At 69.2% G+C, this 55,370-nt stretch carries 54 protein-coding genes and 7 pseudogenes (1 of these 61 running past the window's edge); 34 read left to right on the forward strand and 27 right to left on the reverse strand.

Going from position 1 to position 55,370, the window contains the following annotated elements; translation table 11 throughout:
- From BIV24_RS11540 to BIV24_RS11560, 5 genes are all read right to left on the reverse strand, one after another.
- Positions 1–1,119 (reverse strand): beta-galactosidase (locus BIV24_RS11540; RefSeq protein ID WP_177198688.1); only part of this gene is annotated, 1,119 nt, incomplete at its 3' end.
- A gap of 212 nt (positions 1,120–1,331) precedes the next feature.
- The gene (locus tag BIV24_RS11545; protein WP_071366163.1) at positions 1,332–4,871 is read right to left on the reverse strand and encodes a discoidin domain-containing protein; all 3,540 of its coding nucleotides are present in this window, start codon (positions 4,869–4,871) and stop codon (positions 1,332–1,334) included.
- Between the two features lie 382 nt (positions 4,872–5,253).
- A complete protein-coding gene (locus tag BIV24_RS11550; RefSeq protein WP_071366164.1) occupies positions 5,254–6,291 on the reverse strand; it encodes an ABC transporter permease in 1,038 nt (345 codons plus the stop codon).
- Positions 6,288–7,880, reverse strand: coding sequence for a sugar ABC transporter ATP-binding protein (locus tag BIV24_RS11555; protein WP_071366165.1), 1,593 nt, complete (start codon positions 7,878–7,880; stop codon positions 6,288–6,290). The genes BIV24_RS11550 and BIV24_RS11555 overlap by 4 nt, the downstream gene beginning before the upstream one ends.
- 133 nt (positions 7,881–8,013) lie before the next feature.
- A complete protein-coding gene (locus BIV24_RS11560) occupies positions 8,014–9,063 on the reverse strand; it encodes a substrate-binding domain-containing protein (protein ID WP_079168182.1) in 1,050 nt (349 codons plus the stop codon).
- A gap of 728 nt (positions 9,064–9,791) precedes the next feature.
- Here BIV24_RS11560 and BIV24_RS11565 point away from each other — a divergent pair.
- A complete protein-coding gene (locus tag BIV24_RS11565; RefSeq protein ID WP_071366166.1) occupies positions 9,792–10,031 on the forward strand; it encodes a hypothetical protein in 240 nt (79 codons plus the stop codon).
- Positions 10,028–10,826, forward strand: a pseudogene (locus tag BIV24_RS33180) (IS5 family transposase). The gene BIV24_RS11565 and the pseudogene BIV24_RS33180 overlap by 4 nt, the downstream one beginning before the upstream one ends.
- A gap of 171 nt (positions 10,827–10,997) precedes the next feature.
- Here the strand turns inward: BIV24_RS33180 and BIV24_RS11580 are convergent.
- Together BIV24_RS11580 and BIV24_RS11585 are read right to left on the reverse strand one after the other, a co-directional pair.
- Positions 10,998–11,513 (reverse strand): annotated as a pseudogene (locus BIV24_RS11580) (MSMEG_1061 family FMN-dependent PPOX-type flavoprotein); the annotation flags it as partial.
- A gap of 96 nt (positions 11,514–11,609) precedes the next feature.
- Positions 11,610–11,951, reverse strand: a pseudogene (locus BIV24_RS11585) (transposase); the annotation flags it as partial.
- A gap of 467 nt (positions 11,952–12,418) precedes the next feature.
- On the opposite strand from BIV24_RS11585, the gene BIV24_RS11590 reads away from it, so the two are divergent.
- Positions 12,419–13,750, forward strand: a complete 1,332-nt coding sequence (locus tag BIV24_RS11590) for a TerD family protein (RefSeq protein WP_079168186.1) — start codon at positions 12,419–12,421, stop codon at positions 13,748–13,750.
- 30 nt (positions 13,751–13,780) lie between these two features.
- Here the strand turns inward: BIV24_RS11590 and BIV24_RS11595 are convergent, their stop codons facing one another.
- Complete coding sequence (locus tag BIV24_RS11595) at positions 13,781–14,998, reverse strand: glycosyltransferase (protein ID WP_071366169.1); 1,218 nt, start codon at positions 14,996–14,998, stop codon at positions 13,781–13,783.
- Between the two features lie 16 nt (positions 14,999–15,014).
- On the opposite strand from BIV24_RS11595, the gene BIV24_RS11600 reads away from it, so the two are divergent.
- Positions 15,015–15,800: a glutamate racemase gene (locus BIV24_RS11600; protein ID WP_071366170.1), complete on the forward strand. Its 786-nt coding sequence runs from the start codon at positions 15,015–15,017 to the stop codon at positions 15,798–15,800.
- A gap of 149 nt (positions 15,801–15,949) precedes the next feature.
- Positions 15,950–16,495, forward strand: coding sequence for a hypothetical protein (locus tag BIV24_RS11605; RefSeq protein ID WP_071366225.1), 546 nt, complete (start codon positions 15,950–15,952; stop codon positions 16,493–16,495).
- Positions 16,496–16,573: 78 nt separating this feature from the next.
- On the opposite strand, the gene BIV24_RS11610 is transcribed toward BIV24_RS11605, so the two are convergent.
- The 3 genes from BIV24_RS11610 to BIV24_RS11620 form a co-directional block, all read right to left on the reverse strand.
- On the reverse strand, positions 16,574–17,617 hold the full coding sequence (locus tag BIV24_RS11610) for an O-antigen ligase family protein (protein ID WP_071366171.1): 1,044 nt from the start codon (positions 17,615–17,617) through the stop codon (positions 16,574–16,576).
- Positions 17,618–17,981: 364 nt separating this feature from the next.
- On the reverse strand, positions 17,982–19,223 hold the full coding sequence (locus BIV24_RS11615; protein WP_107459369.1) for an amidohydrolase: 1,242 nt from the start codon (positions 19,221–19,223) through the stop codon (positions 17,982–17,984).
- 52 nt (positions 19,224–19,275) lie between these two features.
- Positions 19,276–19,776, reverse strand: a complete 501-nt coding sequence (locus tag BIV24_RS11620) for a nucleoside deaminase (RefSeq protein ID WP_071366226.1) — start codon at positions 19,774–19,776, stop codon at positions 19,276–19,278.
- 213 nt (positions 19,777–19,989) lie between these two features.
- Between BIV24_RS11620 and BIV24_RS11625 the strand changes: the two are divergent.
- The 5 genes and pseudogenes from BIV24_RS11625 to BIV24_RS11645 form a co-directional block, all read left to right on the forward strand.
- Positions 19,990–20,295: pseudogene (locus BIV24_RS11625) on the forward strand (LysR family transcriptional regulator); the annotation flags it as partial.
- A 439-nt stretch (positions 20,296–20,734) separates the two neighbouring features.
- A complete protein-coding gene (lnt, locus tag BIV24_RS11630) occupies positions 20,735–22,402 on the forward strand; it encodes an apolipoprotein N-acyltransferase (RefSeq protein ID WP_071366173.1) in 1,668 nt (555 codons plus the stop codon).
- 9 nt (positions 22,403–22,411) lie between these two features.
- Entirely contained in the window at positions 22,412–22,891 is a 480-nt protein-coding gene (locus BIV24_RS11635; protein ID WP_071366174.1) for an NUDIX hydrolase, read from the forward strand.
- Between the two features lie 54 nt (positions 22,892–22,945).
- Positions 22,946–23,746, forward strand: coding sequence for a 3-hydroxybutyrate dehydrogenase (locus BIV24_RS11640; protein WP_071366175.1), 801 nt, complete (start codon positions 22,946–22,948; stop codon positions 23,744–23,746).
- A gap of 68 nt (positions 23,747–23,814) precedes the next feature.
- Positions 23,815–25,740 (forward strand): helix-turn-helix domain-containing protein, encoded by a 1,926-nt coding sequence (locus tag BIV24_RS11645; protein ID WP_071366176.1) that lies wholly within the window; start codon positions 23,815–23,817, stop codon positions 25,738–25,740.
- A gap of 117 nt (positions 25,741–25,857) precedes the next feature.
- Here the strand turns inward: BIV24_RS11645 and BIV24_RS11650 are convergent, their stop codons facing one another.
- The 7 genes from BIV24_RS11650 to BIV24_RS11675 form a co-directional block, all read right to left on the reverse strand.
- A complete protein-coding gene (locus BIV24_RS11650; RefSeq protein WP_071366177.1) occupies positions 25,858–27,243 on the reverse strand; it encodes an MFS transporter in 1,386 nt (461 codons plus the stop codon).
- A gap of 301 nt (positions 27,244–27,544) precedes the next feature.
- Complete coding sequence (locus BIV24_RS11655; RefSeq protein ID WP_071366178.1) at positions 27,545–28,558, reverse strand: NUDIX domain-containing protein; 1,014 nt, start codon at positions 28,556–28,558, stop codon at positions 27,545–27,547.
- Entirely contained in the window at positions 28,555–30,099 is a 1,545-nt protein-coding gene (locus tag BIV24_RS35265) for a methyltransferase (RefSeq protein WP_245766767.1), read from the reverse strand. Before BIV24_RS35265 ends, BIV24_RS11655 begins: the two co-directional genes overlap by 4 nt.
- A gap of 89 nt (positions 30,100–30,188) precedes the next feature.
- A complete protein-coding gene (locus BIV24_RS35995) occupies positions 30,189–30,314 on the reverse strand; it encodes a hypothetical protein (RefSeq protein ID WP_281247730.1) in 126 nt (41 codons plus the stop codon).
- Between the two features lie 2 nt (positions 30,315–30,316).
- Positions 30,317–30,823 (reverse strand): GFA family protein, encoded by a 507-nt coding sequence (locus BIV24_RS11665; RefSeq protein ID WP_079168199.1) that lies wholly within the window; start codon positions 30,821–30,823, stop codon positions 30,317–30,319.
- 51 nt (positions 30,824–30,874) lie between these two features.
- Entirely contained in the window at positions 30,875–31,753 is an 879-nt protein-coding gene (locus BIV24_RS11670; protein ID WP_071366179.1) for a glycosyltransferase family 2 protein, read from the reverse strand.
- A complete protein-coding gene (locus BIV24_RS11675) occupies positions 31,753–32,787 on the reverse strand; it encodes a class I SAM-dependent methyltransferase (protein ID WP_079168188.1) in 1,035 nt (344 codons plus the stop codon). Before BIV24_RS11675 ends, BIV24_RS11670 begins: the two co-directional genes overlap by 1 nt.
- On the opposite strand from BIV24_RS11675, the gene BIV24_RS11680 reads away from it, so the two are divergent.
- The 4 genes from BIV24_RS11680 (at position 32,786) to BIV24_RS11695 (ending at position 35,177) form a co-directional block, all read left to right on the forward strand.
- Positions 32,786–33,073 carry a hypothetical protein gene (locus tag BIV24_RS11680; protein WP_079168189.1) on the forward strand — a complete coding sequence of 96 codons (288 nt, stop codon included), beginning with the start codon at positions 32,786–32,788 and terminating at the stop codon, positions 33,071–33,073. The two genes, BIV24_RS11675 and BIV24_RS11680, sit on opposite strands and share 2 nt — an antisense overlap.
- Before the next feature lie 449 nt (positions 33,074–33,522).
- On the forward strand, positions 33,523–33,837 hold the full coding sequence (locus tag BIV24_RS11685; RefSeq protein WP_245766768.1) for a hypothetical protein: 315 nt from the start codon (positions 33,523–33,525) through the stop codon (positions 33,835–33,837).
- Between the two features lie 103 nt (positions 33,838–33,940).
- Positions 33,941–34,873, forward strand: a complete 933-nt coding sequence (locus tag BIV24_RS11690; protein WP_071366182.1) for an aminoglycoside phosphotransferase family protein — start codon at positions 33,941–33,943, stop codon at positions 34,871–34,873.
- Positions 34,874–34,934: 61 nt separating this feature from the next.
- Complete coding sequence (locus BIV24_RS11695; protein WP_071366183.1) at positions 34,935–35,177, forward strand: hypothetical protein; 243 nt, start codon at positions 34,935–34,937, stop codon at positions 35,175–35,177.
- Here BIV24_RS11695 and BIV24_RS11700 read toward each other — a convergent pair.
- Positions 35,170–36,261, reverse strand: coding sequence for an ISAs1 family transposase (locus BIV24_RS11700; protein WP_071366184.1), 1,092 nt, complete (start codon positions 36,259–36,261; stop codon positions 35,170–35,172). The two genes, BIV24_RS11695 and BIV24_RS11700, sit on opposite strands and share 8 nt — an antisense overlap.
- A gap of 305 nt (positions 36,262–36,566) precedes the next feature.
- Here BIV24_RS11700 and BIV24_RS33845 point away from each other — a divergent pair, with 305 nt between their 5' ends.
- The gene (locus BIV24_RS33845) at positions 36,567–36,812 is read left to right on the forward strand and encodes a hypothetical protein (protein WP_143064597.1); all 246 of its coding nucleotides are present in this window, start codon (positions 36,567–36,569) and stop codon (positions 36,810–36,812) included.
- Here BIV24_RS33845 and BIV24_RS11710 read toward each other — a convergent pair.
- A pseudogene (locus BIV24_RS11710) lies at positions 36,775–37,302 on the reverse strand (MFS transporter); the annotation flags it as partial. The gene BIV24_RS33845 and the pseudogene BIV24_RS11710 overlap by 38 nt on opposite strands.
- A gap of 188 nt (positions 37,303–37,490) precedes the next feature.
- On the opposite strand from BIV24_RS11710, the gene BIV24_RS11715 reads away from it, so the two are divergent.
- On the forward strand, positions 37,491–38,381 hold the full coding sequence (locus tag BIV24_RS11715) for a diacylglycerol kinase (RefSeq protein WP_071366186.1): 891 nt from the start codon (positions 37,491–37,493) through the stop codon (positions 38,379–38,381).
- A gap of 1,193 nt (positions 38,382–39,574) precedes the next feature.
- On the opposite strand, the gene BIV24_RS11720 is transcribed toward BIV24_RS11715, so the two are convergent.
- Positions 39,575–40,507, reverse strand: a complete 933-nt coding sequence (locus BIV24_RS11720) for a GlxA family transcriptional regulator (RefSeq protein ID WP_079168191.1) — start codon at positions 40,505–40,507, stop codon at positions 39,575–39,577.
- A gap of 225 nt (positions 40,508–40,732) precedes the next feature.
- On the opposite strand from BIV24_RS11720, the gene BIV24_RS34320 reads away from it, so the two are divergent.
- Positions 40,733–41,035 (forward strand): hypothetical protein, encoded by a 303-nt coding sequence (locus BIV24_RS34320; protein WP_177198689.1) that lies wholly within the window; start codon positions 40,733–40,735, stop codon positions 41,033–41,035.
- Positions 41,036–41,246: 211 nt separating this feature from the next.
- Here the strand turns inward: BIV24_RS34320 and BIV24_RS11730 are convergent, their stop codons facing one another.
- Positions 41,247–42,623, reverse strand: a complete 1,377-nt coding sequence (locus tag BIV24_RS11730; protein ID WP_071366188.1) for a cryptochrome/photolyase family protein — start codon at positions 42,621–42,623, stop codon at positions 41,247–41,249.
- A gap of 47 nt (positions 42,624–42,670) precedes the next feature.
- Between BIV24_RS11730 and BIV24_RS11735 the strand changes: the two genes are divergently transcribed.
- Positions 42,671–42,883, forward strand: coding sequence for a hypothetical protein (locus BIV24_RS11735; RefSeq protein ID WP_143064598.1), 213 nt, complete (start codon positions 42,671–42,673; stop codon positions 42,881–42,883).
- 71 nt (positions 42,884–42,954) lie between these two features.
- On the opposite strand, the gene BIV24_RS11740 is transcribed toward BIV24_RS11735, so the two are convergent.
- Positions 42,955–43,959, reverse strand: a complete 1,005-nt coding sequence (locus tag BIV24_RS11740; RefSeq protein WP_071366190.1) for a zinc metalloprotease — start codon at positions 43,957–43,959, stop codon at positions 42,955–42,957.
- Positions 43,960–44,321: 362 nt separating this feature from the next.
- On the opposite strand from BIV24_RS11740, the pseudogene BIV24_RS11745 reads away from it, so the two are divergent.
- The 11 genes and pseudogenes from BIV24_RS11745 to BIV24_RS11795 all read left to right on the forward strand — a co-directional run.
- A pseudogene (locus tag BIV24_RS11745) lies at positions 44,322–45,152 on the forward strand (cation transporting ATPase C-terminal domain-containing protein); the annotation flags it as partial.
- A 284-nt stretch (positions 45,153–45,436) separates the two neighbouring features.
- Entirely contained in the window at positions 45,437–45,781 is a 345-nt protein-coding gene (locus BIV24_RS11750; RefSeq protein WP_079168193.1) for a gas vesicle protein GvpO, read from the forward strand.
- A 49-nt stretch (positions 45,782–45,830) separates the two neighbouring features.
- Positions 45,831–46,250, forward strand: coding sequence for a gas vesicle structural protein GvpA (locus tag BIV24_RS11755; protein ID WP_071366192.1), 420 nt, complete (start codon positions 45,831–45,833; stop codon positions 46,248–46,250).
- Positions 46,247–47,017 (forward strand): GvpL/GvpF family gas vesicle protein, encoded by a 771-nt coding sequence (locus tag BIV24_RS11760; RefSeq protein ID WP_071366193.1) that lies wholly within the window; start codon positions 46,247–46,249, stop codon positions 47,015–47,017. Before BIV24_RS11755 ends, BIV24_RS11760 begins: the two co-directional genes overlap by 4 nt.
- Before the next feature lie 3 nt (positions 47,018–47,020).
- Positions 47,021–47,281 carry a gas vesicle protein GvpG gene (locus BIV24_RS11765; protein WP_071366194.1) on the forward strand — a complete coding sequence of 87 codons (261 nt, stop codon included), beginning with the start codon at positions 47,021–47,023 and terminating at the stop codon, positions 47,279–47,281.
- Positions 47,281–47,901 carry a hypothetical protein gene (locus BIV24_RS11770; protein ID WP_079168194.1) on the forward strand — a complete coding sequence of 207 codons (621 nt, stop codon included), beginning with the start codon at positions 47,281–47,283 and terminating at the stop codon, positions 47,899–47,901. Before BIV24_RS11765 ends, BIV24_RS11770 begins: the two co-directional genes overlap by 1 nt.
- 2 nt (positions 47,902–47,903) lie before the next feature.
- Positions 47,904–48,968 (forward strand): SRPBCC family protein, encoded by a 1,065-nt coding sequence (locus BIV24_RS11775; protein WP_071366195.1) that lies wholly within the window; start codon positions 47,904–47,906, stop codon positions 48,966–48,968.
- Positions 48,965–49,321: a gas vesicle protein gene (locus BIV24_RS11780; protein ID WP_071366196.1), complete on the forward strand. Its 357-nt coding sequence runs from the start codon at positions 48,965–48,967 to the stop codon at positions 49,319–49,321. The genes BIV24_RS11775 and BIV24_RS11780 overlap by 4 nt, the downstream gene beginning before the upstream one ends.
- On the forward strand, positions 49,318–50,091 hold the full coding sequence (locus BIV24_RS11785; protein WP_071366197.1) for a GvpL/GvpF family gas vesicle protein: 774 nt from the start codon (positions 49,318–49,320) through the stop codon (positions 50,089–50,091). Before BIV24_RS11780 ends, BIV24_RS11785 begins: the two co-directional genes overlap by 4 nt.
- Complete coding sequence (locus tag BIV24_RS11790; protein WP_071366198.1) at positions 50,088–50,282, forward strand: gas vesicle protein; 195 nt, start codon at positions 50,088–50,090, stop codon at positions 50,280–50,282. Before BIV24_RS11785 ends, BIV24_RS11790 begins: the two co-directional genes overlap by 4 nt.
- Entirely contained in the window at positions 50,279–50,578 is a 300-nt protein-coding gene (locus BIV24_RS11795; RefSeq protein ID WP_071366199.1) for a gas vesicle protein K, read from the forward strand. The genes BIV24_RS11790 and BIV24_RS11795 overlap by 4 nt, the downstream gene beginning before the upstream one ends.
- Positions 50,579–50,718: 140 nt before the next feature.
- On the opposite strand, the gene BIV24_RS11800 is transcribed toward BIV24_RS11795, so the two are convergent.
- Complete coding sequence (locus BIV24_RS11800; RefSeq protein ID WP_071366200.1) at positions 50,719–51,048, reverse strand: helix-turn-helix transcriptional regulator; 330 nt, start codon at positions 51,046–51,048, stop codon at positions 50,719–50,721.
- Positions 51,049–51,182: 134 nt separating this feature from the next.
- On the opposite strand from BIV24_RS11800, the gene BIV24_RS11805 reads away from it, so the two are divergent.
- On the forward strand, positions 51,183–52,004 hold the full coding sequence (locus BIV24_RS11805; RefSeq protein WP_079168195.1) for an anti-sigma factor antagonist: 822 nt from the start codon (positions 51,183–51,185) through the stop codon (positions 52,002–52,004).
- A 374-nt stretch (positions 52,005–52,378) separates the two neighbouring features.
- Here BIV24_RS11805 and BIV24_RS33185 read toward each other — a convergent pair whose 3' ends face one another.
- On the reverse strand, positions 52,379–52,510 hold the full coding sequence (locus tag BIV24_RS33185; protein WP_342745246.1) for a hypothetical protein: 132 nt from the start codon (positions 52,508–52,510) through the stop codon (positions 52,379–52,381).
- Between the two features lie 63 nt (positions 52,511–52,573).
- On the opposite strand from BIV24_RS33185, the pseudogene BIV24_RS36425 reads away from it, so the two are divergent.
- Both BIV24_RS36425 and BIV24_RS11810 read left to right on the forward strand, forming a co-directional pair.
- Positions 52,574–52,670, forward strand: a pseudogene (locus tag BIV24_RS36425) (SAM-dependent methyltransferase); the annotation flags it as partial.
- A gap of 42 nt (positions 52,671–52,712) precedes the next feature.
- Positions 52,713–52,883: a hydrophobic protein gene (locus BIV24_RS11810; RefSeq protein WP_071366202.1), complete on the forward strand. Its 171-nt coding sequence runs from the start codon at positions 52,713–52,715 to the stop codon at positions 52,881–52,883.
- A 238-nt stretch (positions 52,884–53,121) separates the two neighbouring features.
- Here the strand turns inward: BIV24_RS11810 and BIV24_RS11815 are convergent, their stop codons facing one another.
- Positions 53,122–53,412 carry a hypothetical protein gene (locus tag BIV24_RS11815; protein WP_071366203.1) on the reverse strand — a complete coding sequence of 97 codons (291 nt, stop codon included), beginning with the start codon at positions 53,410–53,412 and terminating at the stop codon, positions 53,122–53,124.
- Between the two features lie 15 nt (positions 53,413–53,427).
- On the opposite strand from BIV24_RS11815, the gene BIV24_RS33850 reads away from it, so the two are divergent.
- Both BIV24_RS33850 and BIV24_RS11820 read left to right on the forward strand, forming a co-directional pair.
- The gene (locus BIV24_RS33850; protein ID WP_143064599.1) at positions 53,428–53,634 is read left to right on the forward strand and encodes a hypothetical protein; all 207 of its coding nucleotides are present in this window, start codon (positions 53,428–53,430) and stop codon (positions 53,632–53,634) included.
- A complete protein-coding gene (locus tag BIV24_RS11820; RefSeq protein ID WP_071366204.1) occupies positions 53,631–54,311 on the forward strand; it encodes a phosphatase PAP2 family protein in 681 nt (226 codons plus the stop codon). Before BIV24_RS33850 ends, BIV24_RS11820 begins: the two co-directional genes overlap by 4 nt.
- A gap of 7 nt (positions 54,312–54,318) precedes the next feature.
- Here BIV24_RS11820 and BIV24_RS35270 read toward each other — a convergent pair whose 3' ends face one another.
- A protein-coding gene (locus BIV24_RS35270) for a glutamate-1-semialdehyde 2,1-aminomutase (RefSeq protein ID WP_245766769.1) crosses the window boundary here: on the reverse strand, positions 54,319–55,370 show its 3' portion. It continues 442 nt past the right edge of the window; 1,052 of the gene's 1,494 nt are visible here — the last part of the coding sequence; the start codon falls outside the window, past its right edge; its stop codon occupies positions 54,319–54,321.

Raw genomic sequence — 55,370 nt, forward strand, 5'->3', positions numbered from 1 at the left:
GCCGAGCCGCTTGTTCACCAGGTATTTCTCGGTCAGCTGGCGGTCCTCGCGGATCGGCGCGCCGTAGTCGTACGAGCTGTAGACCGACTCCGGCGACGCCAGCCATCCCCAGGACGTGCCGCCGTAGGCCATGTAGAAGTTCTGCATGGTGGCACCGGACGCGATGTTGTTCTCGTACGCGGCCTTCTCGAAGTCACCGTTGGTGAGCTGCCGGCACTTGTCGTAGCCGGGGCCGCCCCACGGGTCGAAGGCGCCGCCCTGGAACTCCGCCAGGAACAGCGGCTCGTCGGGCTTCTTCTCGCCCGAGAAGTCGGGTAGGCCGTGCCACTTGTCCGGGCTGGAGCAGTTGAAGCCCTGCGGGTACGCGTCGTACCCCTCGATGTCGAGTTCCTTGGTGAATATGCCGTAGTGATTGCCCGTCAGCGGCACGGTGATGCCGTCCGCGCGCGCCTTGTCGACCAGGTGCTTGATGTACGCGTGCCCGTCGGCGGTGTCCTGGTAGTACTCGTTCTCGACCTGGTAGGCGATCACCGTGCCCGTGCCGTTGGTGAGCTGGTGCCGGGCGAGGATCGGATCGATCCGCGAGAGCCACTCGTCGGCGGCGGCGAGATAGTCGGGGGCGGTCGAGCGGGCCTTGCCCTTCTGGGTGACCAGCCAGCCGGGGAAGCCGCCGCCGTCGGTCTCGGCGTTGATGTAGGGGCCGGGCCGTGCGATGACGTAGATCCCGACTTCCTTCGCGATGTCGAGCAGCTTGTCGACGTCGCGGATGCCCTTGAAGTCGTACACCCCGGGCTTGGGGGAGTGGAAGTCCCAGTCGAAGTAGATCGACGTCGCGTTGTAGCCGCCCGCCTTCATCTTCTGCAGGACATCGCGCCAGGCGTCCGGGCTGGGCAGCCGCCAGTAGTGGAACTCGCCGGACCAGATGGAGAGGGGCTTGCCGTCGATGGTCATGGCCGTGTCGTCGTGGCCGACCGTGTGGGCAGGCTCCGCCGCGTGCGGTCGGGTCTGCGCGGGCGCCACGGCGGTGAGGCCGAACGAGCCCAGCGCGAGCGCAGTCAGCGCGACGGTGAGCCCGCGGGCCGTCCGTCTCGCTCCCCTCTCGCGATATGGCAGGTGCATGTCATTCCTCCTTCATCGACGTACCGAAGTCGACGTAGTAACTATGTTCTGAAAGTGACATGTTGAGAGAATGTGTTGCCGCCAACAGCCTAAAGCTATTGAGTCGTGGTGGAAATAGTTCGGTCTTGGTGAGTCTCATGCCGGCGGTGGACGCGCTCGGGCGCCTGGCGCTGCCGATACGACGACGAAGCCGTTCCGACACTTGGGAGTCTTTACGCCGGTGTGCCGTAGAGGATCACCTCGGCGATGCCGGCGATGGTTTGGGCGCCCCCGCCGCTGACCTGGGTGACGACCACGCGGATCTGGCGCACGTTCGTTGCGGTGAAGACTTCGGGGAGGGTGTACTGACCGCTCCGGGCCAGGCCGGAGAACACCGTGTTCCAGGTGGCTCCGTCCGTGGAGGTCTGCAGGTCGAAGGTGTACCAGCTGCTGTCCTTGCCCCAGTGGATGCGCACCCCGTTGAGGTTGTGGGTGGCGTCCAGCTCCGCGGTCAGTGTCTGGGGAACTGCGGGGGAGGAGGCGCTCCACCCGGTGCCGAAGGTGATGTCCCCGTCGAAGGCTTTGGCGGGTTCGAAGCCGGCGGCGTGACTGGACGCGGTGACCGTCTTGATCCGGTCGCGGGCGATCTTCGGTCCGGGATCGGCCGGGGGGACGCCGCCGCTGCCACCTGGCGGCACGGCGCGGAACTCACGGATGGACGGCCACCAGGTGCCGGCGGAGAGGATGTTGACGCGTACGTAACGCGCCTTGGTCTCCACCTGGTGGATGGTGGTGGCGACCATGGCGGTGTTGTCCTCCGCGTTGACGGCCGTGGTCCATGTGCTGGCGTCGTCGGAGGTCAGGATCTGGTACTTGTAGCTGGTTCGGTCGGTTTCCCAAAGGATCTGGAACTGCTCGATGTCGGCCGGCGCACCGAGATCGACCTGCCACCAGGCCGGATCGGGGCCGTCCCCGACCCACTTGGTGTCCGCCGCGTCGTCCACCGCGTTGGCCGGCCCGTTGCCGGACTGCGAGGTTGAGGCGGTCGCCGGTTTGAACAGGGCCAGGTTCTGGGCACCCTGGTTCTCCAGCGTGGAGATGTTCTTCCATGCGGGGTGCGTGCCGTCGGTGATGTGAGAACCGGTGTAGGGCGCGGTCCGTACGGTGTACTGGCCGCTCTGCAGTCCGGTCGCGGTCGCGGTGAGGGTGACGGGGCCGCTGGAGGTACTGGTGGCGATCAAGGCGTAGCCGATACCACCCTGGGACTTCTGCGTCTGCACGGCGATTCGCGGAATGTCGTCGCCCACGAGGGAGCCGGCTCCGGTCACCTTGAGGGTGATGGGGACGGTGGAGTCGGCGACCAGCGTGCCGCGGGCGTCGACGACCTTGACGAACACCGGGATCAGGTCCGAACCGTCGGCGACGGGTCGGATGCGTTCGAGCAGCCGGGCGTACCTGCGCATCACCTCGGTTCCCTCGGCCGACAGCGCGCGACCGCCGGCCTTGCCCGCCTGGTTGATGAGCGATTCCACTCGGCCCGGCTCTATCTGGCCCAGCAGCTTCTGCGCGGCCTTCTTGCCCTCTTCCGAGCTGTCGCCCAGCGCGAGGGCCAGCAGGTCGGTCAGCACAGCCTGTCCGCCCGCGTCGTCGGCGACGATCTCCAGATGGTGGGCGGCGCCGGGGGTGTTGACCAGGTGGGTCGCTGCGAGCCTGCCGCCCAGATAGCCTTGGGCTTTGAGCTCTCCAGCGGCGAATGACGGCAGGGTGAACGTGTAGTAGGGGCTGCCGCCCTTGGCTGCCACGTGCGGCGCGGTCGTGGCGTTCTGCGGCCGGGACTTTTCCCCGATGAGGCGGCCGTTCTGGTACAGCCGGACGCTGTCGGTGTTGCTGAAGACCATCACCTCCAGGCTGGAGGCAGCCGTGTAGGAGCTGGCGATGAAGACCATCGGGCCGCCGTGGTTCGGGTTGGTGGCCGGCTGCATGGACTTGAGCCAGTGGTAGCAGTACTTGGGGTACCGGTCGATGTTCACCGCGCCGGACTTCTGGTAGGTGTCATTGGTGCCGTAGTCCTCGAAGACCCACAGGAAGTAGCCACCGATCCGGCTGTTGGCGTCCAGCCCGCCCCAGTCCCAGTAGCCGGGGCCGTCGAGGTAGCGCTGACGGGTGATGACCTGGTTGACCATCGCGCTCTCGCCGTCGTCCCGGTCGCACCGGCACGGGTCCTCCCAGTCGCCCCACTCGCGGGTGAGGAACGGCTTGGTCGGCGCGGGATCCGAGCCGTCGGTGTTGACGACCTTGTAGTTGACGCCGTACTCACTGCCCCAGGTGCCGTAGTCCGCCGAGGTGAACATCTGGTCGCCCGGCATCTCCGCATGAGCGACGGTGTTGGCCTCCTTCGCCCACCACTGCGGGTAGTGGGTCTCGTTGAGCGAGGTCTCCCACAGGATCACCGAAGGCCGGTTGCGGTCCCGCCGGATCATCGTGGCGATGTCACGGTAGGTGCGGCTGACGAAGGTCTGGTCGCCGTTCCAGTACTGCCAGCCCGGCTGGCAGGCCACGACGAGGAGGCCCAGCTCGTCACAGGCGTCGAGGAAGGCCGGGTCATGCGGGTAGTGCGCCGCCCGCACGGCGTTGAACCCGCCGAGCTTCAGCCGCAGCGCCTCGCGGTACTTCATCGACGCCGGCGCGGCGTCACCCACGTAGGCGTAGTTCTGGTGGCAGTTGGCGCCGCGGAGGTAGATGCGCTCGCCATTGAGGTAGAACCCGTCCGCCTTGTACTCGATCCGCCGAATTCCAGTGGGTGTGGTGACCGTGTCGACCAGGCGGTCGCCGACGAAGACCTGACTGACCAGCCTGTACAGGTAGGGGGAGTCGGGATGCCACAGTTTCGGCCGTATCACACTCAGAGTCTGTGTGAACGCGTGGCCGCCATTCCCCGGGATCGACGCGGTGGCCTTGGCCCGCGCGACCGCTGTGCCCTGCGCGTCGTACAGGACCGTGGTCAGTCTGACCTGGGCAGCGGTGGCCATCTTGTTCACAACGTGCGTCTTGACCTGGGCCGATGCTCTGGTCGCACTCGCCTGCGGGTAGGACACGAACACGCCGCCCCCGGCGACCAGGTCCTCCTGCAGCGGGTCGGAGATGTGGACCGGGTCCGTCATCCGGAGCGTGACGTTGCGGTAGATACCGCCGTAGGTGAGGAATCCCAGCTGGTTCCGCGGCTTGCCGGGAGGGGTGAGAGGGTCGTCGAGGTTCGACACGCGGACCGCGAGGACGTTGTCGCGGTCGTAGCGGACCTTGTCGGTGATGTCCACGACGAAGCCCAGATAGCCACCGTTGTGCTCGGCGAGCTTCTCCCCGTTCAGGTAGACGACGCTGTTGGTCTGGACGCCGTCGAACACCACGGTCAGCCGCCGCCCCCGGTCCGGTGGATCGACCCGGAAGTACCGCCGGTACCAGCCGATTCCCGCGAAGGCGTCGTACACCGAGGGCTGTTTGCGCTCCAGTCGCATCGTGTGCGGCACCGACACCGCAGCCCACGCCGAGTCGTCGAATCCGGGCTGGTGAGCGTCTGGCGCATCGTCACGCCAGAATGCCCAGTTGGTGTTGAAGTTCAGCACTCGGCGCCTGCCCTCGGCGGAAGTGTCGAGGGGGGACGCTGCACCGGCCGGCTCGGCGCCGGCCTGTCCGGCAGGCACCAGCGCGGCGCCCACACCGGCCAAGCCTGCTGCAAGCACGCCCCGGCGTTTCATACCACCCGTGTTTTCGATCACGATTCAGCTCCTCTGATCCGTTGTCCGGCGACGACCGGGCAATACAAGTCGCTGTGCCACGCTGATCTGGCCAGCCGAGAGGTTGCACGGGACAGACGTGGCCGCCGTCGGTGACCGGGCTGTTGGAGACGTCGACGCTGATGTACCTGCAGCCGTGCGCGACGAGTCCGCTGTCCGTCATCGCCTCGGCCTGTGCCTTGATGGCCGCATCGGTCGCGTTGTACCGGACGAATCTCCAGCTGCTCCAGCCCATCGGCGAGGTGAGGAAGACGTCGTTGTCCTGGCTGCGGCCGGGGCCGCGCCGGCGAGCGCGAGGGGGTGACCCGGGCGGTCCGGCGGCCCGGACGGGCCGTCCGGGTCACAGTCGCGGTAGCGCACGGTGTCAGTCGGGCAGACCGACGGCGCGCTCGCCGTTGCGACGCTGCTGGATCACGACGGCGATCACCAGCAGAGCGCCCTGGGCGACGTTCTGCCAGAAGGCGTTGATGCCCTGCACGGTCAGTCCGTTCTCCAGCGCGCCGAGCAGCGCGACGGCCAGCAGCGTGCCTCCGACGGTTCCCTTGCCCCCCTTGAGGACGCAGCCGCCGAGCGCCGCCGCGGTGATGGCCTTCAGCTCCAGGCCCTCACTGCCGGAGGTGGGCTGGCCGGAGCCGGTGCGTGCGGTCAGCAGGACGCCCGCCAGGGCGGCCACGATGCCGATCACGGCGTACACGGCGATCAGGTACTTGTTGATGTTGATGCCGGCGAGCCGGGCGGCGGTGTCGTTGCCGCCGATGGCGTAGATGTTGCGGCCGATGTCGGTGTACTTCAGCAGGATATGGACGCCGATGGCTACCAGGACGAGGATCCATACCATCACCGGCAGCCCGGCGATCTTCCCGCGGCTGAGGAAGATGAAGACGCTGTCGTTGAGGACGTAGCCCTGTGCGGCGCCGCCGGAGACGAGTTGCGCCACGCCCTTGTAGGCGGCAAGTCCGGCAAGCGTCGCGATGGTGGCGTTTACGCGGCCGTAGACGATGACCAGGCCGTTGAGGATGCCGACCAGGATGCCGACGCCCACGGCCGCGGCGATGCCGAGCAGCGCGCTGGAGCCGGCCGAAGTGAACGCCATGGCGCTGACCACGGAGGCGAGGCCCGCCTGGGAGCCCACGGAGATGTCCAGGCCACCGCAGATGATCACGACGGTCTGGACCACGGCCAGCAGGCCGGTGATGGTGACCGCTTCAGCGATCACCTGGATGTTGTTCCAGCTCAGGTAGTTGGAGTTGAGCGAGCCGAAGAGCGTCAGGACGACGGCCAGCGCTCCGATCAGACTCAGGTTCTGTCCGCCGATCGCGGACAGAACCCCACGGGCGCGGGACGGTCGCGCTGTGTCCTTCACAGGCGCCGCCGGAGGGCTCGTCAGGGTCTGCTGGGTCATCGTGTGCCTCCGGAGGCGCGGTCGTGATCAGTGCGGGCGGTGACGACGTCGGTCAGGTCGTCCGCCATGGCGAGGTTGAGGATGGCCTCCTCGGAGGCTTCGGCACGGCCGAGTTCTCCCGTGACCCGACCGTTCTGCATCACCACCACCCGGTCGGCCAGCCCGAGTACCTCGGGCAGCTCCGAAGAAATGACCAGCAGTGCGACGCCCTGCTTCGCCAGGTCGGCGATGATGTGGTAGATCTCCGCCTTCGCACCGACGTCGACGCCCCGGGTCGGTTCGTCCAGGATCAGGACGGCCGGTTTGCGGGCCAGCCAGCGGGCGAGCACCACCTTCTGCTGGTTACCGCCGGAGAGCTTGCGGACCTCGTGTTCGATACCAGGGGCCCGCACCCGCAGCCGGTCGCTGTAGTCCTGCGCCAGCGCGCGCTCGGCGCCGACCTTCACCAACCGCCAACGGCGCAGCCGTTCCAGGCTCACCAGCGAGGCGTTGTCACGGATGGAGCGGTGCAGGAAGAGAGCCTGGGCCTTGCGTTCCTCGGGTGCGAGGCCGATACCGGCCCGGATGGCCTCCTTGGGGCTGCGCAGCCGGAGCGGGGTACCGTTCAGGCGTACCTCGCCAGAGCGGATGGGCACGTCGCCGGCCAGAGCCTGCGCGAGCTCGGAGCGGCCGGCGCCGACCAGCCCGGCCAGCGCGACGACCTCGCCCGCACGCACGGTCAGGCTCACGTTCGTCACGTCGTCGGTGGTGACCTCCCGCACGTCGAGCACCACCTCGTCGCGGGCCACGTCCTGACGGACGAACAGGGAGGTCAGGTCGCGGCCGACCATCAGCCGCACGACCTCGCCCTCGTCCGTGCTCGCGGCGTCGACCACATCGGCGACCCCGCCGTCACGCAAGACTGCCACACGGTCGGCGAGCTGGAAGATCTCCTTCATGCGATGGGAGACGTAGATGACCGCGATGCCCTCGGCGCGCAGCCGGCCGATGAGGGCGAACAGCGCCTCGGCCTCGTGCTCGGACAGCGACGAGGTCGGCTCGTCGAAGGCGATGACCTTGGCCTCACCCGTCAACGCCCTGAGAATTTCCACGAGTTGGCGCTGAGCGGGAGTGAGCTGGGAGCCGAGCAGATCCGGGTCGAGCACCTTCTCGAACCCGAGCCGGGCCAGGTCCGCCCGGATGCGCCGGGCGAGTTCCGCCCTGTCAAGGCGCCGGCCCGCCCTGCGGGGAAGGGTACCTGCGTAGACGTTCTCGGCGACGGAGACGTGCGGGATGATCTCCGGTTCCTGCGGGATGATGCGGATGCCCGCCTTGTGGGCGTCGATCGGCGAGTTGAGCGTCAGCGGCCGGCCGTCCAGCAGGACGCGCCCCTCGGTCGGCTGGTGGTCGCCGGTGAGGATCTTCAGCAAGGTGGACTTGCCAGCGCCGTTCTCCCCCATCAGCGCCGTCACCTGGCCGGCTGGGAAGTCGAGGGTGACGCCGCCGAGAGCCTGGACGGGACCGAACCGCTTGACGATGCCCTCGACACGGGCACCAGTGGCAAGGCGACTGTCGGAAGCGGGCGGCGGTTTCTCGCCGGAAGTGGTCATGATGTGGGCCTCGCAGACAGAGACGGACGGCCGGAAGTTCCCCCGGCCGGCCCGGTGTTCGGAGTGGAAGGCCGCGTGCGGCGGACGCGTGCAGGTCCGCCCGCCGCACGCGGCCGGTCGAGGGACGGCCGCCTCAGCTGCACGTGACGCCGGAGGTCTTCCAGTCGGAGGCGTCGACCATCTTGGTGGGGGCGAACGCCTCCTGCTGGAACGCCTTGCCGCCCCGCAGCTTGTCGACCATCGTCTGCACCGCCAGGGCGCCCACGTCACGGCCGTTGATGAACAGCGCGGCCTTCATGCCCGACGGCGCGGTGGAACCCCAGTCCTTGCAGGCGAGGTAGGCGCCAAGGCCGACACCGATGACGTCCTTGGCGCCGTTCCCGGCGTTCTCCATGGCCGTGACGCCGCCCTGGACGTTCTCGTCGTTGCACCCCCAGATCACCCAGTGCTTGACGTCCGAGTGCGCGGTGACCGTCGCGGCGATCTTGTCCTGCGCGCCGGTCGGCGTGTTGTCGGTGGCCACGTCGATGTTCTGCACCGCGGCGCCCGTGCCGGCGGCGAAGGTCTGCTTGGCGGCCTTTACCCGGTCACCGCAGACTGTCACGTCCTGCTTCCACGCCGAAATGGTGCGGGTGTCCGCAGCCTTCCAGCCGGCCTTCTTGAACTCCGCGGCGGCCCGCTTGCCGACCTCGCCGCCCATCTGGGTGCCGCTGAACCCGATGCGGGGCACCAGGTCCGTCTTCGCGCACTTGGCCGGGTCGGGGCCGGTGCTGCAGATCTGGTCGTCGGAGGTCAGCAGCGGCACGTTCGCAGCGTGCGCGGCCTGGACGACCTGCGGACCGACGGCCGGGTCCGGCACCACGATGACCAGGCCGTCGCTCTTCTGCGCGACGGCGGACTGCACCTCACTGACAGTCTTGTTGGCGTCATTGCCCAGGTTGACGACCTTCAGCTTGACGCCGAGTTCCTTCGCCTTGGCCTGGGCACCGGCCGCCTCGTCGATGAAGTACTGCTGGTCCCCCTGCTTCTGCAGGTACGTGATCGAGAGCGAGCCCGACTTCTTGGGGGCGTTGTCGGAAGAGCCCGCCGATTCCTTGCCACTGGAACAGGCCGACAGTCCGAGGACGGCGGCGAGGCCCACGGCGGTGGCCGCCACGGTACGACGACGTCGCAGTGCACGCATGGTGTTGCTCCTTGCTCTGACGGATCCTGGCAGCCGTCAGACGGTGAACGGAAGAATGAAGCAGAACGGTGGTCCTCAGCGCCCCTCGATGCGGACACCGAGAGGCGTACTCAACAGAAACCAATTTGTTCGAACTTGAGTCAACGTAATTCAACGCATGGATGGAAAGGAAGCACACAGAGCGCGTCAGCGTCAACGGTTCGGTGCGTCACGGACCGAGCAGTGTGTGTCCGTGACGGCTGCTCACAGGGCGGAATGAACCGCACCGTCCACGGTGTGGGAAATCCTGCACGCGGCCGGCATCGGGCCGGTCCCGCGCCGCACCAGCCCGAGCTCGCGCGAATTCCTCACCCTGTAGGGCTCGTAAATTCATCGCTGCAGCTCAAGCCGTGTATCGGTACTCGTTGGTGACCCCGCCGAGGACGCGGGTGCGTAGGAACCCGCGGGGCACGCGATCGTGCAATACCGCTGGCTGTTCCCGGGCTTGGGGTGGTCGTTGGTCTCACAAGGACGCATGGACCCCCGTTCTGTCAGATTCCGTCATGCCTGATTCGGACAGCGCCGACGTCTTTCTCCGGGAAGTGACCCCCGTACACCCTGGCCCGGCACAGCCGACCGCCTCTCCCGTCCCACAAGGGCAGCAGAGGCGTCGGCTTCATCCCGCAAAGGGAGTGAAGGGGGAGCACGTGGGCAGCCCAAGAGCAACCCGATCCAGACGATTCGCGGCGATGGGGGTGGTGCTGGCCGCTGTCGCCGCGCTGCCCGGCCTGGCAGGTGCCGCTGGGGCTTCGGAGCAGGACACGGGCCTGGTGTCGCCCGCGGCCTCTGCCGACCGGGCCGTCACGACCCGGGTCACCTTGGTCACCGGCGACACCGTCGAGGTCGTCAAGGACGCCGCGGGCAGGGAGTCGGTGCACTTAGAAGTCATCTCATTTGGTTCGGTAGGCTCTTGGCTGTGGTGGGGATGATTGAGCGGCTGGTGCCGGATGAGTTGTGGGAGCTGTTCCAGCGCGTGGTGCCTGAGGCGCCATCGCGGCCTCAGGGTGGCGGCCGGCGTCGGCATGGGGACCGTGAAGTGCTGGCCGCGATCGTGTTCGTGGCCACGTCCGGCTGCACGTGGCAGCAACTGCCCTCGGCGTCGTTCGGGCCGTCCGGGGCAACGGCCCACCGCAGGTTCACTGAGTGGACAAAGGCGCGGGTGTGGGCCAAGTTGCACCGCCTGGTCCTCGACGAACTGGGTTCGCGCGGTGACCTGGACTGGTCGAGGTGCGCGATCGACTCGGTGAACATGCGGGCCCTGAAAAAGGGGATCTGACAGGTCCGAATCCTATGGATCGGGGCAAGTACGGTTCAAAGATCCACCTGATCACTGAGCGGACCGGTCTGCCCCTTTCCGTCAGGATCTCGGGGCCAACGTTCATGACAGCCAGGCTCTGATCCCGCTCGTGAAGGGAATACCGCCGGTCCGCTCCCGGCGAGGCCCCCGCCGACGCAAGCCCGGCAAACTCCACGCCGACAAGGGATACGACTACAACCACTTGCGGCGATGGTTATCCCAGCGGGGTATCCGGCACCGCATCGCCCGCAAGGGCGTCGAGACCTCTCAGCGACTCGGACGACACCGGTGGACGATCGAACGCACCATGGCCTGGCTCGCCGGCTGCCGCCGTCTCCACCGTCGCTACGAGCGCAAGGTCGACCACTTCCTGGCCTTCAGCACCACCGCCTGCACCCTCATCTGCTACCGCAGACTCGCCAAATGAGATGACCTCTAAGAGGCAAAGTACGTGGTTCACGCGGAACCTTGAGGGCTCGTGTCATGCTCAGGCGACTGAAAATCCACCTCCGCTTACGGGATGCCCCGCGATTGATCTTGGGGCGTGCTGGTCTGGGGGTTCGGCGGGCTGGTGGTTCAGCAATCGCTGGTCGGCCCGTTACTCGTACCGGTACTTCAGCGAATCCGCCTCCGCCTGCTCGATGTCGGCGATCGTCAACTCCGGCATCCGCGGCTGGGCCAGCGTCACCTCGGCCGAGGTCGGCTGGGCGTCCGCCGGCAGCCACTGCTCCGGCTTCCAGGCCCCGCTGCGCAGGAGCGACTTGGGGCAGTGTGGGTAGACCTCCTCGATCCCGAGCACCAGCGCGCTGGCCGGCGGCTTGCCCACGGCGGTCAGCTGCGACAGCAGCTCCGGGCGGGTGGAGACGCAGGCCCGGCCGTTCACCCTGAGCGTCGTGGTGCGCCCCGGGATGACGAACAGCAGCCCGGCCCGTCCGGTGGCGACGACGTTCTGCAGGGTGTCCAGACGCTTGTGGCCGGTCGCGTCCGGTATCGCCACCGTCCGTGTGTCCAGGACGGCGACGAACCCGGCGGGACCGCCGCGCGGGGAAACGTCACAGTTGCCCTCGGCGTCCGCGCTGGCGACCAGGACCAGCGCGGGGGTGGCGTGCACCGCAAGGCAGTGCCGTCGTCGTCGGCTGGATGCACAAGCGCTACCTGAAGCCGTACGGTTGTATGCAGATCGACTACTGACTTTGAATGCGTGATGTCGTCATGGTGGGGCGGGTACCAGTCCGGTTCCGGTGAGGCAGCCGTCGAGAACGTTGTGGCGGTAATGGAGTTGGCGTAAGCCCCGCCGGACGGCGGTGATCAGGTCGTGCGGGTCGGCGAACGCGCGGTTTGCTGTGGTGGTGCGCCGCAGTACCGACCAGATGCCCTCGACCGGGTTGAGGTCCGGTGCGAAGGGCGGGAGTTGGTAGACGGTGAGCCAGTCCCGTTCGGTGATGTAGCGGCGCATCCCGGCCGTCAGGTGGGTGTTCAAGTTGTCCCAGACCAGCACGATCGGGCCGCCGAGCTGCTGGTGCGCGGTCTGGATCAGGTCGCGGAGAGATCGGCGAGCAGTACGGCCCCTGGGAGACAGTGGCGAGCACCTGGCGCCGTTGGAGCAAGCGAGGTGTCTGGGCCGAGGGCATGGAGCTGTTGGCCGGCATGCCCGGAACGCCCATTCCGCCTGAGGAGATCGCCCTGCCGCCCATCAGGGTGGAGGGGCGGCTCGATCCGCGGCTTTCCGCACGCGAGCCCTCTGTCGAGGGGCTACCGTTGGGGAGACCGATAAGAGGGTTGTTTTCCGTGCCCATGGTGACGCGAGATCCCCAATTCGAATCAACTTGGCACAAAACGGCAACAAGTGATGCATGGATCGTGTACCGGCCAAGTTCCTGGCAGGTTAACGGTGGTTGACCATCGCTCGTCCGGCACGGGTAACGGGTGCTCGGAGTCCGGGGGAATAGGTTGGCCGGAACGGATATGAGCCACTGCCCGGGGTCCGGTCCCGGCGCGGTGACACGTGAGGGGGCGGACATGTCAATGCCGAAGGGGTCCAATCTTCAGGTGCCGACGACGGCTCTGCGGGTCGAACTGGGCTGGCGCGCCGGACCCGGTGTGCCCGACGCGGACGCATCGGCACTGCTACTGGCCGCCGGGAGGGTCCGCTCCGACGCCGACTTCGTCTTCTACAACCAGCCCGCGCACATCTCCGGCGCGGTGCGCCACGAGGGCAAGCGGAACGCGGGCGGCCAGGTGACGGACACGCTCCTCGTCGACCTCGCGCGCGTGGAGCCCGCCATCGAGACCGTGGTGCTCGTCGCCTCCGCCGACGGCGGTTCGTTCGGACAGGTGCCCGGCTTGCACATCCGAGTGCTCGACGCGCAGCAGGGCACCGAGATGGCGCGCTTCGACCCCACCGCGACCGTGGAAACCGCGTTCGTGCTCGGGGAGTTCTACCGTCGCCAGGGTGCCTGGAAGTTCCGCGCCGTCGGACAGGGCTACGACAGCGGGCTGGAAGGCCTGGCCACGGACTACGGGATCACGGTGGACGAGCCGCAGCACGCGGCGCCCCCGCCCCCGCCCGTCACCCGCGTCGACTGGCCGAACACCCCGACGGCCCCTCCGGTCACCATGCCTCCGCCGCCGGTGGTAGCCCTGCCCATGGCGACCCCCTACGGCACGCCGCCGCCCCCGCCGCCCGCCCCACCGGTGGCGCCCCCTGCCCCGGTCCGCCTCACCAAGGTCACCCTCACCAAGCAGGCCCCATCGGTCTCACTGACCAAGCAGGGCGGCACCTCCGGCGCCATGCGCGTGAACCTCAACTGGCAGACGCGCAAACAGTTCTCGGGGTGGGGCAGCAAGCGCGGCCGGGCGGTCGCCATGCACGCGGACCTCGACCTGGACCTGTGTGCCCTCTACGAACTGTCCGACGGCAGCAAGGGAGTTGTGCAGGCGCTCGGCAATGCCTTCGGGGCACTGCACCAGCCGCCCTACATCCACCTCGACGGCGACGACCGCACCGGCGCCGTGGAGACCGGCGAGAACCTCACCATCAGCCTCGACCACCAGCAGAGTTTCCGGCGCATCCTGATCTTCGTGACCATCTACGAAGGCGCCCGCTCCTTCGCCGACCTGCACGCCACGGTCACCCTCCAGCCGCAGTACGGGGCGCCCGTCGAGTTCTTCCTCGACGAGTGCACGGTGCCCTCGACCGTGTGCGCGCTCGCGCTCATCACGAACACGGGAGGCGACCTGGTCGTCCAGCGCGAGGCCCGCTACCTGGTGCCGGAACGCGGCGTCAGCCCGCAACGCACCGTCGACCGCGCCTACGGGTGGGGCATGAACTGGACCCCCGGCAGGAAGTGACCGGCCCTGCGGCCCGTGCGGCCGGCCCGCTCATTGCTCCTCGAGGGCGGCGTCCGGGCGTGCGTAGGTGCGGCCCTTCCAGGCCGCACCGCGCCCCCTGTAGTGCTGCACCGCCGAATCGACCGTCATCAGCAGGTACAGGATCGCGGTGACCGGCAGCGACAGCGCGAGCCATGGCGGCTGACGGTAGTAGCGCAGCGTCGGGAGATACGTCACGGTCATCACCAGCTTCGCGAACCCGCCGACCACCATCGCCATCGCGTCGCCGGTGACGAGCCCGGTGACCAACGCCAGGCTCGGCGCGAGATAGACGAGGACGAGTCCGAGCACCGTAGCGACAAGCAGCAGCGGATTGTGCCGCAGTTGGGCGTACGCGCTGCGCGAGACCATCCGCCACAGGTCGTGCAGCCGTGGATAGGGGCGCACACTGTCGACCCGATCGGCGAGCCCCAGCCAGATGTGGCCGCCGCCGTCCTTGACCGCCCGGGCAAGCGCCACGTCGTCGATGACGGCCTGCCGGATGGCGTCGGGAATCCGTGCCCGCTCGGCGGCGTCGGCGCGCAACAGCATGCAACCGCCCGCCGCGGCCGCGGTGCGCGACCCCTTCACCGCGATCCAGCGGAAGGGGTACAGCTGGGAGAAGAAGTACACGAAGGCGGGTACGACGAGCCGCTCCCACACGCTCTCCACCCGCAGCCGGGCCATCTGCGAGACGAGATCGAAGCCGCCGCCGTGCGCGGCCGCCACCAGTTCCCGCAGACTGTCGGGCGCGTGGGCGATGTCGGCGTCCGTCAGGAGCAGATATTCGGGTGCACGCGCGCGTGCGAGAGCGATTCCATGACGCACCGCCCACAGCTTGCCCGTCCAACCCGCGGGTGGCTCGCCGGGGGAGTGGACGGTGAGTGGCAGTCCGCCATGCCGCTTCGCCAGCTCGCGGGCCAGCCCCCCGGTGCCGTCCGAACTGCCGTCGTCGATCAGGAAGACCTCCGCGTGCCCGGGATAGTCCTGAGCGAGCAACGACGGAAGAGTGTCGGGGAGTACGGCGGCCTCGTCGCGGGCGGGCACCACGACACAGACGGAGGGCCACGAGCTGGGCTCCCGTCGCGGCGGCAACCGCACATCCGTACGCCAGAAGAAGCCCTGGCCGAGCAGCAGCCACAACCAGGCGGCCAGAGACACGAGGGTGATCCACACAACGGCACTCACCTGCCGAAGTCTGCCCCACCACGGCAGCCGGTTCGAGGCCATCGACTATGGTTGCCGGGTGAAGATCGCGCTCATGGACTCCGGAATCGGCCTGCTGCCGGCCGCTGCGGCAGTGCGGCGTCTGCGGCCCGACGCAGATCTCGTGCTCTCCCTCGACCCCGACGGGATGCCCTGGGGACCGCGCACCGCCGAGGGCGTCACCGAGCGCGCGTTGGCCGTCGCCGAAGCCGCCGCCGCACATCGGCCCGAGGCCCTGATCGTCGGATGCAACACCGCTTCCGTACACGCTCTGCCGGCCCTGCGCGCGCTCCTCGAACCCGGTATCCCGGTCATCGGCACTGTTCCGGCGATCAAGCCGGCCGCGGCGGGCGGCGGGCTCGTCGCGATCTGGGCGACACCGGCCACCACCGGCAGCGCCTACCAGCGCGGTCTCATCCAGGAGTTCGCAGACGGGGTGGAGGTTGCCGAGGTGCCGTGCCCCGGGCTCGCCGACGCCGTGGAGAAGGCGGACGAGGCCGCGATCGACGCGGCCGTCGCCGCGGCCGCGGCGCGCACTCCGGTCGAGGTGACGACGCTGGTCCTGGGCTGCACCCACTACGAGCTGGTCGCCGACCGCATCCGCGCCGCCGTTCAGCAGCCGGACCGGCCGCCGCTCGTCCTGCACGGTTCCGCCGGTGCGGTGGCCGCGCAGGCGTTGCGCCGGATCGGTGCGGATCCGGCGCCGGAGGCTTCCGTCGACGGCGGTATGGCCGTTCTGCTCAGCGGACGCGAGGGGACGCTGCCGCCCGCGGCGCTGGCTTACCACGAGGGCAGGCTTCTGCAGGCGGTCAGCCCGGCACGATGAGCGGGCGGCCCCGGGTCGCATTGCTTCAGGCGGCCACACCTGACCGTCGGTGATCGAATCCCCACCCTTCTTGCCCCGTACCACCGCCCGGACCGGTGAGGCTGTACGACCACGTGCCCGTGCTGTGGAACATCGGTACTCTCAAAGGCATGAGTGACCACCTCAGCGGCGACATCGTCCCGCACCCCGAGGTCTGGACGGGGCGCGCGACCAACCGTGTCCAGTGGCTGCTCGCCGTCGTCGGCGCCGCCTGCGTGGCGCTCGGTATCGAACTGGCCGTCGACTCCGCGTGGACGTCCGGCATCGCCCCGCTCGTCATGTCCGTCGTGGGCTGCATCGCAGCCGGGCTGCTGGTCCTCTTCGGCACGCTGGCGTTCGTGCACGTCGCCGTGAAGGTCGACAGGGATTGCCTGGAGGTGCGCTGCGGCTACATCGGTCTGCCGCGCCGACGTATCCCCCTCGCGCACGTCGCCCGTGCGGAGTTCGCCCCCCGGGTCACCCCGCGTCAGTGGGGCGGGTGGGGCTACCGCTGGCGGCCCGAGAAGGGCACGGCCGTCGTCGTACGGCGGGGTGAGGGCGTCGTGCTGCGCCTCTGGGACGGCCACACGTTCACGATCACCGTGGACAACGCCGAGTCGGCGGTACGGGTCATCCGTGCCCGGCTGCAGCCGGGCCTGCCCGGCGCCACACACTGACGCCCGCCGTCCGGACACCCCTTGTGTTCCCGACGACCGGTGGCCCGGCAGAGCGAACGCTGCCTGTCGGGGCACTGGTCATCGACCGTTGTTCATCGGGTCGGTCGTTCCCCCGACGATCATTCCCCCCGGCGGGGAGGTCTCCTCGGATTCCCCCTCTCCTTCCTCGTCCCTGAGCGGACGAGCCGTCGCGATACCCGCCAGCAGTCCCGCCCCCGCCGTCACCGTCGTGAAGCTCAGCGCGCTGCCGACCGACGCGATCACCGCCAGCGCCGTCAGCGCGGCGCCCGCCGTCAGCGCGATCGGCGTGGGCCGTGACGTCCGCCAGAGGGTGTACAGGATCCAGCAGAAGACCGCCGCGAGCAGTGCCGTGCCGACCAGCCCCTGTTCGGCGGCCTGCTGCAGCGGAGCGGAATGCGGCTTGCCGTCGGGCAGGAGCGACTGCGTGGCTTCGGGGCTCAGTTCGCCGAAGCGTCCGGGGCCCGCGCCGAGTACGGGATCGTGGCGGGCCAGGGTGAGAGCGTCGTGCCACAGCAGGACTCGGTGCCCGGTCAGCTGATCGTCCAGGAAGGCGGTCAGGCCGTCCGGCAGCACGATCTCGGCGATCGCCCAGGTCGCCCCGGTCACCACCGCCGCGACGAGCGCAAGCCCGGCGAGTGCGGTGCCGCGGTGCCGCAACCGGGCGGCGGCAAGCGAACACAGCAGCACCCCGACGGAGGCGACAAGCCCCGTCGCAGAGCCGAGCGCCGCCGCGGCGCCCGCGATCCCCGCGGCCGACACCCTCAGGACAAGGCGCGGTCCCGGGGCATGGGCCGCCCACGCGGCGCAGCACGCCGCCCCCGTGGACAGCGTCAGCAGTGCGGCTGTCGCGCCGGTGTACCCGAGCGGTGCGACGAACTGCGGGCCGGCCGTGGCGTGCGGTGTGGCGATGGCCAGTCCCAGGCCGGCGAACGCCCCCGCAACGGGCGCGGCAAGCGGCAGCAGCGCTCCGAAGATCCGCCCCGATGCGTAACCGGCTGCGACCGCGAGTACCGCCAGCAGGACGCCCTCGGGCCTGCCGCCGTGCGCGGCGGCCGTGATCAGCGACCAGGCCGCGCAGGCACCGAGCACCAGGAAGCCCATCGCATCCGAAACGTTTCGTCTCTCGTCTTCCGCGTCTGCGGCCCCGGCCGCCGACGACGTCCCCGTGGATCCCACCCCGCCGCCCCCCTGTGACGGACCTCGATCGTCCGGCCGCATTCGACCGCACGTCAGAGGCTCGGGCACACGGTAACGGTGATGCGCCGGTTTGTGGACGAGTTGCGCAGGAAGAGTGGGCGAGAGGGCGGTCGTCGCAGTCGGTCACGAGATCGCGCGTTGCCCCGGAGACCTCTTCGTCACCCTGCAGGTACCAGCCCTGAGCGACTCCGGACGAAGAGGGTGGCCGCAGCGACAGCGGCGCCGCACCCACGCCGGTCTCCGCCCAACGGCGGTGTACCGGCCGGCATCAACCGGTGAACCGGCCGTCCTGGGCCACCACCCTCCCCGCCCGCACCACCAACTCACGGTGGGGCAGGTCCACCAGCACCTGCGGCAGGCACTCGCCGGCCACCAACATGAAGTCGGCGGGCGATCCCGGTTCCAGTGTCACGGTCGGAAGGCCAAGCAGCTCGGCACCCCCGTCGGCCGCCAGCGCGAAGCACGCGGCCAGTTCCTCATCCGTGCGGGCGCCCGTGGTCCAGCCGAGCAGATGAGCCCGGTGCAGCATGTCGGCGTTGCCGAACGGGCTCCACGCGTCGCGCACGCCGTCCGAGCCGAGTCCCGTCCGTACCCCGCGTGCCCGAAGTTCGCCGAACGGCAGAACCTGGTGAGCCGAGGGCGCGACCGTGGTCAGGCCCACGCCGGCCCGTGCCAGAAGACCGGCCAGCTTTGCCAGCGGACCGCCCGCCAATTCCGGCACGCAGAATGCGTGGCTCACCACCACCCGTCCGCTCAGCCCGGCGGCCTTGGTCCGCTCGGCGATCTCCCGCAGGGGCCCGAGCCCACGCTCGCCCGTGTCATGCAGGTGAAGGTCCAGTTGCAGACCGTGGCGCTCGGCCAGGCCGAACACCAAGTCCAGCTGGGCCGGGCCCTCGCCGTCCGGTCCGGCATCGAACCCGGCCGGGTCGATTCCACCCACCGCATCGATCAGCCCACTCGCGGCGGCCTCCGCCAGCAGTGCACTCGCGCCCGGCGCCCGGCGCACCCCGTGCTGCGGGAACGCGACCACCTGTACATCCAGCACTCCGGCCAGCCGTTCCCGGACCTGGGCCAGTCCCTCCACTCCGGCCAGCCCATAGGCCGGCGCCACATCCACGTGCGCCCGCACCGCACGGGTGCCGCACGCCACGGCGTGGGTCAGCAGTCGGTGTGCCCGCTGGGCGAGCGGGGTGCGCTGGTGCTCGTACAACTCGACATCGTCACGCACGTACTGAGGCAGGGAATGGGCCGGTCGCCGGCTGTGCCAGGGTTCTCCCCAGGCGGTTTTGTCCGGGTGGATGTGAGCGTCCACGAGCGTGGGCAGTGCGATCCGGCCCGCTCCTTCCACCACCGAGGGCTCGACCCCGTCCGGCAGGCGCTCGACCAGCCGCCCGTCCACGGCGACCAGGTCGACGCTTCGGGCTGCGCCGAACGGGCGGACGTCACGAAAGACGGTGGCAGTCGGGTGAGATCTCATCATTGCTCCAGGTGTGCTCCGAGGCGGCGGCATCCGCCGATCACGTTGGATTGCGCGGGCAGGGCCGGCCGTGCGGGCCCGCGGGTCAGTGGGCGGTGGGGGCGTCGGCCACGTACCGCCGGCCGCCGTTGCGTTCCTGCCAGAACCGATAGACGTCCACGGCCGCCGCGCGGGGCTCGTAGCGCATGGGCAGGCGGCGCTCGTTCCAGGGCTTGGCGAACTCATCGTAGAAGGTGGCGAGTTCGAAATACTTGCGGTCGTCGACGTAGTGGGGTTCGTAGGCGTCCCGGGTGGTGAGGAAGACGACTTCGTTTGGCGAGCAGTAGTACAGCGCGCCCAGGCACATGGGGCAGGGGTGGGCGAGGACGTGGATGGTGACGCCGGTCAGGTGCTCGGTGCCCAGCTTGGTGCACGCCTCCCGGATGGCGAGGATCTCCGCGTGCGCGGTGGGGTCGCCGGTCTGGGCAACCTTGTTGGGGCTCTCGGCGAGGATCTCACCGTCTTTGACGATGACGGTCGCGAAGGGGCGGCCGCCCTCGGCGACGTTCTGGTGAGCGAGGTCGAGGGTGCGCTGGGCGACGTCCATGGTGGATTCCTCCGAGGGAAGGCAGTTCGGGCGTGCGGCGCCCTCGACGAGGTCTGGCATGGGTCGCTCCCTTCCGTGGTCCCGGCTTCGCTGGGCCCGGCGACATCTACCCTGCACGACCTGCATCTATAGTGTCCAAGACGCATTAGCCATAGGTTTCATTGATGACATCTATGCTTCGGCTTGGCTCTGGAACTGCGTCACTTGCGCTAGCTGATAGCCGTGGCCGATCGCGGCAACTTCACGCGTGCAGCCGAAGACCTGCATATCTCCCAGCCCACCCTCTCCCAGCAGGTCCGGCAGATGGAACGTGCCATCGGGTTGCAGCTACCGGACCGCACCGGCCGTACCGTACGGCTCACCGACGCCGGTGACGCCTATCTCCGCCATGCCCGGCGCGCCCTGCAGGACCTGGCCGCCGCCGAACGCGCCGTCCACGACGTCCAGGACCTTTCTCGCGGTCACCTCCGCCTCGGCATCACCCCCACCTTCACCGCCTACCTCGTGGGGCCGCTCACCGTCGCTGGCGTAAGTGTCGCGGGCGCACCCTCCGGCGACCTGGACGAGCAGTTCGCGCAGGCCGGCGTCGCGGCGATCAGCAACGCCGGCTGACCCGTCCGCCTGGCCCCATGGGCATGCCTGCCGGGCGGTCCCGGCAGGCACCGGTGGCGTGCGGCCCGCCTACGACCTGGGGAGCAACAGGGTGACGCCGCTCCCTGTTGCTCCCCAGGTCGGTACTGCGGGAGAGGCAGGTGCAAGGTCTGTCCGGCGCTCGGACATGAACCCCGCGCCCGTGCCGCACCGCGATATCCGCCACCACCATCGGAGGGCGGTCAATGGACGGCGCCTTACGCACGGTGATCGAAGCGGGCAGCGTGACGGAAGAGCCTGCACAACGCCCGGCTTGCGGGGCGGACCGAACTGTCGGGGGCCTGGTCACGCCTCGTACACTCCCCGGGTGACCGTCACCGCAACTTCCACAGGCGAGCCGGAACAGCTCGAACCCCAGGTCGTACCCGCACCCCGTGGTGCCCGCAGGATACGCCGCCTCGTTCCGCCCGCCGCCGCGGCGCTCGCCGGAGTGCTGCTCTACGTGAGCTTTCCGCCCCGGACCCTGTGGTGGCTGGCCCTCCCGGCCTTCGCCGTCTTCGGCTGGACTCTGCGCGACCGCACCTGGAAGGCGGGCCTCGGCCTCGGCCTCGGCTACCTGTTCGGTCTCGGCTTCCTGCTGCCGCTGCTCGTGTGGACCGGTGTCGAGGTCGGCTCCGGCCCGTGGCTCGCGCTCGTCGCGGTGGAGGCGATCTACACCGCGTTGGTCGGCGCTGGTGTCGCCCTGGTCTCCCGGCTGCCCGCCTGGCCGGTGTGGGCTGCTGCCCTGTGGATCGCGGGAGAGGCGGCACGCGCGCGTGTGCCGTTCGGCGGGTTCCCCTGGGGCAAGATCGCCTTCGGTCAGGCGGACGGTGTGTTCCTGCCGCTCGCTGCGGTGGGCGGCACCCCGGTGCTCGGCTTCGCGGTCGTGCTGTGCGGCTTCGGGCTGTACGAGATCGTGCGCCTGGCCGTGGACGGGCGGCGCACCGGGGGCGTGCTGCGGCGCGGCGCGGCCCTCACGGCTCTGCTGAGCGTGGCCGTTCCCGTGGTGGGTGCGGTCGCCGCGCGCCCCCTGGTCAGCGACCAGGCCGAGAACGGCACCGCGACCGTCGCGGTCGTCCAGGGCAATGTGCCGCGCTCCGGGCTCGAGTTCAACGCCCAGCGGCGCGCCGTCCTCGACTACCACGCACGCGAGACCGAGCGCCTGGCTGCGAAGGTCAAGGCGGGCAAGGCCCCGCGGCCCGACCTCGTTCTGTGGCCCGAGAACTCCTCCGACATCGACCCCTTCTCCAACGCCGACGCCGCCGCCGTGATCGAGGGCGCCGCGAAGGCGATCGGCGTACCGATCTCGGTCGGCGCTGTCGTCGAGCGCGACGGCAGACTGTACAACGAGCAGATCCTGTGGGATCCGGACAAGGGCCCCGTCGACACTTACGACAAGCGGCAGGTGCAGCCGTTCGGCGAGTACCTTCCGCTGCGCTCGCTGCTCGGCGCCATCAACAAGGACTGGACGTCGATGGTGCGCCAGGACTTCAGCCGGGGCCACAAGCCCGGCGTGTTCACCATGGCGGATGCCAAGGTCGGGCTCGTCACCTGCTACGAAGCCGCCTTCGACTGGACCGTGCGTTCCACGGTCACGGACGGCGCGCAGCTGATCTCGGTGCCCAGCAACAACGCGACCTTCGACCGCAGCGAGATGACCTACCAGCAGCTCGCCATGTCCCGGGTGCGAGCCGTTGAGCACAGCCGCACCGTCACGGTGCCGGTGACCAGCGGCGTCAGCGCGATCATCATGCCGGACGGGAAGATCACCCAGCGGACCGGGATGTTCGTGGCCGACTCGCTCGTCCAGAAGGTTCCGCTGCGCTCCTCCGAGACCCTCGCCACACGGCTCGGCACCCTGCCCGAGTTGGTCCTCGTGCTCGTCGCGGCCTGCGGGCTCGGCTGGGCGGTGGCGTCGGCGGCGCGCGGTCGTCGCGGGCGCGGTGCTCAGGACGTGCGTGCCGATGAGCGGGAAGTGACAGAACCGGCCCGCTAGGGTCGGCCCATGGCTACTCCCGAATTCATCCAGAACATCCGGGCCTCCGCGGGCCATCAACTGCTCTGGCTTCCCGGCGTCAGCGCCGTCGTCTTCGACGACGAGGGCAGAGTGCTGCTCGGTCAGCGCTCCGACAACCGCGAATGGACGGTGATCAGCGGCATTCCCGATCCGGGTGAGCAGCCCGCGGACTGTGCCGTGCGCGAGGTGTACGAGGAGACGGCTGTTCGGTGCGTCGCCGAGCGGGTCGTCCTCGTCAGGTCCGGGAAGCCGGTCACGTTCGACAACGGCGACATCTGCCAGTTCATGGACATCACGTTCCGGTGCAGGGCGGTCGGGGGTGAGGCGGCCGTGAACGACGACGAGTCGCTGCAGGTCGGCTGGTTCGATGTGGACTCGCTACCGACGATGCGGGAAGGCCAGCAGTTCCGGATCAAGCAGGCGCTGTCCGATGCACCCACGTGGTTCGAATCTACGAGTTCCGACTGAAGTGTGGGGGGTGGCCACATAGGGTGCGATGCGGCCGCTCCCTAGGGTCGAGATATGACCCCGCCCCGCGCTTTCCCGGGCTCCGAAGCCCCCACCCTCGACTTCGGCGGACGCATCGCCCTCGTCACCGGTGCCGCCGGCGGTATCGGCCGCGCCTGCGCGCTGCGGCTGGCCGCCGCCGGGGCCAGGGTGAGAGCGGTGGACCGGGACCCCTCCGGCCTTGACGACCTCCTCGGCGCGGCGCGTGGCCTCGCGGGCGCCGTCGAGCCGCACGTCCTCGACCTCACGGACCTGGACGCGGCCGAACAGGCCGCCGCCGGCACCGACATCCTCGTCAACAATGCGGGGCTGCAACGGGTGCGTCCCTTGGAGGAGTTCCCGCCCGATGTCTTCCACACCGTCCTGACGGTGATGCTCGAAGCCCCGTTCCGGCTCATCCGCGGGGCGCTGCCCCATATGTACGGACAGGGCTGGGGCCGCATCGTCAATGTGTCGTCGGTCCACGGGCTGCGTGCCTCCGCGTTCAAGTCGGCGTACGTCGCCGCCAAGCACGGACTCGAAGGGCTCTCGAAGACCGCCGCCCTCGAGGGCGCACCCCACGGGGTCACATCGAACTGTGTGAACCCGGCCTATGTGCGCACGCCCCTGGTGGAGAAGCAGCTCGCGGATCAGGCGAGGGCGCACGGGATCCCCGAGGAGCGCGTGCTGTCCGAGGTGTTGCTGCAGGACAGTGCCCTCAAGCGGCTGATCGAACCGGAGGAGGTCGCCGAGGCGGTGGCGTATCTGTGCAGCCCGCCGGCGTCGTTCATCACCGGCACGTCACTGGTGCTCGACGGCGGCTGGACCGCACACTGACCGGGAGCATGCCAGGAGTTGTCCACAGGACTGGAGGGCCTGGCCGGTCCGTGGGCCATCCTGGGGGCATGTCTCGCGATCACGTACAGTCCGCGGAGCGCTTCGGCACCGGTGCCGAAGCGCCGTTCCTGCAGCTTCTGGCCCGCGGCGCATCGGCCGACGCGTACGAGCAGCCGGTCCTGCTCGCCCGTGCCGAGGGCCTGCCGCCCGAGCGCGTCCGCGAGCTCGAGCAGGCCAAGCGGCTGGCGCTACGCGTGCGTGCGGAGATGGAGGGCAGACGCCGCCGCGAGGCGGAGCTGTCCGCGCTCTTCGAGACCGCCCACGACCTGGCCGGGCTGCGTGACCTCGACGCCGTCCTGCAGGCGATCGTTCAGCGTGCCCGGTCGCTGCTGAGCACCGACGTCGCGTATCTGACCCTGCACGACGAGGCTGCGGGCGACACCTATATGAGGGTCACCGACGGCTCGGTCGCCGCGCGCTTCCAGCAACTGCGGCTCGGCATGGGCGAGGGGCTCGGCGGCCTCGTCGCCCAGACCGCCCGCCCGTATGTGACGCCCGACTACTTCGAGGACGGCCGCTTCCAGCACACCTGGGTGATCGACACGGGCGTACGTGACGAGGGGCTCGTGGCGATTCTCGGCGTGCCCCTGATGATCGGTCCCCAGGTCATCGGGGTGCTGTTCGCCGCCGACCGGCGTGCCCGGGTCTTCGAGCGGGAGGAGATCGCGCTCCTCGGCTCGTTCGCCGCGCTGGCCGCCGCGGCCATCGACACCGCGAACCTCCTCACGGAGACGCGTTCCATGCTGGACCGGCTCACCCGCGCCAACGAGATCATCCGCGACCGCAGTGCGGCGATCGAGCGCGCCTCGGACGTCCACGACCGGCTCGCCGAACTCGTCCTGCGCGGCGGCGGCGTCCATGACGTGGCCGCGGCGGTCTCCCAGGTCCTCGACGGCACGGTCGAGTTCACCGAGGCGGCCGCCGCTCCCACCGCCCCCCTGGAGGCATCCCGTATCGAGGGACACGCCGTGCGGCACGGGGACGACTGGATCGCCGCCGTGACGGCCGGCGGCGAGCTGCTCGGTGCGCTCGCGCTGCGCGGCCATCCGGGGCTCGACCCCGTCGACCAGCGCACCCTGGAGCGGGCCGCGATGGTGACCTCCCTGTTGCTGCTCGCCCGCCGTTCGGCCGCCGAAGCCGAACAGCGTGTCCGTGGCGAGCTGTTGGACGACCTTCTCGACGCCCGCGACAGTGACCCGCGCGTGCTGCGCGAGCGTGCCGCCCTGCTGCGTGCCGACTTCGACGCCACCCATGTGGTGCTTGCCGCCCGCCTCGACGGCGGTGCGGACGACGCCGACCAGGCAGCGGCCGCACGTCGCCGTCTGTGGTCCGCCGCCTCCCACCTCGCGGCCACCCGGCGCGGGCTCGCCGCTGCCCGGGACGGCGGTACGGTCCTGCTGCTGCCCCTCGAACCGGGTGACAGCCCGACGAGCCTGGCCCGCCGCACCGCACGGCAGCTCGCCACCGCCGTTCACGAGGCAGTCACCGTCGGAGCCTCGGCGCCCGTTGAGGACCTTGCCACCCGCCCGGACGCCGTGGCGGCGGCCTACGCGGAGGGACGGCGCTGCCTCGACGCCCTGCGCCTGATGGGTCGCGCAGGGGACGGGGCGGCCGCCGAGGACTTCGGCTTCCTCGGGCTGCTGCTTGCCGGGGACCGGGACATCGCCGGCTATGTCGAGCGCACCATCGGCCAGGTCGTCGCCTACGACGAACGCCGCGGCACCGATCTGGTGCGCACCCTCGACGCGTACTTCGCCTCCGGGATGAGCCCGGCGCGTACCAAGGACGAACTGCACGTCCATGTGAACACGGTGGCGCAGCGCCTGGAGCGGGTGGGCCGACTGCTCGGCGACAACTGGCAGAGCCCGGCCCGCGCCCTGGAGATACAACTGGCGCTGCGGCTGCACCGGTTGTCGTCGACACCTGGGCACTGACGCCTGCGTGTACCGTCGGCACACGCTGGCGCCGGGGCACATCGGTGCCGGCGGGGGAGGGAGAAGGCGCGGCGGGCCCACGCACATACGCGCACGGGGCCGACCGCGGAGCTCGGCTCAGACCGTGTGTGCGTCCGTTGCCCGCGCCCTCGCGGGTTCCGTGTCCGCCGAGTCGTCGACCCGGGCCAGATCGAGATTCCGTGTCTCCTTGGCCACGCCCACCGCGATCAGGGTGAGAACGGCCGCCGCGATGACGTACAGGGCGATCGGTGTGGAACTGCCGTAGTCGGACAACAGCGCGGTCGCGATGAGCGGGGCGGGCGCACCGGCGGCCACAGAGGAGAACTGGGCACCGATGGACGCGCCCGAATAACGCATACGGGTCGCGAACATCTCCGAGAAGAAGGCCGCCTGGGGCGCGTACATCGCCCCGTGCAGCACCAGGCCGACCGTCACCGCGAGGACCAGATTCCCGAAGCTCGCCGTGTCGATCAGCCAGAAGAACGGGAACATCCACAGGCCGACCCCGGCCGCACCCAGCAGATAGACGGGCCGGCGGCCGACGCGGTCCGAGAGCGCGCCCCATGCCGGGATGACCGCGAAGTGCACGGCCGAGGCGATGAGGACGGCGTTGAGCGCGGTCTGCTTGGAGATGTCGGCCGATGTGGTGGCGTACACGAGAATGAAGGCGGTGATCACGTAGTAGCTGATGTTCTCCGCCATGCGTGCGCCCATGGCGACCAGCACGTCCCGCCAGTGATGACGCAGGACGGACACCAGAGGCAGCTTCTCCGCGCTGGTGTTCAGGGCCGCCTTGCGGGCTTCGGCCTGCGCCAACGCCTGCTGGAACACAGGCGATTCATCGACAGACAGACGAATCCACAAACCGACGATCACCAGTACGCCGGACAGGAGGAACGGAATGCGCCACCCCCAGGTGTCGAACGCGCGGTCCGAGAGCACGGCGGTCAGAAGTGACAGCACACCCGTCGCGAGGAGTTGCCCGGCGGGTGCCCCGGTCTGCGGCCATGAGGCCCAGAAGCCGCGCCGCCGCGCGTCGCCGTGCTCCGACACGAGCAGGACCGCACCGCCCCATTCGCCGCCGAGGGCGAAGCCCTGCACCAGACGCAGCGTCGTGAGCAGGACGGGCGCGGCGGTGCCGACCGTCGCGTGCGTGGGCAGCAGTCCGATGGCGAAGGTCGCCCCGCCCATCAGCAGCAGGCTCAGCACCAGCAACTTCTTGCGCCCGAGCCGGTCCCCGTAGTGCCCGAAGACCAAGGCGCCCAGCGGACGGGCGGCGAACCCGACGGCGTACGTCAGGAACGACAGCAGTGTGCCCACCAACGGGTCCGAGTCCGGGAAGAACAGCTTGTTGAAGACGAGCGCGGCGGCGGACCCGTAAAGGAAGAAGTCGTACCACTCGATAGTGGTGCCGATGAGGCTCGCGGCAACGATGCGGGGGAGGTTGGACGGGGTTGGTGGAGCGGCTGCGGGGGAGGACATCGGCACCACTTCCTGGCGGTCGGCGGGGGACGTTTACGTGTCGCCACACCGTAGGAACGTGCAGGTCAGAGGCGTATGTGTTGGGACAACATAGTTCTGGGCGTGGGAGTGCGCGTGGTCACCATGAAGGTGGTGCCGGAGCCTCTGAGGGAGCCTCGGTGAGGCCGCGAAGGGCGGTGTCCAAGTTGCTTCATTCGGGCACGATTTGGAGGCGCGGTACTGATTCCCGTGCTGACTTGGTGCTGACTAAAAGCCCACGTCATCACCCGTCCCAGCCCCTCCCGTGCTGACTCGGTGCTGACTACGCTGCGTAGAACTCCGGCATAGGTAGCGGATCGGACTCCGTAAGGCTGCGGTGACCCGTGTATGCCCCGGGATCACGGCCAGCAGAGAAGAGCGGAGTGCATCGCAACCGTGCGAGCGACGATTTTGGGCCTCCGTGGGCCTGACCATGTACTCGCTTGTAGATGTGGCGGCGGCGGAGGTAGAAACCGACCCTCGGCGCACGCTCCAGCAACGCGGGCAGCAGTAGCATGCTGCTCATGCTCGCCACGTGCAGCTTGACCGAGTCCGCGGTGAACATCCGCAGCCGCTGCGGGCCCGGCAGACCGCCGATCTCCGCGTTCAGGCTGATCGAGGTCAGGGGCACCAGCGCGCTGGCCGTCGTCGCGATGGCCACCACCTGCATCAGGTTGTCGCTCACGGCAAACGCGGCCAGCAGCAGACCCCGCACCGTCCACACCAGGCAGTAGGCACCTGGGAAGCGGCCGGGCAAAGGGAGTGGGCGGCCGTCTTCCAGCAGCACGGTGCCCGCGCCGTTGGTCCGGGCTCGTAGCGCGGCCAGGGCGCGGCGGGCATCGCCGGGTGACATCAGGCCGGGCAGATCGGCGGGCTCGACGAAGTCGAAGCCGATGACTTCCCCTTCGGGAAGGCGAATCGTGTCGATCGGGGCGGTGTCCCAGGTGCCGCCGTCGTAGACGAAGAGCAGCTCGCCGGGGAACCGCAGAGCAGGGGAGAGACCCGGGGCGGTGGGTGGTACCCAGTCCACGGCTAGGCCGCAACCGACGGCCATGGTGACGCCGAGTTCCTCCTGAAGCTCCCGGGCCGCTGATCGGGAGGGGGATTCGCCCGGGTCGACGGCCCCGCCGGGCAGGAGCCGCTGCGGCCGGTAGTCGACCTTCTGGACGAGGACCCGTCCGCAGGTATCGGTGATGAGCACGGATGTCCCCGCCCACAGGGACGCCGAGGCCCGTAATGCCTCGTACTCATCATCGGTCAGCGCGGTGCCGGGCAGATCGTCGCGCGATGTGGTCACGTCTGCGCCTCCGGTTGGGGAGTGGGGACGGGCGGTGTGGTCCTGCCCGGGCTGTCAGCGGAACCGGTGACGAGGTACTGCGGGCCGTGGCCGGTGCGGGCGCGCTCGATGGCCTCGAGGCGGGCGAAGCGCACGTCCCCCATCAGGCGCCGCCACTCGTCGAGATCGTGGATCGCCCATAGGTCGTGTTCGGCCGGGTCGAGGCGGATCCGGCGCAACTGCTCGGTGGTGAGGTTGCCGCCGTCGAAGATGAATCCGATCTTGCCCATCGGCCAGCCGCAGCCGAGGTGGTGGTAGTACGTCAGGAGCAGGCGGGGCTGGCCCTGGCCGAGTTCGATTCCAGTCTCCTCGGTGGCCTCACGACGCGCGGTCTCCAGGGGATCTTCACCGGCGTCGGTGTTGCCGCCGGGAAACTGCCAGGGTCGGTTGCCGTACACCGAGCGCAGCTGAACGGGCCGATCGTGTTCGTCGCGGATGTACAGGCAGCCGTACACCGTGTGGTGGGGCACCGTCTGCACATACGCCGCCGCACTCATGGGCAGCGGATGGCCAGGACGTCCCGGCCTGTGATCGAACTCGAACGTCAGGATGCCCAGTTGTTCTTTGGCTGGTGGGTAGATACTGCGGAGCGCGTCGAGCAGCTCCGTACGCGAGGCATCGGGGTCGATGCGCCGAGGATCGTGCGCGTCAAGCACCTCGTCGAAGGAGACGTAGGCCGTGACCCGCCGTGCGACAACATCGAGTTGCCGGTCGCTGCCCCGGTCGTGGAAGACGATCGTGTCCCCCTCCTCGACGGCCCGCTTCGTGGGCGTGCCCACGCGTACCTCGATCGTCTTGCGCCCTGCCTCCACTTGACCGTAGTAGCGGGGCAACAGGTGCATATGGTGCTCACGCGCGTGGCCATGCACCACCGGGCCGACCACGCGGGCCGACGAAGGCGGTGCGGAAACCGCGGCGTGTTGCGCCGGAACGCCGTCCTCCGTTCGGGGGCCGCGCAGGACGACGACGGCGAGGCCCTCGCTGTCGTGCCGCTCGGCCGTGGACCAGCCAACGTGGAGTTGGGCGAGTTCGTCCTCGTCGAGGGCGATGTCACACGGCTCAGCCGGGGTGTGGGCGGCGAGTGGGGTGATGACCGCAAGCGCCCCGCCGGGGCGCAGACGGCGGCCAAGAGTGCGCAGGGTGCGGTCGCGGTGCGTCAGGAACGGATACACAAACCGGAGGGTGATGAGGTCGTATCCGTCGGCGTGCAGAGGGCCCCAGTCGTCGTTCTCGATGTCCAGGCGCAGCCATCGAGCGGCCGTCGAGTGGGAGGCGGCTGCTTCGGCCAGGGCGTTGTCGGACCAGTCGACGGCGTCGACGCGGTAGCCCAACGAGGACAGGAACGCGGCGAGTTCACCCACGCCGCACCCGACGTCGAGAGCCCGTCCGTCAGCAGGGACCGATAGGCGGTCGGCGATCAACGACCTTTCGAGGTCGTTGAGTTGGCGATGGCGTCGACCTTCGGCGTAGCCGGTGTTCCATTCGTCCTGTGTGATGAACACGAGGGACACCTCCCTTGTGAGCCGGTACTGCGTGGGGTGGGTCGGCCGAGGTCTGCAGCCTTGGCCAGCCCCGGAGCGGAGTGTGGAAGTCAGTTCCATCCCATGTTGAAGGTCGCGGTGCCCACGGGGATCTGGGCCGCCTCAGCTGGGTTCGTGTCGTACGCCAGGAACAGCGTCCCGGCGACGGCGGTGATCAGCTGCTGCGCGCCACTCATGCTCACATTGAAGCAGGCTGCGGCCTGAACGGATCGGGGGCGAGGGCGATGGTCATCCACGGCACAGCCTCCTCGCGATAGGAATGTCCGACGGGATCGGTGCCGCTGCGGTCGTCGAGGCTGAAGCCGGTCACCATGATCATGTCCGAGCCGTCGGCGACCGAGACGAGCTGGCTCCCACAACGAGGGCAGAAGCCGCGGTGCAAGGTCGGCCAGCTCGAGTACCACGTCGGCTCGCCGCCCGGCCCGACCCACCTCAGCCTGTCCTTACGGAAACCGACCCACAGGACGGCAGGGCCGCCAGAGACGCGTGTCTCGTGTCGGCACGAACACAGGTGTGGATCGTCCGGGGCACCGTCCACCTCGTACACGGTGTCGCCGCACAGGCAGCGTCCCGTGCGTACCTTGGGCTTCGGTTCAGCCGTGCCGACGACCAGCGCGGCATCGCTGTCTGGGAGGTCGCTCGCGTCAGTGGGAATGGCGGGGTGATCAGGTGGTGCAGGGGACATGGTCTCCTCGTTCGAATTCGTCTGCCGGGTTGTGCGGCGGTCGGTCATGGCTCAGATGACTGGGGGCCGTCCGGCCTTGGTCAGTCGCCACACGGTGTGCCAGTTCATGGGTCTGCGTTGCTGCTCGGCGCGGCGGTTCCAGCCCTCGCGCATGCCGCTCAGCGATTCGCCCACTCCGCCGCCGCGCAGGGCACGCGCGAGAGTGATGCCGGTCCAGACGGCCAGATACAGCGGGATCAGCGGGCCGGGGAGATTGCGGTAGGCGACCGCGATCCGGTTGCGTGCGGCGAGCCGCCAGAAGAGGCGGTGCCGCGCCGGGCTGGTCACGGGGTGGTGCATGCGGATGTCGGCCGCGTACCAGCCGCTGTATCCCGCTGACCAGCATCGATACGCCAGGTCGAGGCCCTCGTGGTAGAGGAAGAAGCTGCTTTCCCAGCCACCGACCTGGTCGAAGACGCTCCGGCGGATGAGGACGACGCCCTCGGTCATGGTGGCGATGACTCCGGGCCGCCCCGGATCACCGGCCCTGAGGCGGGGCACCCAGCGGCGCGGCGTGGTCGTATCGTCCGGGCCGGTCAATCGGGGCTGGACGTAGGCGGCGTCGGGGTGCTCCTCGGCCGCGGCGACGAGCCGGGCCAGGACATCGGGGCGCGGCAGGCAGGCGTCGTTGTCCAGGAAGAACACGTACTCCGCCGGGGTGCCGGCCCGCCGCAGCGCGTCGGCACCCGCGTTGCGCCCACCCGGGATGCCGACGTTCTCCGGCAGGGCGACGGTGAGCGCCCCAGGCGGTACGACCTGGGGGATGCATCCGTTGCCCACCACGACGACCCGCACCTCGACCTCGGCCTGGTCCAGCAGTGTCTTCTGCGCCAGCGCTTCTTCCTCGGGGCGGTCGTTCATGGTCAGCAGGACCACGTCCACTCGTGGCATCACACTGCCCCCTGGGTGGGCGAGGCGACGCTCGCGTCTTCACCCGTCAAGGAGATGCGGCCTGGCCACTGGAGGACGAGCCGGGCGGAGGGTTTGCCGAGCACGTCACCGGCCGGTAGTTGGTCGTCGGGGGTGGCGGCCGGGTAGACGCTCATGGGCGGATAACCGGACTTGCGCACGTACCGGTCCCAGTTCTGTACGCAAGCGGCGAACCGCGCGGCCAGTTCGGCGGCGGCCGGGCCGAAGGCGTGGATGACGAACTCGTAGCGGCGGTCGACGGGCACCGGACCGTCCTTGACCTGAACATGGGTGAGGTAGGCGAGGGAGCCGTCGGCCAGCATCGCGGGCGCGTCCTGCTGCGCTACGAGCTTGGACCCTTCCGGAGCGGCCAGTCGGCAGAACCCTGGCAGTGTGGTCGCGGCGTAGACCTGCAGCGTCTCAAAGTTGAACATGCCGGGGACGACGAGACCGGTACTGACCTCGTGCCGGGGACCGCGCAGCGCCTCCTCCAGCCCGGCAGTGTCGCCGGGGACCCCGTCCTCCCATCGCACCGTGACTTCCCCGTCGGCCAGGCGGACGGCCGGAGCGGTGCGGCCGGCGGCACCGCGGTCCCGCACGAAACCGCAGTACGTCCAGTGCTCGGCGTGCAGCACGTCGCCGCGCCGGACCAAGGTGATCGAGCGGGTGTGGCCGCCCACCTCCAGCGGCACGACCAACCTAGCTCCTTGCGCGAGTTGATCCCGCCAGGCCGGGGCGATGTCCACCGCGTTGTGGGTGATCATCACGCCGTCGAACCCGTTCGCTGGGGCATGGGCGGGCGCGCCGAGGCCACCGTCGCTGAGGACGGCGGTGACACGGCCGCTACCGGCTTCCGCGCACAGCCGCCATGTTCGGTGCACCACGTACGGGTCGACGTCCACGGTGATCACGCGACCTCGGTCCCCGAGGACGTGCGCGAGCAACTCCGCGTTGTACCCGCCGGAGCCTACTTCGAGCACGGTCATCCCCGGTTCCAGCCGGAGTTGCTCGATCATGTCGGCCTGCAGCCAGGCCGCCGAGACGGAGCTGACCGCGGTCTCGGGAGTCGGCCAAGCTCTCCAACCACCGCATCTCACTGTGCTGCTGGTGGGCTGGGCGGCCGTCGCGTACAGACAGGCGTGCGACGAACGAGTCGCGTCCGGGGGAGGTGACACGCCAGACGGCGTTGTCCTCGTACTGCTGAACCTCCATCTGCAGGGCCGCGCCAACGAGGCCGTAGTGCTCGGTCAGCGTGACCCGCGCCTGCTCTTCCAGGAGGGCGAGTTGTGCGGGGTGGGATAGGTGAGGGAACGGTGGGCACGGGCTACCTCGGTGGTCGTAGTCGGGTAGGAGCGTAGTGAAGGCCGGCCTGGTGCCTGCCGGATCGGCGTGGAGAACACCAATTCGGGTGACTGCCCGGTTCGGCGCCGATCAGATCGGCAGTTCAACTACCTGAAGGGTCGTGTTTTGGCAGGCCCGTTCTGCTGCGGCCCCGCATCTCCAACGTCTCCTCGAAGGCTTGGGAGCAGGGGCGTTCGGCCACGCCCACCAGCCACGCCGCACGGTCGCCACACCGTCGGCGGTGGCCGCAGACGATCCCGCGGCGGCGCAGGTTCACGTCGGCTACCGTGCTCTCCATCACGGAGAGGGCGCAACCGATGACGGAAGGGAATGAATCCTTCGCGCGGGATGGCCGACCGGTGTGCGGCGTGTGCCCGTCGCTGAGGCACCCGGGCGGCCGGTTCGACGTGATGGAGCGCCCTTCCCGTGACTGCCCGTTCGACCCGGCCACGGGCCACCGATTCACCGCCGCTGGGGTGCCGGTGTGCGTGCACCCGGAGCGCGTCGGACTCCCCGCCGCTCCATACGCCAGCCAGGCCCTGCCGCTGCCCTGGCAGACCCCGCCACCTGTTGAACCCGACGAGGTCCCCGCGTGGGTACGCACGGCGCTCACTGCGGCACCACCGGAGGCATGCGACGAAGTGATCCAGCAGGCAACGCAGATCCTGCTCGCCTCAGACCCCGACACGGACATCACGGCAGTGCTGCGCGCCGCCCTCGGGTAGTACTCCAGATGTAGTTCGCGATCTTCGTAGTGCGCTGTCCGCCGGGCGGCAGCGGCCGGCTTGAGCTTGGTGGCTGCGGCGGGCTGGCGCGTAGGGTGCCGGGATGATCGCGATGCCAGAGGAGTTCGCACAGAGCACCGTCGACCGCGAGGGGGAGGCCGGGGCGGTGTGGCTCGCTGAGCTGCCCGGGATCGTGGAGGAATTGCTGGGGCGCTGGGGGTGCGTTCCGGATGGCGAGGTTATGCACGGGGGCGTCGGCGTCATCGTTCCGGTACGGCGGCGGGCTGAGGAGAGCGCCGTGCTGAAGGTGTCGTTTCCGCATCCCGGCAACGTCCACGAGCCGGATGCGTTCGTTGCGTGGGGCGGGTGCGGCGCCGTCCTGCTGCATGAGCGCGACGACGAACGGTTCGCGATGCTGCTGGAGCGGGTTCAGTCGTCGACGCTGGCAGAGGTCGAAGACGGCGACGAGGTGGTGACGGTCGCCGGGCGGCTCAATCGCCGCCTGGCCATCCCCGCACCGCCCGGCCTGCCCCGGCTGCGTGAGCAGGCCGATGCCTGGGAGGAACAGCTGCGCAAGAACGCCGAGGAGCTGACGCATGCACTGCCGCGTCAGGTGCTGGATGCCGCCGTGGCGACCGTTCGGGAGCTGGGCCGGGCGCAGCCGGACACTCTCATCCATGGCGACCTTCATGCCCGCAACATCCTGCGTGCCCGCCGAGAGCCGTGGCTGGCTGTCGACCCCAAGGGGTACGCGGGAGATCCCGCCTACGACGGCGGCACACTGCTGAAGTCCCGTGCGCTGACGCTCCTTGAAGCGGGTGACCTGCGCAAGGCTGTCCACCGGGTCTTGGACGTCTTCGTCGAGGCTGCGGAACTCGATCGTGAACGCGTCCAGCGGTGGGCCCAGTTCCATGCCGTCCAGGCTGCGTTCTGGGGTCGCCGCCACGGTTTTCGAATCGCCCGCAGCGGACCACGGCTGGACAGGCTCACCGAATTCGTCGATCATCTGGCGGAGTTACTCACCGAACGCTCGTAGAGCGTGGCACCTGATCGCCGACTCCGACGAGTTCCAGACCTACTTTGCCCCGCTCGCCGAGGTGCTCACGCAAACCGAGGCCGCCAGGCGGAGAGTGGTCGGCGGGCTGATGCTCGACCGCGTTGCGGCCGACGGCCGCCTGGCTATCTGGCGCCCGCAATCCGGGCTGGACCGAGCCTTCCCGCTCGGCGGGCACCTCACCCACCGGATCCTCCAAGGCGACCCACGCAAGATCGTCATCGCCCACTCCTCGGTCAGGGCGATTGCAAAGTCTTTTGATCAAGGGGAGGTGCAGGTCAGCTGAGGCCGAGCAGTTCCAGGGGGCGTTCGTAGGGGCGGCGGGCGATCTTACGGAGTCCGGCGGCGATGTTGGTGTGGCCAGCGGTGCGGAGCTGGTTGATGGCGAAGCTTCGCAATGTGGCCATGTTCTCCGGACCATGTCCGGTGTGGATCTTGGAGGCGTCCTCACGGAAAGAGGTGTCCCGGACGAAGTGGAGCCTGTTTTCGATCAACCAGTGAGCCCGCAAGATGTTTGCGAGTCGTTCCGGGGAGGCCTGGCGGCTGGTCAGATCGGTGATCACGTAGACGGTCTCGCGGCTGCGTCTGCCGGTCTTGGTGTCGGTGCGGTGCCGCACGACCCTGGCGACCTGGGCGGCGTGTGGGAAGTCGACGCCCAGGTCGGTGACGGTCAGTGCCGTGACGACCCGGGTCTCCGTCCGGCCATGGCCGGTGGTGCGGTCGTAGAACTTCGCTGCCGCCTCTTGCCAGGGCAGAGCCCGCAGTTGTTCGTAGAGGTTCTTCTGGTTCCGCTTCACGGTGAAGGCGTAGTGCGCCTTCTTCACGTCGACCAGGAAGCGGGCATGCTCGCGCTGCGTGTGGAGCGCGTCGCCGGTCACAGTAACTCCGTGCAGGTCGAAGGGTTCCAGCAGGGCGGCGAAGCAGGTGATCTCGTTTGTCTTGTCCGGTACCCGCAGCTGGGTGACGGCGAGCCCGGTGCCGGTCATCGCAGCCAGCAGGTGGGCGGCCGGTCTGGTGCCGTGGCGCGAGCCGCGGGCACTCTTGCCGTCCACCGCGAGGGTGTCACCGCCAGCCGGATCATGCCCCAGGAGATCAGCCAGCCCGCCGGGGCAGGTCCGCACGACCACCCGCCGCAGGGTCGCCCCGCTGGGCGGAACACGGGCGGAGAACACCGTCGCCGTCCGGGCACCGAGCCGGGCCAGAACATCCTGCGGAGCGTCCGCCGCCCACTCGCCGATCGCCGCGAAGCTCGTCGCCCCCGTGACCACCGCCGAGCACGCGATCAGCAGCACCGCCACGAACGGGTGACGCTTCCCGCGTCGGCACCGCGGATCGACCAGCGTGGCCAGCCGCTCCGGCAGCGGACCCATCGCACGATGGTGACTCGTGGGCGACTTGACCAGACAGACAGTGGCAGACTGACGGCACATCGAAGCGCCGTTGGACGCAGGCGACTTGGGAAGGTCATCTGCACAACGGAGCTTCGTTGCGTACGTCGCGGCCCCACCGAACATCGTCACATCGCCGTGACCTGCGCACCTACAAGATCACCCTGACTTTGCAATCGCCCTGCATCACCAAGGGCCGCGGGCGCGCCCACAGCATCCGCCATCTCAAGTGGCGCGACCACGATGAAGGGCGTGCCGTTCCGATTCCACGAACGATCGAGGCGAAGGTGAAGGAACACCTGCGGCTGTACGGAACCTTCCACGTGGAGAAGGGGCTGAACCGCATGGAGGGCGACTACCTCTTCACCAACGTCGGACGTACCAACATCCTCATGTACTCCCTCGTGGACCGGCTCAGGGGTCCTCGGCAGCGGCATGGTGATGTCGACGCCCTCGGCGCGCAGCCGCTTCTCCCGGCCAAGGCGGTTGTTACTGTCAACTGCTGTTCACGGATGCCTCGTTCGAGGTGGTGACCGCATCCGGATCGGCGAAACGATGCGGCGCCGCGGAGCCTTCCGCGGGCTTGGACCTCGCCAGCCACAGGCCGGTGAACACGGCGGTGGCCGATGTGATGGCGCCAGCCGCGACGAAGGCGCTGTTGAGGCCGGTCTCGAAGGAGGCGCCGTCGGATTGCCGGGTGCGGACGATGGCTCCGAGTACCGCCACGCCGAGCACCGCGCCGATCTGCCAAGTGGTGCTGCTGATGCCTGATGCGAGGCCGCCTTCCTGCGGGCTGACTGCTTGGATGGCGGCGCCTGTCAGTGGGGACATGGCCAGGGCGAAGCCGATGCCGGCGAGTCCCAGCCGCCACCACACGTTCCCGTAGCCGGTGTCGGCGTGCACCATACCGAGCGCCAGCAGTCCCAGGCCGGCCAGGGCCAGGCCGGTGGTAACCACGATTCGGAAGCCGTACCGGGCGGCGAGCCGGCCCGCGTACGGGCTGACGATCACCATGGCGAGGGCGCTGCTGGAGTGCTTTTCGTCCGCGGGCATCAGAAGCCACCCGGCGGGCGATACGCGAGGTCATCAAGCCACCGAATCCGGGTGGCCGCCGGGTGGCCGCCGGGTGGCGGCCACGGGCCCGCGGGGGCGGGCCAACGGTTATGACGGCGTGACCCAGACATGACCAGGCTGCTCGTAGAGTCGCTCTCGTGACCAACAAGATCACCCTCTTGCTCAACCCCGCCGCAGGCCGGGGCCGCGGCTCCAAGGCGGCCCAGCTGGTAGCTTCCGCATTGCGGGCAGCCGGATTCGCCGTCCGCAAAGTCGTCGGGGAGAACGCCGAGGAGGCGCTCGCACGTGCGCGTACCGCCGTGGACGGGGGCACCGGCGCTCTGATCGCTGTCGGTGGCGACGGCACGGCAAACCTCGCCCTCCAGGCCGTTGCGGGCACCCGCACCCCACTCGGCCTGGTCGCCGTCGGCACCGGCAACGACTTCGCCCGCGCCCTCGGCCAGCCCATAGGCGACGCGGGCGCCGCGGGCCGCCTCATCGCCACGGCTCTCAAGGCCGGCCGGGTGCGCGACATCGATCTCGGAAAAGTCGGCGGCCACTGGTTCGGCACGGTCCTCGCCTCCGGCTTCGACTCCCGTGTCAATGACCGGGGCAACCGCATGCGATGGCTGACCGGCCGCTTCAAGTACGACCTCGCGATGATGGCCGAACTTGCCAGCTTCCGGCCCTTCCCCTACCGGATCGTTCTCGACGACGGCGTCGTCCAGGAGGTCGAAGCGACCCTCGTGGCCATCGGAAACGGGTCATCGTACGGCGGCGGCATGCGCATCTGCCCTGGTGCCGACCTTACCGACGGCCTGTTCGATGTCACTGTGGTCGGCGATCTCAGCCGTACCACGCTGTTGCGGGTGTTCCCGCGCGTGTATCGCGGAACCCATGTCAGGCATCCCAAGGTCACCGTTCACCGCTCGGCAACGGTGGAGATCGCCGCAGAAGACATCCGGGGGTACGTTGACGGGGAACCGCTGCGGCCGCTTCCGCTGACCGCCCGCTGTGTGCCGGGGGCCCTCCGCGTCATCGGTCCGTGAACTGCGTGTTCCACGCGACCTCACAGTTGGGACCAACGAGGAGGCCCGGTTCTCGTATTGCTACGGCAGACGGACATGTAGTGGAGAGTGACGTCCTGTCAGGGCCTATGCCGCCGACGGTCTCCCCATCACCGACGAACTCCTCGTTCGGCTCGCCCTGCTCCAGTACGACCACGGGTGTGAGTAGTTGAGGTCCAGAAAGTGCCGCTGAGATTGGTCTTGGTCGGCTGGTACTCCAGCAGGATTTCGGTGTCTGACCTGTGGGTTTTACCGGGTGGAGGGAGTGTAGCGGGGCTCCGAACGGCAGGGGCGGTCTCACGGAGACCGCCCCTCGAACGTGCGACACCGCCGCAGATAGTGACAGCAGCGGGCTACTGCTTGGCGTCGTCGGCGCCAGTGTGCGAACAGCCCCTCAATGCGGGAACATCCCACTGTGAACTGGGACTTGGGCACGGCCAGCATGGAGCCGGCGCCCGACTGTTCCACCAACCGGCGGACGCAAGGCCCACGCCTGCGGCGTGGAACGGCGCCGCACCCACCCTTCCAGCGTGCCGGATCATCCTGGCGTGCGCCACTGGGGAATCGGTCGGCGTAGGTCCACGCGCGCATCTCAACAACTCGATTCCCGAAGGGAGCGAGGACCGTCAATACCCGCGAGCAACTCCTGTTCGTCCATGACCAGGCAGTCAAGCATGGGCCACTGGCACCGCCCACCGGCCTGAAGTTGGGTCCGATGGCTCCATGGTGCAGTCGGCGAGGTGGATGGATGCACCCAGCGGACGCCCCTCCCGGTGCGCCTTCTCGACGACCAATCTGGCTGCTGCCTGTTGCTGCTGCTCAAAGTCGGCGATCTTCCAGCGGGTACGCGCAGCAACTGTCCGAAGCAAGCGCATGGAAGTACCTGGTCGAGACACTCACCATGCTCGCCGTGGACACGAGGGATCAGACGACATGGCTCGACAAGTGCCGGACTCGAAGCAGACGATGCTGGGACGGCGCCACTCTGCACCTCCTCATTGAACTGGCTGTCTATCAAGGTGAGTTGCACGGTGAACGCCTGCTGGGCAGGTAGCGCAGTCCCTGTCGCCATACGCCTCAGGCGTGCGCCCCACCTTTGATCGGCTACACCACGAAATGGGACGCCATCTCCTCGAATGCGTGGAGAGCCAAGGGCAGCGCGGAAAGGGGCCGGTTCACTGACCCGATGAACCGGGTATCTCGGTCGAGACTGTCAGGAGGGAACCGATGTGGCTCCGCGGAGGGTCGCAGCGGTATCCCGCTCGCTGGCGATGCCGACAGTGCCGTCGGGGAAGCGCTGGACGGAGCGCACGCCCGGTCCCGGTCTCCTGGCGGAAGACTCGCGCGAAGTGGCGCTCGCTCAGGCACATCCGTGCCGCGAGGGCGGCGGCGGATAGGTCGCCGTCCAGGTGGTCGACGATGAACAACCGCAGATCGTCGATGTCGCGGCGGGACGCGGGCGGCCGGCTCAGCGGGAGCGAGAACTGGCTCTGGCCACCCTGGCGCTTGAGGTACATGACCAGCTGCCGGGCCACCGTCAGGGCGACCTCCTCGCCCAGGTCCTCGGCGACCAGCGCCAGGGCCAGGTCCATGCAGGCGCTGATCCCGGCGCCGGTCCACACGCTGCCGCAGCGCACGAAGATCGGGTCGGGGTCGACGGTGACCTCGGGATGCTCGGCCGCCAGCTGCTCCGCGGTCGACCAGTGCGTCGTCGCCGTCTTGCCATCGAGCAGCCCGGCGGCGGCCAGCAGGTGCGCGCCAACGCACACCGACACGACCCGCCGGGCCAGCGGCGTGACCCGGGCGACCCACGCCACCACGTCGCCGTCCACGCGGGCCACCGAGCCGCCGGGGCCCGCGTCGACCGCCCCGGGGACCAGCAGCGTGTCCAGCACGCCGTCCACCTCATCGAAAGACAGGTCTGCGACCAGCCGCAGCCCCGCCGACGTGGCCACCTCGCCGCGGGCCCGCCCCGCGAGCTCGACCCGGTAGCCCGCGGCGCCCCCGGTCTCCCGGTTGGCCAGGGCAAAGACCTCGGCTGGGCCGGTGACGTCGAGGAGGTCGACGTCGGGGAAGACCGGGATGACGACGCGGCGGGTGCTGGACATGGGGCCATCCTGACCCGCGTGACTGAGTGGCGGCAATGACGGTCTTCTGCCAGATTCGGACATGACGGTCCGGCATACGCGCCGGCGCCCGATGCTCCGTACGAGCATCGGGCGCCGTTCCGGCGGCGGGGACTATCCCGGCTACGTAGCCGCAACGCCGTTCAGCGTGGGATTGCAGGTGGGTGTCAAGCCTGCCGGTAGGCAAAGCAGCGGAGCTGATGCTCTTTGATCAAAGAGCCCGTTTGGTCGACATCGGCCGTGATCGGCCGTGGCCAGGGCCGTGACCTCACGCAGCCGTTCGTCCGAGACCAGCCGGACACCGTCCACCACACCAAGCAGCGCGGCGTACATCTTGGCCGCTGCACGGGCGGACATTTCCGTTATAAGGCTCGCGCAGACACCAAGGCAGAACGTGACGAGATCACCGGCGGTGCCGTCGAGCCTTCCAGGGTGGCTGCAACCGGCCTGACATGGCTCGACAAGGAGGTGCACTTCGGCGTCACGCAGCAGGGCTGCCTGGTGGCGTAGGCCGGATGGGTGCAGGTGCCGCTATCAGTCGGTGCTGTCCGGCTGCAGGTGGCTGGCCTCGGCGGCGTCGGTGTGGGCGCAGCCCCTGTCCACAACCGCGATGCCCCTCCTCGCCCAGCCTGCCCGCTGAGTCGGGGCGTCGAGCCTCCGGCCGCCTGGGAAGAGGTCAGGTGCTCGGATCCCGGGTGGCGAACGTCCTTGTGCCGCTTGTTCAGTGGTCCCGGTCTCGGGCGCGCCGGAAGCGGTCCAGACCGTCCGGCAGCGCGATGACCGGGTCGGGGTAGTCGAGCGCGGCTCGGTCCGGGGCGGGCAGTTTCCACGGCTCGTGGAGGGCGGGGGCCGCCAGACCTGCGAGTTCGGGCACCCAGCGCCGCACGTAGCCGCCGTCGGGGTCGTAACGCTTGGCCTGGGCGACGGGATTCAGGACCCGGTTGGGGCGGGTGTCGGTGCCGGTGCCGGCCACCCACTGCCAGTTCAGCTGGTTGTCGGCCACGTCCCCGTCGACCAGCCAGTGCAGGAAGTGGGCGGCCCCGATGCGCCAGTCGACGTACAGCGTCTTGGTCAGGAAGCTCGCGGTGAGCAGCCTGGCACGGTTGGGCATCCAGCCCTCGTACCGGAGCTGGCGCATCGCGGCGTCGATCACGGGATATCCGGTGCGGCCCTGCCGCCAGGCCTCGATGTCGGCTCGTGCGGTGTGCTCGGTGCGCCAGTGGTCGTTTCTGGTCCGGTAGTCGGCGTGGGCGGCCTCCGGCCGGGCGGCGAGGACTTGGTGGTGGAAATCGCGCCAGGCGAGCTGCCGTACGAAGGCGTCCGCGCCCGGACCGCCACGGCGGCGGGCGCGGTGCAGCAGCTCCACGGGGGACAAGGTGCCGAAGTGCAGATGGCAGGAGAGCCGGGAAGTGCTGTCGGCGGCCAGGTCGTCGCGTGTGTCCTCGTAAGCGTCCAGACCGCGGCGCCAGTAGGTGGCCACCCGCTTGCGGCCCTCAGTCTCCCCGCCGGCCGGCAGCCCGGGAGAGACACCGGTGACATCGCTGCGCGCGGGCAGCGGCTCACCGCCGACATGGTTGGGCACGCGGATCCGGCGCGGGGCGGCGGCGAGGGGCCGCAGCGGGTGCTGCGCCCACCGTCGGTAGTACGGCGTGAAGACCGCGAAGTGGTCCGAAGAGGCCGGTGTCACCGTTCCCGGGGGTACTGCCACGGTGACGGTGTCGTGCACGAACAGGCGGCGCCCCACTGCTTCCAGGGCTCGGCGCAGCCGGTCCTCCCGGCGCGCGGCGAACAGGCTGTACCCGGCCGACATATGCACCTCGTCGGCGTTCGCTTGGGCCACCGTGCGGCACACCTCCTCGACCAGGTCGCCCGAGCGCATGACGAGCCGGCCGCCCCGCTGACGCAACGCCGCGTCGAGATCGGCCAGGCAGTCGGCCAGGAAGGCCCGCCGGTTGGGTACGGCGAACCCGGCCGCCTCCACGGCACGGTCCATGACGAAGAGCGGGACGACGGCATCGGCGGTCTCCAGCGCCGCGCACAGCGGCGGGTGGTCGTGCAGACGCAGGTCGGAGGTGAGCAGGACGACCGAGACGCGCATGGGTGTCAGCTTCTCTCCGGGGTGGGCGCAGGGCCGTGCGGACGGCGGTGTCTTCCGGCGGAACCGCACGTTCGGGTGTGCTGTGGTCCTGGGCGGACGCCGTGCCGGGCCGCGCGGTGCGCTCCCGCGACGTGCCGGGCCGCGCGGTGCGCTCCCGCGACGTGCCGGTCGCCCTGCGAGGCTCGATCGTGCGTCCCCACGACGCGGCCTCGACCGGGTTGGCCTGGAAGGTCGCACTCGTCTTCCTCGCCCCGCTGTGATCGTAAAGGGCGCCGCGTGAACGTGTGAAGGGCCCCGCGCGGTGCGAGGCCCTTCGGGCGGACGTGATGAATCAGTTGCGGTAGGCGATCCAGCTGTCGCTCATCCGCTGCACCTGACCCGGGGTGAACTGGGTCATGCACGAGTCGTACGTGTAGTCCATGAAGTTGTGGATCGGGTCGAGGCCGGGCTTGCTGGCGCAGGTGTCGCGCCCGGCCGGGCAGGCGTAGGCCGCGCTCGCCTCGGCGGGGGTGTCCGCGACGTAGTCGCCTTTGCCGTTACAGCCGCCCTGGAACGTGTGGTACAGCCCCAACCAGTGGCCGACCTCGTGCGTGGCGGTGTCGCCCTCGTTGTAGTTGGTGGCCGAACCGCCGGGCAGCGAGGCGTCCAGGATGACGACACCGTCGTCCGAGGGATTGGACTTGTACGAGCTGGGGAAGGTCGCCCAGCCCAGCAGGCCGCCGCCGAGGTTGGCGGTGTAGATGTTGAGAGCGTTCGCGCCGCCCTTGCGCAGCGACGACTTCATGGCCTTCTCGGCGGAGGAGCCCGGCGAGACACCGTTGTACCAGGAGCTGTTGTCCGTGTAGTCCGTGCCGGCCAGCGTGTACTGGAAGCCCGAGTCGGTGTTGCCGGCGCCCTGGCCGCTGTAGGCGGCGTTCAGGACGTTCATCTGGCCGTTGATGTCGGACGCGCTGAGTTTGCCGGTCGTCCCGGAGTGCACCACGTGGAAGTACACCGGGATCGTGGCGCCCGCGGCGAGCGTAGGGCCGTTGACCCGGCGGTCCGCGAGTCTCTGCCGCAGGTCCGCTTCCATGGCCTTGGCCCGGGCCGGGGTGAGCTGGTTGGGGTCGTGAGCATGTGTGGTTCCGGAGGGGCGCGCCTCCCGCGCCGTGGCGCCGGCGTCCGCGCCGTCCGCGCACTTCTGGGCGGAAGCGACGGTCACGGAGGAGGTGGACGTCTTCGCGGCGGCGGAGCCCGGGGTGACGGAGAGCGGTGCCAGGGCCAGGGTTCCGGCCAGGACGGCGGTGCCGATCGCACGGTTACGTATACGCGGCGATATACGGGCAAGAGTGCGCACAGGTTCTCCTAGCGGATGAGTGGGGGGAGGGATTTCCTCGCGCCGCCCGGAGATTACGTGCGCATGTCAGATCCTGAGCAGACTTGATCAGGCCCAATCGGCAGTAGGTCGAACCGGTAATACCGGAGAAACGATTCCATGCGTTCCAAGGTTTGAGGCATGGACATAAATCACGCGTTACTTCAATGGGTAGTGTGTCCCCATTGAGCCAGGAGGGCACGCCACCCGCTGTAGCGATGTAAAGCGTCGGCAACACACGCCCCAGTGGCCGGAAATGGACCCTCAGCGCATCGGGTGGTCCACTCGCTCGACCTTCTGCGTCCCGCTGAGCGTCCGGTAGGAACGCGTTCAGGCGGAGGTAGAAGGTGCACGTCGTGGAGGCGCTCCAGACTGCCGGACGGGTGGTGGCCATGGTCGGCGACGGCGCCAACGACGCCGCCGCCATCCGCGCCGCTGACATTGGCGTCGGCATCGCCGTGCACGGCTCCGCGGCCTCCCGGAACGCCGCCGACCTGGTGATCGCCAGCGACGATCTGTCGATGCTGGTCGACGCCGTCGCCGGGGGCCGGGCGCTGTGGCGGAGCCGACGCGGTCAGCGTCCTGATCGGCGGCAATGCCGGAGAGATCGGCTCTTCGGTCCTGGGCACACTACTGTCCGGCAACTTCTGTCCACCCGGCAGATCCTGCTGGTCAACCTTCTCACCGGCATGTTCTTGGTGATGGCGGCGTCGGTCACACTCCGTGACGAGAGCAGTGAGGGGCAGGCCGATGGCGAGTCCGTCCTGGGCGGGACCACCCCTGTGGGCGTCGCTGCCCTCGGCGATCCGCCGGCCCGCCAGATCAGGCATCGCGGCATCGTCACCACGCTCGGCGTGACCACAGCCTGGCTGATCGGCGCGGTCACACCGGGCTCGGCGCGCCGGACCAGCACCATGGCGCTGTGCGGTGTGGTCGGCGCCCAGCTCACCCAGACGATGACGGGACGGCGACACAGTCCGCTGGTGCCGGCGACCGCCCTCGGCTCCGCTGTTGTCCTGATCGGCCTGATCGATACGCCGCTGGTCAGCCAGTTCTTCGGCTGCACGCCCCTTGGCCCCGTGGCCTGGGCCGGGGTCGCGATTGCCATGGGCATCGCCGCGTTGGGGCCACGGCTGGAGCAGCTCGCCCAGCCACTGGTCCACCAAGAGGGATGACGTGCAGTCGCGACACGGGGCCTCCCTCACCCCGCTGAGGCTGCCAGGCTGCAGCTACGAACTCGTCGTCCTGTCCCGGGCGGCTGGCGACGGCCACAGCTGCCATGAGAAGTAGCGATCGGTCGGCGTACCAGGTGCGACGTGCAGCAGGCCGGACACCTGTGTGCTCATGCGCCGCGTGGCGTGACCGGTCGCGGGCGCCGCGCTCGAGGCACGCACGGAGTCGAAAACGGGCCCGGCATGTTTGCACGGGGAACGGTGGGCACTCGACCTGGGAGGTCGCCATGTCGAACACCGAACGGGCATCGAAGGCACCGGGTTCCCCCAAGCAGTCGAAGAACGGCGCGGCGGGTGGAGGACCGGGTGCGATGGAGGTGCTGCGTCATGCACGCGACCAGTTCACGCAGCTCACCGGCCTGGCCCCCGAGTCCGTGTCGTCCTTCGAACGCACGGAGAACGGCTGGGCGCTGGAGATCGAGGTCCTGGAGCTTTCCCGGATCCCCGACACCATGAGCCTGATCGCGAGTTACGAGGTGGAGCTCACCGCGGACGGTGAGCTCGCCGGCTACCGGCGCGTTCGCCGCTACGAACGCGGGAGGGCCGACTTGCAGCGGCCGGCCGGTCGCTAGCAGACCGCACTCCCGCGCACATCCCCACAGACAAGGAGGCGCGGTCGGCATGACCGTTGTCCCGGCACCGCAGACCGGAGGAGGCGGCACCGGCGGACTGTACGACGTCCTGGAGCTCGTTCTCGACCGAGGGCTCGTCATCGACGCGTTCATCCGTGTCTCGCTCGTCGGCATCGAGATTCTGAAGATCGACATACGGGTCGTCGTGGCAAGCGTCGATACCTATATGCGCTTCGCCGAGGCGTGCAACCGGCTCGATCTGGAGGCCGGTCCGCATAGGCGCCCCGGACTTCCCGACCTGGTCGGCGAGATCACCGAGTCCGGCGCGCGGGGCAAGGCGAAGGGTGCTCTGACCGGCGCCGCACAGACGTTCTCCGATGCCTTCAAACAGGCCCGTGAGGAGGCCCAGGGCGAGGCAGGGCCGCGGGCGCACAAGACGCCCAGCCACCGGAAGGAGGAGCAGGAGTGAGCACGTACGTCTACGGCATCGCCGCCAGCTCGCACCCCTCGCTCCCCAAGGACATGGGCGGGGTCGGTGATCCGCCATGCCCGGTCAGGGTCCTGGAGGAAGGCGAGTTGGTGGCGATCGTCAGCGACGCCCCCGAGGGGCTGCGGCCCAAGCGCAGGGACCTGCTCGCCCACCAGAACGTGCTTGGCGAGGCGGGCGCGGGCGGCCCCGTGCTGCCCATGCGGTTCGGCAGCGTGGCCCCGGACGACACCTCTGTCACCGAGGTGCTCGCCGAGCGTGCCGAGCACTACCTGGAGCGGCTGACGGCCCTGGAGGGCAGGGTCGAGTACAACGTCAAGGCCACCCACGATGAAGAGTCGGTGCTGCACCTGGTGATGGGGCAGAACCCTCGGGTGCGAGCCCTGGCGGAGGCCAACCAGAAGGCCGGGGGCGGTAGCCACGAGGAACGGATGCGGCTGGGCGAGATGGTCGCCGTGGCGGTCCAGGGCCTCGAGGCGTCGGACGCCGTGGAACTCCAGCGCGAGCTGGGCCCGGCTGCCGAGGCCGTCAGTGCCGGACCCGAGTCCCATGGCTGGCTGGCCAATCTCTCCTTCCTGGTCGCTCGCGACTCCGCTGAGGAGTTCCTGGCCGCCGTGGAGGAGTCCCGTAAGAACCACCCGCACCTCGATCTGCGGGTCAACGGCCCGCTGCCGCCGTACAGCTTCGTCGAGCCCGGCCCCGCCGAGCCCACCGGGACCGCGATCGGCACGGCCATGAGTGAGGAGTGACCCATGGGACTGCTCAAGGAGGTCCTGCTGCTGCCGTTCGCGCCGGCGCGCGGCAGCCTGTGGGCGATCCGGCAGGTGATCGCCGAGGCCGAGCGGCAGTACTACGACCCGGTGACCGTCCGGACCGAACTCGCCCTTCTTGAGCGCCGTCTTGAGGAGGGCGACATCACCGAGGAGGAGTTCGACCGCGAGGAGGACGCACTGCTGGACCGGCTGGAGATCGGTCTGGGTCGTACATCGTCAACCAGTGACGGGACGGCATGATGAACCGAGTGGCACTGGGCCTCGCGATAGGGGCTGGGTACGTCCTTGGGCGTGCCAAGAAAATGAAGCTCGCCCTCGCCGTGGGCACGTTGGTCGCCGGAAAACGCCTGCAGCTCGACCCGCGGGCGCTTGCGCGCCTGGTCGACGAGCAACTGCTGAACAATCCGGAGCTCAAGGAGATCGGCGACCAGCTGCGCGAGGACCTGCGCGGCGTCGGCTCGGCTGCCTCCGGCGCGCTGGTGGAGAAGCAGATCGAGGGCCTCGCCGACCGGCTGCACGACCGTACCGAGCGGGTGCGTGAGCAGCTCTCCGACGTCGTACCGGAGCCATCGCTGCGGTCCGAGGGCGAAGAGACCGAGGAGGGCCGGGCCGAGGAGACCGGCAGCGACAACGCGGCCCGTGGGGCGTCCGAGGCGGAGTCGGCCCCGCGCAGGAAACCGGCGCCGGAGGCCCCGTCCGGGAAGCGGCATGTGAGGGCACGCGATCAGCAGGGTGCGGGCACGAGGACCGCCAGGAAGGCCGCGAAGGCCGCCCGGACGGCCACCTCGAAGAAACCCGCCGATGCGCAAGGCGGTGTGGCTCGCACTATCCGTGGCCCGGCAGGTGAAGGGAGGCGGTGACGATGGCCGACATCGTCGGTGGAGCGACCGACAGCGCGCAGGACCGGCTGTCTCAGGTCGCCCGGGGGGAAGCGGTAGAGCACCTCAAGACGGAGCTGGAGGCCTACCTCGCCGCCCAGGCCCAGCGGCTTCTCGTCGGCGTGGGGCGCAAGCTCGGCCAAACCACGGTCAAGCTCAACGACATTGCCGAGGGCAACAGCCCCGGACTCGCCCGCCTCGCCCTGGAGGGCGGACGCAAGCTCATCGAGGGCAAGGGCCCCCTGCGCGCCATCCTGGAGGCGGGCGCCGGACGAGCCAAGGAGAGTGTCGTCGAGGCGCTCGGGAACCTCACCGGCGGCAAGAGCAGGCGGAAGCGCGGCGCGGGCAACAAACCCACCGTCATCATCGAGTCCATCGATGTCGGCGTGCCGCTGCGCACCGCCTATGACCAGTGGACCCAGTACCAGGACTTCAGCACCTTCGCCAAGGGCGTCAAGAGCGCAAGCCGCGCCGACGACCTCACCTCCGACTGGCAGCTGAAGGTGTTCTGGTCCAACCGCAGCTGGAAGGCCCGCACCATCGACCAGGTGGCCGACGACCGCATCTCCTGGACGTCCGAGGGCGCCAAGGGCACGACCAAGGGCGTCGTCTCCTTCCACCCGCTCGCCGAGACCCTCACGCGCATCCTGCTGGTCATCGAGTACTACCCCAAGGGGCTGTTCGAGAAGACCGGCAACCTCTGGCGCGCGCAGGGCCGCAGGGCACGCCTCGACCTCAAGAACTTCGCCCGCTTCATCACCATCAAGGGCGAGGCGGAGGACAGCTGGCGCGGTGAGATCCGCGATGGCGAGGTCATATGCACCCACGAGGACGCGCTTGCCGAGGAAGAGGGCGAGGAGCCCGAGTACGAAGAGGAGGGCGAAGGCGAGGAAACCGAGGAGAAGGAGCCCGTGGAGGAGTCCGAAGCCGAGGAGGCCAACGGGGAGGATCGCGGGGATGCGTACGAGGACACAGGCCGGTACCGGGAAGAGGGTGATGAGGAAGAGGAGGAGGAAGACGAGCGCGAGGACGAGCGGAGCCTGCGATGACCATGCCCACCAGGCTTCCGTCCCCCTACGAAGGCCCCAGCAGCAGCGCCAACCTCGCCGACATCCTTGAACGGGTGCTCGACAAGGGCGTGGTGATCGCGGGGGATATCCGGATCGATCTGCTCGACATCGAACTGCTCACCATCAAGCTGCGGCTGATCATCGCCTCCGTCGACAAGGCGAAGGAGATGGGCATCGACTGGTGGGAGGACGACCCGGCGCTCTCCTCCCGCGCCCGACGCCAGGAACTCGCCCGGGAAAACGCCGAGTTGCGCGCGCGTCTGGAGCGAATGGAGGCCATCAGCGGTGAGGAGGAGTTGGAGCGTGCGCGGGAGGGGAGGGAGCGATCGTGAGCGCCTTGCGGTACGTCTATGCCCTCTGCCGCCCCTTCAGTGCCCCGCTCCAGCATCCCCTGACGGGGGTCGGGGGAGCCCCCGCTCGGCAAGTGGAGCACCACGGCCTCGTCGCCGTCGTCAGCCAGGTCCCGGAGGAGGACTTCGCCGAGGAGCCGCTGAAGGCGCACCTTGAGGACCTGGACTGGCTCACCGCCACGGCCCGCGCCCACCAGAAGGTCATCGACGCGCTCTCCGGTGTCACCACTCCGCTGCCGCTGCGGCTGGCCACCGTGTTCCGGGACGACAGCGGTGTCCGGGTGATGATCGAGGAACGCAAGGACGACCTCCGGCGCGCCCTCGACCGAGTCGAAGGACGCGTCGAATGGGGTGTCAAGGTCTACATAGACGATCGCGAAACGGATACGGCCGAAAGCGACTCCCCCGCCGGGAAGGCTACTTCTGGACGGGACTACCTCCGGCAACGTCGCACACGCACGATGGCGCATGAGGAAATGTGGGAGAAGGTCGAGGAATTCGCTCGCCGGCTGCATGGAACACTTTCCTCGCACGCCGAGGAGTCCCGACTGCACGCTCCGCAGAACTCCGTCCTCTCCCGAGCCTCCGGGCGCAATGTACTCAATGCGGCCTATCTGGTGGCACGGAGCAGTTCCGAGGAGTTCGTGGAACTGGTGGGTCGCACCGGGGACGACACCCCGGGAATCCGGGTCGAACTCACTGGCCCCTGGGCCGCCTACTCGTTCACCGGGCTGATGGAAGGAGAGACGTGACCGTCGTCGAACGCCGGGAGGTCGCCCTCGTCGACCTGCTCGACCGGCTGCTCGCGGGTGGAGTCGTGATCACCGGCGATATCACGTTGCGCATCGCGGACGTCGACCTCGTCCGCATCGATCTCAACGCCCTGATCAGCTCGGTCAACGCCCACGTTCCCTCGCCCTGGCCGGAGACCTCACGACTATGACCGACAGGACGCCTCGCAGGCCCCGCAATCGGCTGGACCTGGAGCCCGACACCGTAGAGCGAGACCTGGTCAAGCTGGTGCTGACCGTCGTCGAACTGATCCGCCAACTGATGGAGCGCCAAGCGGTGCGCCGCTTCGACACGGGCGAACTGACGGAGGAGCAGGAAGAGCGGATCGGGCTCACGCTCATGCTCCTGGAGGACCGCATGGCCGAACTACGCGAGCGCTACGGACTTCGGCCCGAGGACCTGAATTTGGACCTCGGACCGCTCGGACCCTTGCTTCCGCGTGACTGACCGCCGGGGATCACGGGGGGCCCGGTGAGGATGACACTGACCAGAGAATCGACCTCCCGAGCTGTGCGGGTCACAGTCTCTCGGAATTACGAGTCTCCCGTTGCGGGAGGGGACAACGTTCGAGGGGTGCAGGGGCCCGGTCAGCTGTCCGCCGGTTGGCGGCCGTGCTGTGCGTCGCGCCGTGCGAGCAGGGCGAGCAGATCGGAGACGGTCAGGCCCTCCTCGGCTGGATGCCGCAGGAGGGTGCCCGGTTCGATGCGGTAGGTGTTGGAGCGCCCCTCCCGGGTGTGGCTGAGGTAACCGTCGTGCTCCAGATCAGAAATGATCTTCTGGACGGCCCGCTCCGTCAGCCGGCAGTGAGCCGCGATGTCACGGATGCGGGTGGTCTGGTCCTCGGCGATCGCGACCAGCACACGTGCGTGGTTGGTGAGGAACGTCCACCCGATATGCGACTCAGGCACTCCAGCCATACCTCGAGAATAGGCGCCGACATTCATGAACACAAAAAGGCGAAACAGAATTCCTGTAACTCTTGACATCTGATGTATGAGAGGTCGAACCTGACAAAAGGGGGTGTGCGGGTGGAAGAGCTCGGGAGGCTGACATGGCGAAGCGCCTACTCCCCCAGTCCGATCAGCCGTGCAGGGCTGCCCCGCACACGGTGCGGGTCTCCCCGCCGTCGCCCCTTCTGCCTCCCTGCCTGACGGTGGAGACGCATGGCACAGGGGACCGGACGGCTGTCCTGGTGTCGGGTGAACTCGACATCGGCACGGAGCAGGTGCTGCGGGATGCTTTGCACAACGCGCTGCGCTGCTCGGCGAGCGGCGTCGATCTCGATCTTGCCGGAGTGGATTTCTGTGACTGCTCCGGCCTCAACGTCCTGCTGTGCGTGCGCCGCCGGGCTCTGCGCGAAGCCAAGACCCTCGTGCTCACCGCGACCGGTCCCGCGGTCGAGAGGCTGCTCTCGCTTACCGGTACGCGCTGTCTGTTCGACCTGGCCGGGACCGTGACGGACGGCTATGCCAGGTGCTCCCGGGAGGGACGCGCCGCTTCGGCGCAGGGCAAGCGGCCCGACGATACCGACTGGGACCTGCGTATCGAACTCGTCCAGCTCAGGCGCGCCATGCAGACCCGGACGGTGATCGACCTGGCTCGCGGGGTCCTCATGGCCTCGTTCGCTCTGAGCGCTCAGGATGCCTGGAGCGTGCTGGTCACCGTTTCCCAGAAGACCAACACCAAACTGCACCGGGTCGCTCAGGACCTGGTGGAAGCCGTGGCGGGCGATGCCGCGCCCGGACCGGTACGACAGGAACTGGCGACCGCGCTCTGCGGGCTTCGGGAGACCGGTTCGAGCCACGGCACGGACAAGGACTGCAAGGGCGGGGGAGAAGGCGGCCGGACACGGAAGCCTGCTCAGTCCACGTGAGCCTTCTCTGCTGGTCAGCCTCCGGGCCTCCGCCCTGCTCCTGGCCGAGTTGCTCGCGCCAACGCTGAGCGTCTTCTGGGGCTTGGGCGGTACGGCCAGGCGCAGTTGAGCTTGGCCGACGATGGCCAGCAGGCCTGCGAGCACGCGCAGCCCGACTGCCACCGTGAGCGTCGCCGCCCACGCGGGCAGCAGCACCAGAGCGGCGGCCGCCGCCGCGGCAAGCGCGATCAGAGGACGCACGCCCGCCGGGCGGTCGCGCACCAGGGTGCGCTGGTTGCTCGCGGGCCTCGCTTCGATCGTCCCGGCCACGGTGCTCCGCCTCCTCTCGCGAGTGTGCAGCCTGCCCGGCCATCTGAGATCCACCGGTGAGTTCCTCAGGCTGGTGATGTGCCTCGACCGCGCAGCAGCGGCAGGTACACCTCGTCGACGATCTCGAGGAGGACCTCGCCGGGTGCGGAAGGAGCGCCGCGTACGACGAATTCGTTGCGCAGCAGGACTATGGCCACGGCCTGCCGTCGGGCCTCAGCGTTTCGAAGCGGGAGCCGTGGGTGGCAATGTACGTGCGGACCGTGGCCGAGGCGGCCTGGCGGGAATGGGGGCGGGCGGTAGGAGGACGACTGGTTCTCCGTCCTGCACAGAGAAATCCTTTGCCGAAAGGACGTCTGATTCGTGTCTTTCGGGAAACCCGGCAAGCAGGAGGTTCGTGTCATGGTCCCGATCCTGCTGGTTCTTCTGCTGGCTCTGGTCCTCTTCGGTATCGGATTCGCGGTGAAAGTGCTGTGGTGGATTGCGCTCGCGGTGTTCGTGATCTGGCTGTTGGGATTCCTGTTCGGCCACAATCCCACGGTCGGTGAGCGGCGCCGCTGGTATCGCTGGTGACCGGGCGGAGCATGCCTCCGTCACCGGCTTCCTGGTGATCCACGGCGCACAGATGACGGCGTCGCCCTCACCCTCCGGTCACACCACGAACGCGTGCTCCACAAGGAGCCGTGCCGTGGGGCCGACCGTTGCGTCGATACCCGCCACGGTTCAGCCCCTGCCGTGTTGGCCCGCGCGGGCGTCAGTCGTGTTCAGACGCGGACTTTCCGACGGCGGTTTGCCGCGACTGCATTGTTGGTTAGGGTGGCAAGTAGAGACGGATTCCGATGCCCTTGGCCAGGGTGATGGACAAGCTGGCGAGTTCGGGGATGCGCAGACTGATGGCTCCCGCGCGGGCCGAGTCAGACACGACGGGGGGCTCCTTGGTGGGGAGTTGGTGCCAGCAGAAGCCGAAGGCCACGTCGACCAGCTTCACTGGCGTTGGGTCGCTTGGCCGGAGAAACAACGCCCCGCCGTCGTGAGGCGCGGGCATCAGCAGGTCGATCCGCGGGTCGTTGACCGGTTCGTGGTCCCACGCGGCCTGGGACATGAACCACTGCCGCGCATGGCAGACAAGAAGGTCACCGAAAGCAGGCCGGGCAGTCTTCAAGAGGGCCTGGAGCAGGGGAAATGGGAAGCCACTGATTCATGGCTGCCCACCGGTCGGATGAAGGGCCGCACTCTCACCCTGCCTCAAGAAGTCAAGATCCGGAACACCATCTGCCGATCACGGCAAAGCACCGCAGGTCGACCGGACGCGGTGGGCGTGTGACCAGGCGGTCGGCGCCCGCGGTGCTGCCCCTATCGCTGCGCGTGTGGCTCGGGCTGATTGCGGCCCTCGCCGCGCTGGTGGTCGTCGTGCTCGGGGTCCTGTATGCCGACGACAGCAAGCCCGGCATGGTGGACGCGCGGATCGGGGCGGCGGTGGACGGTGTGGGGCCGCCGTGGCGGTACGCCGCTCTGGCCACGGACCTCTTGGGGGAGCCCGTGGGAGCGGCGACGCTGGTCGTGGCCACCGTGACGGGCTGCCTGCTGCTTCGGCGTCCTCGCGCAGCGGTGCTCATCGTTGCCGGCGTCGGCATGACCGTGGGGACGGCGACGCTGCTCAAGTCCCTGGTGGGACGCACCATCCACGACGGGAACCTGTCCTACCCGAGCGGGCACACCGCCTTCGTCACCGCGCTCGCCCTCGTGGTGGCGCTGCTCGCGACCGGCCGGCTCGGCCTCGGGGGGACGGCCGGCACGTTACTCGTGCTCGCCGCGGCGCTGGTTGCCGGCGCCGCCATGGGCTGGGCGCAGGTCGCCCTGGGCGCGCACTACCCGACCGACGTCCTCGGCGGCTGGTGCACCGCGCTGGCGGTGATACCGGCGACCGCGTGGCTGGTCGACCGGATGGCTGACCGGCTGGTCGATCGGATGGCCGACGCCGGTCGGCGGGAGCGACGCTGACGTCACGTCACGCCAAGCGGCGGAATACGGGCTTCACCGGTCGTCCGGCAAGCCAGGGGGTGGGGTCAGCGGCGTCCAGTGCCTTCCGGTACACCGCACATGCCTGGGCCACCACGTCGACGGTGTGATCGATGTCGGCGTCGTCGAGCGCGCTGCTCACCACGAACGACGGGGCCAGCACCCCGCCCGCGAGGAGCCGGCGCAGGAACAGGGTGCGGTACTGCTGCGACGGCTGTCGGTTCTCGTCGAGGGTGGCGAAGACCAGGTTGCTGGCCCGGCCCCGGACGACGATGTGGTCGCCGACGCCCATGTCGGCCGCGGCGTCGCGGACACCGGCGGCCAACCGCTCGCCGAGGGTGTGCAGCCGCGCGGTGACGCCCTCTTCGACGTAGGTGGTGAGCACGGCCATTGCGGCTGCCAGGGAGTGCGTTTCCGCACCGTGCGTGGTGGACAGCAGGAACACCCGGTCGCCGGAGTGACGCAGCCCGCCCCGCTCCATCAGATCGCGGCGCCCGGCCAGCGCGGAGACGGCGAATCCGTTGCCCAGCGCCTTGCCGAACGTGGAGAGGTCGGGGACGACGCCGTACAGGCCCTGGGCGCCCGCCTCGGACCAGCGGAAGCCGGTGATCATCTCATCGAAGATCAGTACGCAGCCGTGCCGGTCGGCGAGCTCGCGCAGGCCGGCGAGGTACCCGGGAGTGGGGTCTTCCCTGCTCATGGGGGTCCCCCCGCGCATGGGGGTCCCCCCGCGCATGGGGGTCCCCCCGCGGGTCCCCCCGCGCATGGGGGTCCCCCCGCGCGAGCGAAGCCGAGCGTGGGGGAGAAGCCGAGCGTGGGGGAGAAGTTGAGAGCCAGGGGAAGGCTCGGTGTGCGTGGCGGGTTCGAGGATCAGGCAGGCGACCTCGTCCTGGTACCGGGTGAGCAGCTCCTCCGTGGCGGCCAGGTCCCCGTAGGGGAACGCCACGGTGAGCTCGTTGGTCGCCGCCGGAACACCTGCGGACATCGGCGTGGTGCCGATGAACCAGTCGTCGACGGAGAAGAACGGATGGTCGGCGCAGA

This window comes from Streptomyces colonosanans (assembly GCF_001866645.1).
GTDB classification, from domain to species: Bacteria; Actinomycetota; Actinomycetes; order Streptomycetales; family Streptomycetaceae; genus Streptomyces; species Streptomyces colonosanans.

Coding starts and splice junctions, on each gene's coding strand:
- BIV24_RS35995 (WP_281247730.1), bottom strand. CDS start 30,314: ATGAGTGGCGCGCAGCAGCTGATCACCGCCGTCGCCGGGACGCTGTTC.
- BIV24_RS11765 (WP_071366194.1), top strand. CDS start 47,021: ATGGGACTGCTCAAGGAGGTCCTGCTGCTGCCGTTCGCGCCGGCGCGC.
- BIV24_RS11665 (WP_079168199.1), bottom strand. CDS start 30,823: ATGTCCCCTGCACCACCTGATCACCCCGCCATTCCCACTGACGCGAGC.
- BIV24_RS11805 (WP_079168195.1), top strand. CDS start 51,183: ATGGCGAAGCGCCTACTCCCCCAGTCCGATCAGCCGTGCAGGGCTGCC.
- BIV24_RS11675 (WP_079168188.1), bottom strand. CDS start 32,787: ATGATCGAGCAACTCCGGCTGGAACCGGGGATGACCGTGCTCGAAGTA.
- BIV24_RS11555 (WP_071366165.1), bottom strand. CDS start 7,880: ATGACCACTTCCGGCGAGAAACCGCCGCCCGCTTCCGACAGTCGCCTT.
- BIV24_RS11605 (WP_071366225.1), top strand. CDS start 15,950: ATGAGTGACCACCTCAGCGGCGACATCGTCCCGCACCCCGAGGTCTGG.
- BIV24_RS11720 (WP_079168191.1), bottom strand. CDS start 40,507: ATGTCCAGCACCCGCCGCGTCGTCATCCCGGTCTTCCCCGACGTCGAC.
- BIV24_RS11560 (WP_079168182.1), bottom strand. CDS start 9,063: ATGCGTGCACTGCGACGTCGTCGTACCGTGGCGGCCACCGCCGTGGGC.
- BIV24_RS11595 (WP_071366169.1), bottom strand. CDS start 14,998: ATGGCCTCGAACCGGCTGCCGTGGTGGGGCAGACTTCGGCAGGTGAGT.
- BIV24_RS11700 (WP_071366184.1), bottom strand. CDS start 36,261: ATGGGTCCGCTGCCGGAGCGGCTGGCCACGCTGGTCGATCCGCGGTGC.
- BIV24_RS11615 (WP_107459369.1), bottom strand. CDS start 19,223: ATGCCGCCGCCTCGGAGCACACCTGGAGCAATGATGAGATCTCACCCG.
- BIV24_RS11550 (WP_071366164.1), bottom strand. CDS start 6,291: ATGACCCAGCAGACCCTGACGAGCCCTCCGGCGGCGCCTGTGAAGGAC.
- BIV24_RS11775 (WP_071366195.1), top strand. CDS start 47,904: ATGGCCGACATCGTCGGTGGAGCGACCGACAGCGCGCAGGACCGGCTG.
- BIV24_RS11645 (WP_071366176.1), top strand. CDS start 23,815: ATGTCTCGCGATCACGTACAGTCCGCGGAGCGCTTCGGCACCGGTGCC.
- BIV24_RS33850 (WP_143064599.1), top strand. CDS start 53,428: ATGGCAGACAAGAAGGTCACCGAAAGCAGGCCGGGCAGTCTTCAAGAG.
- BIV24_RS11800 (WP_071366200.1), bottom strand. CDS start 51,048: ATGGCTGGAGTGCCTGAGTCGCATATCGGGTGGACGTTCCTCACCAAC.
- BIV24_RS11650 (WP_071366177.1), bottom strand. CDS start 27,243: ATGTCCTCCCCCGCAGCCGCTCCACCAACCCCGTCCAACCTCCCCCGC.
- BIV24_RS11810 (WP_071366202.1), top strand. CDS start 52,713: ATGGTCCCGATCCTGCTGGTTCTTCTGCTGGCTCTGGTCCTCTTCGGT.
- BIV24_RS11680 (WP_079168189.1), top strand. CDS start 32,786: ATGTCGGCCTGCAGCCAGGCCGCCGAGACGGAGCTGACCGCGGTCTCG.
- BIV24_RS11750 (WP_079168193.1), top strand. CDS start 45,437: ATGTCGAACACCGAACGGGCATCGAAGGCACCGGGTTCCCCCAAGCAG.
- BIV24_RS11640 (WP_071366175.1), top strand. CDS start 22,946: ATGACCCCGCCCCGCGCTTTCCCGGGCTCCGAAGCCCCCACCCTCGAC.
- BIV24_RS11690 (WP_071366182.1), top strand. CDS start 33,941: ATGATCGCGATGCCAGAGGAGTTCGCACAGAGCACCGTCGACCGCGAG.
- BIV24_RS11780 (WP_071366196.1), top strand. CDS start 48,965: ATGACCATGCCCACCAGGCTTCCGTCCCCCTACGAAGGCCCCAGCAGC.
- BIV24_RS11565 (WP_071366166.1), top strand. CDS start 9,792: ATGGGGGTGGTGCTGGCCGCTGTCGCCGCGCTGCCCGGCCTGGCAGGT.
- BIV24_RS11755 (WP_071366192.1), top strand. CDS start 45,831: ATGACCGTTGTCCCGGCACCGCAGACCGGAGGAGGCGGCACCGGCGGA.
- BIV24_RS11730 (WP_071366188.1), bottom strand. CDS start 42,623: ATGCGCGTCTCGGTCGTCCTGCTCACCTCCGACCTGCGTCTGCACGAC.
- BIV24_RS11635 (WP_071366174.1), top strand. CDS start 22,412: ATGGCTACTCCCGAATTCATCCAGAACATCCGGGCCTCCGCGGGCCAT.
- BIV24_RS11590 (WP_079168186.1), top strand. CDS start 12,419: ATGTCAATGCCGAAGGGGTCCAATCTTCAGGTGCCGACGACGGCTCTG.
- BIV24_RS11685 (WP_245766768.1), top strand. CDS start 33,523: ATGGAGCGCCCTTCCCGTGACTGCCCGTTCGACCCGGCCACGGGCCAC.
- BIV24_RS11795 (WP_071366199.1), top strand. CDS start 50,279: ATGACCGACAGGACGCCTCGCAGGCCCCGCAATCGGCTGGACCTGGAG.
- BIV24_RS11670 (WP_071366179.1), bottom strand. CDS start 31,753: ATGCCACGAGTGGACGTGGTCCTGCTGACCATGAACGACCGCCCCGAG.
- BIV24_RS11815 (WP_071366203.1), bottom strand. CDS start 53,412: ATGTCCCAGGCCGCGTGGGACCACGAACCGGTCAACGACCCGCGGATC.
- BIV24_RS11770 (WP_079168194.1), top strand. CDS start 47,281: ATGAACCGAGTGGCACTGGGCCTCGCGATAGGGGCTGGGTACGTCCTT.
- BIV24_RS11610 (WP_071366171.1), bottom strand. CDS start 17,617: ATGGGCTTCCTGGTGCTCGGTGCCTGCGCGGCCTGGTCGCTGATCACG.
- BIV24_RS11620 (WP_071366226.1), bottom strand. CDS start 19,776: ATGGACGTCGCCCAGCGCACCCTCGACCTCGCTCACCAGAACGTCGCC.